Raw genomic sequence first — 55,001 nt, 5'->3', positions numbered from 1 at the left:
CCGAAGTACGCGAGGTCCTTGCGGACCTGGAAGGCTGTCACCTGGGCGCGTTCGGCGAGGTCGTTGCTGCTGGTGCGGGACACGTCCTGCTGTTCGAGCGTTTCGAGGATGCGGAGGTAGGTGACGAGCCTGGAGATGGCAGCGGTGGGGATATCCTGGCTGCTCACGCTCAGCGCACCCGGAACGAGTCGATGCCGCCGGCCTTGAGTTTGGCTTCGGCGTTTTCGAGGGCCTGTCCCTGGAAGGGGCCGACGACGACGGTGACGAGTTTGCCGGTGGGGGCGTTGACGGAGGGTTCGAGGCCGAGGTCGCGGACGCGGCTGACGGCGGTCTGGGCGGCGGTGGTGGAGTTGTAAGCGCCGACCTGCAGGTAGACGGGGCCGCTGGGGGTGGCCTGCGCGGCGCTGCCTGCAGTGCTGCTGGCAGACGTGCCGGTGCTGCCCGCGCCCGTGTTCCCTGTGCTGGTGTTTCCGGTAGCGGTGCTCCCGGTTCCCGTGCTGCTGGAGGTGTCGCTGGCGGGCGCGTTGCGGGGCGGGTACAGCAGGGCGCCGGGCAGGGCGCGCTGGATGTCGGCGAGCGCCTGGGCGGCTTCCTCGCGGGTGGCGAAGGGGCCGACCTGCGCGACCACGCCGCTGGCGACGTCGATGGGGTACACGGTGTACCCGAGTTTGCCGACGCCTGCCGTCGCGGCCTGCACGGCGGCAGTGCTGGCGTAGCTGCCGAGGCTGATGCGGTAGTCGTTGCGGGTGGGCGTGCGTGCCTCGCTGGCCGGGACCGCGCCGCCCGTGCGGGGCGTGACGGTCGCCGCGTCCGCAGGGGCCGTGTCGGTGGGGGTGGCGGCTGGGGTGCTGGCGTCGGTGGCCGGGGTGGTCGTGCCGGCGGCGGGGGCCGCGTTGGGGTCGGTGACGGGCGCGGCGGGAATGGTGGGGATGCCGTTCGCGTCGGTGGTTCCGGCCTGCGTGCCGCTCCCGGTGGCGGGGGTGGGCACGGGGGCCGACTCGTTTGTGCCGGTCTGCGGGGTCGCGGGCACCGTGGTGGCCGTGTCCGGAGTGGCGGTCTGACTGGGCGATGTCTGGGCTGGGGTGGTCTGTTCCGGGGTGGTCTGGGCAGGCGTACCTGCCTGCGGGGTGGTCTGGGCGGGCGTGCCGGTCGTGCCTCGCCCGCCCTGCCCGAGAAGCAGGGCCGCGAAACCGACGACCAGCAGAAGGACGAGCAGGCCGATCAGCAGATCGGGCCAGCGACGTTTGACGACGTTCACAACGAAACCTCCTGGCCGCTGACGGTGGAGGTGGACCTGCGTCCACTCACTTCAGGGCACTCCTGGCGCGGGCGTTGCCCAGGCTGGCGGCCGTCCGGAAGGACGCCAGCGCTTCGGCCTTGCGGCCCTGCGCCTGACGGGACAGGCCCAGCTGATACCACGCCTCGCCGTTCGTGGGGTCCGAGACCACCAGGGGCCGCAGGGTCGCTTCGGCGTCCGCGTAGCGGCCCGACGCGATGAGGGCCGAGCCGAGGCTGAGCTGCGTCTGCGCGCTCGGCTGCAGCTTCAGGCTGTCCTGCAGGGCCAGCACGGCCCCGCCGTAGTCTTTGAGGGCGTAGCTGGACAGTCCGAGCCACAGGGACGTCTCGGCGCTGGGGGCCTTGAGGGCACTGGACGCGAGCGCGCTGCGGGCCGAGGCGTAGTCGGCCTGCCGGTACGACGCGACGCCCTGCACGAACTGCGCGCGGGCGAGGGCGGCGTTGTCGCCGGGCAGCAGCGAGGCGCGGCGGGCGTCCTGCGCGGCCTGCGCGTTCTGTCCGAGCGCAAGTTCCACGACGGCCTGACTGGCGAGGTACAGGGCGTTTTTGGGGTCGAGGGCCACGGCGGCCTTCCAGGCGGTGAGGGCGCCGGGGCGGTCGTTGCGGGCGTAGCGCAGTTCGCCGAGGCGCGCCTGGGCGGCCGCGTTGCGGCTGTCGGCGTTCACGGCGTCCTGCGCGGCGAACACGGCGTCACGCGTCCGGCCGGACGTGGCGAGCAGGTCCGCCTTGCGCAGCAGCAGGCGCGCGCGGGCCGTGCCGTCCGGGGCGGGCGGCACGGCGGCGTCGAGTTCGCGGATGGCGCGGTCCGTGAGTTTCTGCGCGGCGTAGATGTCGGCCGTGAGGAGCGCGGCGTCGGTATTGCCGGGCGCTTTCTGACGCAGGGCGTACAGCACGGGCAGCGCGAGCGTGCCCTGCCCGGCGAGCGTGAGGGCCTGCGCCTGCCGGTACTGCAGGTCGAGGTCGGTCGGCTCGGCGCGGACCATCTCGGACAGGGTCGTGACGAGGGCGGCGTAGTCGGCCTTGCGGGCCTGCTCTCCGGCGAGCGCTTCCAGCACCTGCCGCAGGACGGGCGTGCTGACCTTGCCGCGCGCGAGTTCGGCGGCCTTCGTGAACTGCGTGAGCGCCTCGGCGTTGTCGTTCAGGCGGCTGGCGACCACGCCGAGGTTGTACGGTCCTTCGAATCCGGCCGGGTTGAGGGCCGCGAGCTGCGTGAACTCGAAGCGTGCGCCCTGCAGGTCCGAGAGGGCGAACAGCGAGAGCCCCAGACCGAAGTGCGCCTGGGGATTCTGGTAGTCCTGCGAGACGAGCGCCTCGTATTGCGCCTGCGCGTCGCGGTAACTGCCTGCCTTGAGGCTGGCCTGGGCCTTGTCGAGCGCGGCGAGGTACGCGGGCGTGGGGGCGCTGACGGGGAGGGTCAGGAGGCTGGCGGGGCTGGACGCGTCTGTGGCGGCGGGCTGGGCGGGCGAGATGACGGCAGGGGCCGGGATGTTCGGCGCCTTGAGGTTCGGCGTGCTCACCTGGTTGAGCGTGTTGCTGATCTGGGTCACCCCGACCTGCTCGACCATCGTCTGGGCGTGGGCCGAAGTGCACGCCGCGAGAGCGAGTGCGGAACTCAGCAGCAAAATGGGGAGTTTATGAGACACCGGCTCCTCCTGAAGGAAAATCTGCGGTTATCGTAGCATGCGCCTCTTTCTCAATACTTACGAAAGATCGCGCCGGGCCGTTCCGCACCCGCCTCCCCCACTCCGGCGCCCGGGTGTGCGGCGCATGTGCGCCCGCCCCTCAGGCGGACGGCTGGGCCTGCACTGCGCCCGGATTCTTCAGGGCCAGCTGACCGCACGCCGCGCCCGCGTCACGCCCGCGCGAGCGGCGCACGCTGACCTCCACGCCGCGCCGTTCGAGCGCGTCGTAGAACGCCTGCAGTTCCGCCTCGGTGCTCTCCTCGAAGCCGCTCCCGTCCCAGGGGTTCATGGGGATCAGGTTCACGTGCGACACCAGGCCGCGCAGCAGGTCCGCCAGCAGTTCCGCCTGCCAGACGCTGTCGTTCACGCCGCGCAGCATCGCGTACTCGAAGGTCACGCGCCGGCCCGTCACCTCCTGGTACTCGCGGGCGGACGCCATGATCTCGTCGATGGAGTTGGCGTTGCCGGTCGGAATGATCCGCTGGCGCGTCTCCTCGTCCGGCGCGTGCAGGCTGATCGCCAGCTTGATGCCCAGGTCCTCTTCGAGCGCCAGTCGGCGGATGCCTTTGGCCAGTCCCACCGTGCTGAGCGTCACGCGGCGCTTGCTCATGCCGAGCGCCAGCGGGTGCAGCAGGATGCGCGCCGCCTGAATGGTCGCGTCGTAGTTCAGGAGGGGCTCCCCCATCCCCATGAACACCAGGTTGCGCAGGTCGCGCGGGGACAGCCCCTCGCCGCGCGCGACCGCCAGGATCTGCCCGACCACCTCGCCCGCCGTCAGGTTGCGCCCGAAGCCCAGCGCGCCCGTCGCGCAGAACGCGCACTTGGCGGGGCACCCGACCATGGTGGACACGCAGATCGTCTTGCGGTCCAGGTACGGCATGTACACCGCTTCCATCTGCCGGTGGTCCGGCAGGGTGAACAGGTACTTGACGCTGCCGTCCGAACTGCGGAACGTCTCGGTCTTCCGGAAGGGGTCGAGGGTGTACTCCTGCGCGAGTTCCTCCCGCAGCCCGGCCGGCAGGTTGCTCATGGCGGCGTAGTCGCCCGCGCCATGCACGAACACCCACTCCAGCAACTGCCTGCGGCGGTAACCGCTCAGGGGGTAGGCGTCCGGGTGGAGGTCGAGGAGAAGCTGCATCCGGCCAGTGTAGCAAGCCGGGCCGGGATGAAGGGTGGCGGGGGAACGCTTGCGGACCGGCCGCGCCGGGAGCGGAGTGCGGATGGTGGCCGTCAGTCGCGGCTGATGACGTACACGTCCACGTTGCGGGTCTCGCGCAGCAGGAAGGCGATGATGTCGCCGCGCAGGAAGGTCTCCAGGCGGCTGCGGCTGGATTCGCCGACCACGATCTGCGTGACGTGCTCCTGCCGGGCGTACGTGACGAGGGCACGCGCGACGCTGGACGTGCCGCCGAGCATGGTGAAGGTCCCGCCGAGGGCGTGGGTGAGGGTGCGGTACGTGTCGAGGTAGCGGGCGGCGGGACCGGTGAGGTGCGCGGGGCGGACGCTGACGACGAGCAGGTCGCCGCCCATGCGTTCGGCGATGCGTGCGCCGCGCCGGATGAGGCGGGCAGAGGTGTCCTCGGCGGCGACGGCGACCATGACGCGCTCCTTGACGCCGGGCAGGCCGGTGGGCGCTTCCTCCTCGACGACGTTCGCCATCTGGCGCATGGCGAGTTCGCGCAGCGCGGTGAGGTTCTCGGTGGTGAAGAAGTGACTGAGGGACTGGTCGATCTTGTCGGGGCTGTAGATCTTGCCGGTCAGGAGGCGGGCGCGGAGGTCGGTGGGCGTCACGTCCACCAGGACGAGTTCGTCGGCGTCCTGCAGGACGCTGTCGGGGAGGCGCTCGCGCACGCGGACGCCGGTGAGGCGCGTGACGGTGTCGTGCAGGCTCTCGAGGTGCTGGACGTTGACGGTGGACAGCACGTGGATGCCCGCGTCCAGGAGCACCTGAACGTCCTGCCAGCGTTTCTCGCGTCCGGCGAGGGCGGAGTCGCTGCCGGGCACGTTGGTGTGCGCGAGTTCGTCGATGAGGACGAGGGCGGGGCGGCGCGTGAGGAGGCCCTGTACGTCGAGTTCGCCGAGGGTGACGGTGCCGCGCGTGACCTGCTGGCGGGGCCAGACGGGGAGGCCCTCGGCGGCCTGGATGGTCCCGGCGCGGCCGTGCGTTTCGAGCAGCCCGATGAGAGCGTCCTCCCCGGCCTGCAGGTGGTCGCGCAGGTCGTTCAGTGCCCGGGTGGTCTTGCCGACCCCGGCCGCCATGCCCACGTAGACCTTGTGGTGTCCGCGCTGGCGTGCGGGGGGGTCGTGGCGGGGCAGGCGGAGGCGTTCCGGGACGGGCGGGCCGGTGGGGGACGTGGTGCCGGGAGGAGCGGGGTCGTCCGGCACGGGGTTCAGCTGCCGGTGCCGGGCTTTAGGGCGTCGAGGGCGAGGTTGAGGCGCAGGACGTTGACGCGCGGCTCGCCGATCACGCCGCCCTCGGTCGCGTCACGGACGGCGGTCTGGACCTGCGTTTCGCTCAGGCCGCGCGCGCGGGCCACGCGGCGCACCTGCAGGGCCGCGCCTTCCGGCGAGATGTGCGGGTCGAGGCCGCTGCCGGACGCGGTGACGAGGTCGGCGGGAATCTGGTCGGGCGTGACGCCCTCGCGCCGGGCGATGCTGGCGCTGTCGGCCTGCACGCGTTCACGCAGGGCGGGGTTGCTGCCCGCGAGGTTGCTGCCGCTCGCGGCGGTCGGGTCGTAGCCGGTCCCGGCGGCGCTGATGCGCCCGATGAAGTACCGGTCGCCGCTGAACGGCTGCCCGATCAGTTCGCTGCCGATCACCGTGCCACCGCGCGTGATGAGGCTGCCGTTCGCCTGGGCCGGAAAGAGCATGCCGCTCAGGAGGGTGGTGACGACCGGGTAGAGCAGGCCGCCGAGCGCGAAGGTGAGGACGGTGAAGACGATCCAGGTGGCGGGCGTGCCGCCGAACGAGTCGAGGTCCGGGGCGGGCGTGGGGGCGAGTGGGGTCTGGGTGGGGTCTTGGAGGGTCATGGGGTGCTCCGGGGTGCGCGTGGCGTACGGGTGAGGGCAAGGTGCGGGCCAGGCGAAATGCAGGTCAGGCGAGGTGCAGGACACCGAGCAGCAGGTCGATGAGCTTGATGCCCGCGAAGGGCAGCAGCACGCCGCCGAGACCGTACACGAGCAGGTTGCGGGCCAGCAGGCGGTCGGCGCTGCCGGGAGTGTACTTCACGCCGCGCAGCGCGAGCGGAATGAGGGCCGGGATGATGAGCGCGTTGAAGATCACGGCCGACAGGATGGCGCTGCGGCTGCTGGTGAGGTGCATGACGTTCAGCACGCCGAGCGCCGGGAACGCCGCGACGAACAGGGCGGGCAGGATCGCGAAGTACTTGGCGACGTCGTTGGCGATGCTGAAGGTGGTGAGCGCGCCGCGCGTGATGAGGAGCTGCTTGCCGATCTCGACGACTTCCAGCAGCTTGGTGGGGTCGCTGTCGAGGTCCACCATGTTGCCCGCTTCCTTGGCGGCCTGCGTGCCGCTGTTCATGGCGAGGCCCACGTCGGCCTGCGCGAGGGCGGGCGCGTCGTTGGTGCCGTCGCCCATCATGGCGACGAGTTTCCCGGCGGCCTGCTCGTCGCGGATCATGCGGAGCTTGTCTTCGGGGGTCGCTTCGGCGAGGAAGCCGTCCACGCCCGCCTCGGCGGCGATGGCGGCGGCCGTGAGAGGGTTGTCGCCGGTGATCATGACGGTGCGCAGGCCCATGCGGCGCAGCTGCTCGAAACGCTCGCGGATGCCGGGCTTGATGATGTCCGACAGGGCCACGACGCCCAGCACGCGGTCGTCCTGAATGACGGACAGGGGCGTGGCGCCGGAGCGGGCGACCTCGTCCACGCGGGCCTGCAGTTCGGCGGGCACGGTGCCGCCGCGTTCGCTGCTGAGTGCGGCGATGCGGCTCGCGGCGCCCTTGCGGATGCTGACGGTGCGCCCCTCCGACTGGAAGTCGAGGCCGCTCATGCGGGTCTGCGCGCTGAACTCCACGAATTCCGCGTCCTGCGGCGCGGTGACGTTCACGCCCTGTGCGCGGGCGAGCGTCACGATGCTGCGCCCTTCGGGGGTGGGGTCGGCCAGACTGGAGAGCATGGCGGCGCGGGCCAGGTCCACCTCCGGCACGCCGGGCAGCGGCAGGAAGCGTGTCGCCTGCCGGTCGCCGATGGTGATGGTGCCGGTCTTGTCGAGCAGCAGGATGTCCACGTCGCCCGCCACCTCGACGGCCTTGCCGCTCTTGGCGATCACGTTGGCCTGCAGGGCGCGGTCCATGCCCGCGATGCCGATGGCGGGCAGCAGGCCGCCGATGGTGGTGGGGATGAGGCACACCAGCAGCGCCACGAGCGTGGTGATGGAGACCTTCGCGCCCACGAAGCCGCTCAGGGCGGGGAGCGTGGCGACGACGAACACGAACACCAGCGTCAGGGCGCTCAGCAGGATGGACAGCGCGATCTCGTTGGGGGTCTTCTGACGGCTGGCGCCCTCGACCAGGGCGATCATGCGGTCGAGGAAGCTCTCGCCCGGCTGGGACGTGATCTCGACCACGATGCGGTCCGAGAGGACCTTGGTGCCGCCCGTCACGCCGCTGTGGTCGGTGCCGGCCTCGCGGATGACGGGCGCGCTCTCGCCGGTGATGGCGCTCTCGTCGACGGTGGCGATGCCTTCCACGATCTCGCCGTCGCCGGGAATGAAGTCTCCGGCCTCCACCACCACGCGGTCCCCGCGTTTCAGGGCGCTGCTGCTGACCGAGGAGCCGTCCAGCAGGCGGGCGAGGGTGCCTTCGCGGGCGGCGCGCAGGGACGCGGCCTGTGCCTTGCCGCGCGCCTCGGCGAGCCCCTCGGCGAAGTTCGCGAAGAGGTTCGTGAGCAGCAGCAGCGCCCCGATCCCGAGTTCGTACCCGGAACTGCGGCCGGTGGCGGCGTTCGCGGCGGCAATGTACAGGGTGAGGAACGCGCCGAGTTCCACCACGAACATCACGGGGTTGCGGGCCACGCTGCGCGGGTCGAGTTTGGTGAAGGACGCGAGCAGGGCGGGGCGCACGAATTCCGGCGCGAAGATGTTCTTCGGGCGGTTCCTGCTGCCGGGCGTGACGGGGACCTGCTGGGCTTCCTGCGGCTGAACGGTCATTTCGTGGCTCCGGAGGTGATGGCGGGCACGGCGGTCCCGGTGAGGTGTTCGCTGACGCCGCCCAGCACCAGGGCCGGCGCGAAGTTCAGGAGTTGCAGGAGCAGCATCACGGTCAGCAGGGTGCCCGCGAAGATGGGCGTGTCGACGCGCAGGGTGCCGCTCGTTTCGGGCGAGGTGCGTTTCACGCTCAGCAGGCCCGCGATGGCGAGCGGCCCGATGATCGGCAGGAAGCGCGCGACGATCAGTTCGCAGGCGCCGGACACGTTGTACCAGACGCTGTTGCCGGTCCCGAGGCCCGCGAAGGCGGAGCCGTTGTTGGCGTACATGCTGTTGAAGGCGTACAGCACCTCGGAGAGGCCGTGGAAGCCGGGGTTGAGGTTAGCGGTGAGGCTCGGGACGCTCAGGCTGACGGCGGTGAGGCCCAGCACCAGCAGCGGCTGCAGCAGGATCACGAGCGACGCGATCTTCATCTCGCGCACCTCGATCTTGCGGCCGAACAGTTCCGGCGTGCGGCCCACCATCAGGCCCGCGATGAAGACGGTCAGGACCACGAACAGGAACATGTTGATGAAGCCCACGCCCAGCCCGCCGTAGATGTCGTTCAGGAACATGTTGACCTGCGGGATCACGCCGCCCAGCGCGGTGAAGGAGTCGTGCATGCCGTTCACGCTGCCGTTGGAGGTGCTGGTGGTGAGGCTGGCCCACAGGGCGGTCGCGTCCGCGCCGAAGCGGACCTCCTTGCCCTCCAGGTTCGGGCCGGTCAGGGCGAGGCCCTTCAGGGCGGGGTTCGGGGCGCGTTCCGCGAGGATCACGGCGAAGGTCAGGGCGGCGCACAGGACCGTCATGACGCTCAGGATCATCACGCCGAAGCGTGGGCGGCGCAGGAAGCTGCCGAGCGCGAACACCAGTGTCACGGGCAGCAGGATCAGGGACGCGCACTCCAGCAGGTTGCTGAGCGGCGTGGGGTTCTCGAGCGGCACGGCACTGTTCGGGCCGTACCAGCCGCCGCCGTTCGTGCCGAGCTGCTTGATGGCGACCATCGCGGCAACCGGCCCGACCGGAATGGTCTGCGTGGTGACCCTCTGCGCCTTGCCGGACACCGTCACCGTCTGCGGCTGCAGCAGGGTGGCGGTCTTCGCGCCGGAGAAGGTGCTGGGCACGCCCTGCCACGTCAGCAGGAGGGCCAGCACGACGCTCACCGGGATCAGGAGGCGCGTGGTGAGGCGCGTGATGTCCACGAAGTAGTTCCCGAGGTTGCCGGGCTGGCCGTGGTGGCCGCCCATCAGGCCGCGCAGCAGCGCGAACATGGCGGCCATGCCCGCGGCGGGCGTCATGATCTGCAGGGCCGTGATGCCGACCATCTGCGACAGGTACGACAGCTGCGACTGCCCGGAGTAGTTCTGCCAGTTGGTGTTCGTGATGAAGCTCGCGGCGGTGTTGAGCGCCACGTACCACGGGAGGTTGCCGACGTGGTCGGGGTTGAGCGGCAGCGCGCCCTGGAAGACGTAGATCAGGAACGCGACGAGGCCCACGAGCAGGTTCGAGAACAGCAGGGCGCGCGCGTACCCGCGCCAGTCCATGCCCTGCGCCTCACCGCCCGGCACGAAACGGACGCCCATCAGGCGGTAGAAGGCCCGCTCGACCGGCGCGAGGAAATCCAGGAGGGTGCGTTCGCCGCGCATGAAGCGCGCCGTGTACAGCCCGAGCGGCCACGCGAGCACGAACACCACGAGGAAGGTCAGGAAGGTGTTCACAGGCGCTCCAGGCCCCGCACGAACAGGGCGCACAGCAGGAACAGCCCGAGCAGGATGGCCAGACCGGAGATGACGGCCATCAGAACTTCTCGGGCCGCAGGAGGGCGTACAGCAGGTACAGGCTCACGGCCACGACCAGCAGGAGGAGGAAGGTATTCATACCGGTTCATCCTGGGCGCACGGCGCGCACTTCCCCACCCGTCAGGTGGCGCGCAGGGCTGGCCCTCTGACCATCCGGCCCTGGCCGACTGACCAGGGCGCGCGCACGCGGGGGACGCTCCGGGTGTACAACGGAGGCTGTGTTCGTTCCGCGTTCCGTTCCCGCTCCGTCCAGGCCCTCGTGGCGTCCGCCCGAGTCGCAGGTGGGCGGGCTGAGTCTCGCGCTGCTGCTGGCCGTGTTCCTGCTGGACGCCCTCACCCCGAACCGGCTGGTGTTCGGCATCCTGTTCGCCGCGCCCATCGCGCTGTCCGGCCTGACCGGGTCGCCCGCCACGACGCGCCTGTTCATCCTGCTGGCCGTGGCGGGCAACGTGCTGGCGGGCGTCGTGAACGGCCTGGAGGGCGGGTGGAGCAGTTTCGATCTCGCGAACCGGGTGCTGTCCGTCCTGTCGGCGCTGCTGGTCGGGTTCCTGACTGTACGGTTCCGGGAGGCGAGCACCCGCGCGGCCCTGCTGGCCGCCGAGGAGTTCCGCGCGGGCCACGAGCGCGCCCTGCGGGAACTGACGCAGGCCGTGAGCGGCCCCTACGACCAGGCGGCGTTCCTGGAGCGGGCGGCCGCCGCGCTGCTCGCATACGCGGGCGCGGACAGCGTGGTGCTGGGCGCCGTCAGCAAGGCCGTGCTGCGCGCCCCGTACAGCGCCGCCGAACGTGACGGAAGCGTGCCGGGAAGACTGGCGCGGCCCGGGCAGCGCCTGCCGACACCGTTCCTGGCGCGGCCCGCCGGGAGCGGACTGGTGTGGGCGGTGCAGGGCGGCGACACGCTCCTGGCGCGCCTCCCGCGACCCGGCGACGACGACATCCTGATGCTGATGCAGGCCCCGGCCGTGAATGTCGAGGAGGTGGAGCAGGCCGTGTCGGTCCTGCGGCCCCTGCTGGAGCGCACGCGGCTGCTGGAGGAACTGCAGGAGAACCAGTCGCGGCTGGAGCGGCACAACAGCGTCATCCGGGAACTGGTGTACGCCTTCAGTCACGACCTGCGTACGCCCCTCATGGCGAACGCCATGAGCATGAAGAACGCCATCAAGGGCGCGTACGGCCCGCTGCCGCAGGAGTACCTCGATACGCTGCACAACGGCCTGGACGCCAACGCCGCGCTGCTGGAACTGGCGGAGAAGCTGCTGCTCGTCGCGAAGTATGAGGCGGGCGAGCCGAGTCCCGACCCGACCGTCATCGACCTGCGCGAACTGACGCTCGGGACGGTCGCGCAGATGGAGCCGCTCGCGCGGGAGCGGGGCGTGACGCTCGAACCGCAGCTGTCCGGGTCGCTGCGGGTGCTGGGGCAACGCGGGGAGCTGCGGCGCGCCATTCAGAACGTGCTGGAGAACGCCCTGAAGTTCAGCCCGCCGGGCGGCACGGTGCGGCTCGCGCTGGCCGCACTGGACGGCACGGCCGAACTGCAGGTGTCGGACGAAGGGCCGGGCCTGAGCGCCGGTACGGAACGGCAGCTGTACCAGCGGTTCCGGGGGCGCGGTCCCGTCCCGGATCTGGCCGGGGCGGCGCCGCCCGCCGATCTGCACGGGTCCGGGCCGGGCCGCTCGGGGCTGGGCCGCTCCGGGCTGGGCGGGACGGGCCTGGGCCTGTACCTGACGCAGCAGGTGATGGCCGCGCACGGCGGCGAGGTCCGCTACAGCCGCACGCAGAGTGCCCGCACCGTGTTCAGCCTGACGCTGCCGCTGCTGGAGAGCGCGTGACCGCCGCGCCCGAACGTCCCGCGCCCATCCGGGTCGCGCTGATCGAGGATCATGCCTTCACGCGCGACGGGCTGCGCGTCGCCATCAACTTCGAGCCGGACCTGACGGTGGTGGGCGAGGCGCGCAGCGGCGAGGAGGGCCTGGAGCTGCTGGAGCGCGTGCAGGCGGACGTGGTGGTGCTCGACATCGGACTGCCCGGCATCGACGGGATCGAGACGGCGGCCCGCATCAAGCGCGCCCCCGGCACCCCGCCGCGCATCGTGATGCTCACGGCGCACAACCTGCAGGCGGAAGTGCTGGCCGCCATGAGCAGCGGCGCGAACGCGTACTGCCTCAAGAGCGCCGACCCGGACCTGCTGCTCGCCGCGATCCGCGCGGCCGCCGTGGGCAGCGCGTACCTTGACCCGCAGATCGCGCACCACGTGCTCGGCGTGATCCGCACACCGGAGCCCGCGTCGTCGCCGCTCACGGGGCGCGAAACGGAGGTGCTGCGCCTCATCGCGGACGGGCAGGGCAACAAGGAGATCGCGCGGACCCTGAGCATCAGCATCAGCACCGTGAAATTCCACGTGCAGGACATCCTGGAGAAGCTGAGCGCCTCGGACCGCACGCAGGCGGCCGTGAAGGCCCTCCGGCAGGGCCTGCTGTAACCGCCCGCTTCATGAAGGCGCGCCAGTGCGGTGTCCGTGACGTTTGACGGACACGCGGTCTTTATAGTGGCTTCATGTTCCGAGCGGTCCTGCGTTCCTGCGCCCTCCTCTTCACCCTGGCCGTCCCGCTCCTCGCGGGCTGCGCCCCCACCGCCCTGCACGCCGCCCAGCCGGGCACCGACCCCCTCGACGCGCAGGACCTCACGCCGCGCCCCGCCGGGAGCCCCGACGTGCTCGTGCTGGCCGTGTCGGGCCGCTGCCCCCTCCCCTGCCGCTCGCCGGGCGACAACATCGATTACCTCACGCCGCGCGGCACGCTGGCGGCCGTCATGGCGACCCTGCAGGCACAGGGCCTCAGCGTGCAGGGGTACGGCGCCGCGGACCACATCACGCACCACCGGGCCGTCACCATCGTGCAGGCGCAGGTCGGTGCAGGCAAAACCGTCCCGAACGAGCAGGACGGCTTCGTGCAGCTTGACGCGCGCCTGAAAGACGCGTACGACGCGTGGATCGCGGGGCGCAGCAACCCCACCCGCATCGTGCTGCTCGCGCACTCGCACGGCGTGGTGTGGACGCACGCGCTCGCCCGGGCGCACCCGGAAGTGCCGATCAGCGTCATGATCGACCTCGACGGCGTGTGCGACCTGTGGGAGACGGACCACCGCCGCCCCGTGCAGACGTACCTGCAGAGCCTGCCCCGCAACCCCTACGGCTTCGACCTGTCGGACAGCTGCGGATCCGTGCGGGTCGGGCACATCCGGTACGACCTCAAGGACGTCGTGTACCCCAACGTCGCCGTGAACCTCGAAGTGCAGAGCCAGCGCCTCCTGAGCGGCCAGGGCGGCAAAATGATCGCGAACCTCCCCTTCGACGCGCTCGGCAACATCCGCACGGACGGCAGCAGCGGCGGCATCCGCACCTTCCGCGTGAACGGCGAGACGCACAGCAGCGTCACCCTGCCCGGCAGCCGCGCCGTCAGCTGGGTCCGCGCCGAACTCGGAACACTCAGCGCCCACTGGGGGTCCGGCACCACCGCCGCGCAGCCCGCACCCGCCGCACCCTGAACGCACCCCGCGCGGCCCTGTACAAGCACCGCGCGGGTCTGCTACCCTGAGTGCCGCGCTCAGCGCTCCGGGGACATAGCTCAGCGGGAGAGCGCCTGCTTTGCAAGCAGGATGTCCGGGGTTCGAATCCCCGTGTCTCCACCACACGTGCAGGGCCCGTTCTCAGGAGCGGGCCCTGTTCCTTTGCCGATACGCAGTCCCTGTGCCGCCGTTCTGCCGCCGTGCGGCCCCTCTTCCACTCCGCCCTTCTGGTGCGGTGGGGAAACGTGGTGCGGTTCGGACGTCCCCGCGAGAAACGCTCTACGCTGAACGGGTGACCGCTCAATCCACGCTCGCACGTGACGTTCAGGCCCTTCAGGACCGCCTGCCGCACGGACATCAGACGGGGCTCGAACGCCTCGAATCGGCCCGCACCACCGTCGTCTGGGTCACGCGCCCAGGCCCCGACGCCCAGAACGTCCACAAGCTGCAGGTGCGCGTGCAGGACGCCGAGACGCCCGAACGGACGGCGGCGCACCTCGCGGAGGCCCTGACACGGCTGGAAGGTGCCGCGCTGCAGGGTCGGCTGCCGCTGGTGCCCGCCCGGCAGGCCGCGCCGCTGCTCGGCCTGCGGGACGCCCGCGGCTGGCAGTACTTCATGGACCTGTAATACGGACTCCGGTCCGTCAGACAGGCGAGCCCTGCATACCCGGCCGGGGGTGAACAGGAGGGGCGCCTGCCTTCCGCCGGGCCTGCCGGGCGCCTGCTCTCATGAGGGCTCTCGTGTGGCGCTCATCCGAAGTCAGGTCCGGCCGCTACGCTGCCCGGATGACTGCCGATCACGCTCTGCCCCTGCCGCCCCGACTCGAGACGAGGGAGGTGACGCTCGACCGGGCTGTGCCCGCCGCCGAGCGGGAGGCGCTGCTGGCGCGGCTGGCGTCCTCACCGCTGTTCACGCCGCCCAGCGATCCGCGCCTGATGCGCCCGAGACCGGCGTTCGAGCTGTTGACGCCGGAGGGGGGCGGGCCGAGCGTGGTGCGGGTCACGGCGGTGGGCATGGACCTGCCGAACGTGGTGCGGCTGGTGCGGGTGGTGCTGCGCCTGCAGGCGCAGGTCGCGCGTCCCTGACGCTCAGGGGCCGGGCGCGCGTCCCGGGCTTCAGGGAGAGGGCGCGCGTCCCGGGCTTCAGGAGCAGGGCGTCGGGGACTGGTGCGTGAGCGCGTACTGGAGGGCCTGTTCGGGTGGGACGGGGCGGGAGTACAGGTAGCCCTGCCCGTGTGTGCAGCCGAGGTCCTGCACGGCCTGGACCTGTTCCTGCGTTTCGAGGCCCTCGGCGACGACGCGCAGGCCGAGGTGTCCGGCCATGGTGATGACGCCTGCCACGATGGCCCGCTGGCGGTTCCCGCCGGGGAGGGGAGCGACGAAGGACCGGTCGATCTTGAGGGTGCTGATGGGGTGGCGCTGCACGGCGGCGAGGGACGCGTACCCCGTGCCGAAGTCGTCGAGGGACAGCGGGACGCCGCGTGAGGCCAGGGTGTGCAGCGCGTGAACCGCTTCGGCCGTGTCGAAGAGGCTCGATTCGGTCACTTCGAGTTCCAGGCCCTCGGGCAGGTCGAAGAGCAGCACCTGGTCCTCGGGGCGGGTGCTCTGCTGCACCTGCTGGTCGTCGAGGTTCACGGACACCGTGAGGCGTTCCAGGCCGGGAACGGCGCGCCATGCGGCGAGCTGCCGGGCGGCCTCGTGCAGGACCCAGGTGCCGAGCGGCGCGACGAGCCCGGTGCTGGTGGCGACCTCCATGAAGTGACCGGGGTACAGCAGGCCGCGTTCGGGGTGCTGCCAGCGCACGAGCGCTTCGAAGCCCGTGCAGGCGCCCGTGCCAAGGTGAACGATCGGCTGGTAGTGCAGGCGGAGTTCGCCGGCGGGGATGGCGCGCCGCAGTTCGCGTTCCAGCGTGACGCGCTGCATGACGGCGTCGTGCATGCTCTGGTCGAAAAGGGCGGAGCAGTTGCGGCCGGAGCGTTTGGCACGGTACATGGCGGTGTCGGCGTCGCGCAGCGGGTCGTCCAGTTCGCGGTAGGCGGGCGTGGCGACGGTCGCGCCGATGGAGGCCGTGACGGGCGTCTGGTGGCCCTGCAGGTTGATGGGGAGGGCCATGGCGGCCTGGACGCGCCGCACGACGCTCATGACGTTCATCTCGTCGCAGGGCGCGTCGAGCAGGACGGCGAACTCGTCCCCGCCGAGCCGGGCGACGGTGTCGCTCTTGCGGACGGCGGTGCGCAGTCGCGCAGCGACTTCCAGCAGCACGCGGTCGCCCATCAGGTGGCCGTAGGCGTCGTTGATGTGCTTGAACCCGTCGAGGTCAAGGTAGATGACGGCGTAGGGCGCGTCGGGGCGGCGGCGGTAGCGGTTCATCGCCAGTTCGAGCAGGTGGCGCAGGTATGTGCGGTTGGGCAGGCCGGTGAGGCGGTCGTGCATGGCGTCGTGCCGCAGGCGGTTCTCGACGTTGCGGCGTTCGGTGATGTCGTGCATGGCGATCACGGCGCCCATCCGGGTGCCGTCCGGGGCGGTGAGGGGACCGCCGGACGCGAGCAGGACACGGCGGGCCTGTCCATGCGGCGCGATGACCATCTCGACGTTCTGGAGGTGCTCGCCGTTCCAGGCGCGGACGAGCGGGACGCGGCCGGTGGGGAGGAGCGTGGTGCCGTCCGCTTCGTACAGGTCGAAGTGCTGCGCCCACTCGCCCGGGTGGACGGTCACGTCGCGCACACCGTGGATGTCGCGGCTGCTGCGGTTGAAGACGGTGAGGCGGCCGTGTTCGTCGCAGGCGACGATGGCGTCCTGCACGTTTTCGAGGACGGCACTGAGAGCGGCGCGGGCGACGTCGGCCTCGCGGGCGGCGCGGTGGTGCTCGGTGATGTCGCGGCCTTCGGGCACGATGAGGTCCACCTGTCCGTCCGGTCCGGGGACGGGGGTGAGGCTGAAGTCGACGGTGCTGTGCCTGCCCTGCGCGCTCGTGACCTCGATGTCGAAGCGGACGAATTCGCCGTTCGCGGCGCGCTGCACGGCCTGCCGGACAGCGTCCCGTTTGGCGGGCGTGTCCCACCAGGGCGCGTCCCAGAAGGGGCGGCCGAGGACGGCGGCGCGGGTGGTGGCAGCGAAGGCGAGGGTGGTGGCGTTCGCGTCGATGAAGGTGCCGTCCGGCGCGACGACGCCCTGGAACTGGAAGGCGTGGTCGTACACGTCGCGCAGGCGGTTGCGTTCGGTGGTGGTGGCGAGGTGGTCCCGGTGCTGCCGGACGGCCCAGGCGACGGCGTTCAGGGCGGGCCGGTCGCTGGGCTGCAGGGCACGTGTGGCGAGGAGCGCGAGGCCCGGCAGGTCGTGCCCGGCGAGCGGGGCGGCGTGGCCGTGCGGGGCGGGGTGCAGGCGGGGGTCGTGATCGGGGAGGACGAGGGCGCCGCTCAGTCCGAGTGCGTCGAGCAGGGGTTGAAGCGCCTCCGTGAGGGTGGGCGCGAAGCGGTGTGGGGGGCGCACCGGTTCATCTTAAAATTCACACCCTGATGACAATGTGAAATTTCCCTTAGTGCCCGCCGGACCCCCCCAGCGACGACAAAAAGGGAAATGTGAAAGATGAGTCGGGAATGAAGGGGACTCAGCGGCCCGCCACCCGCACCCGCTTCTCCAGCACGTCCGTGAACAGCGTCAGCACCGTCGTCAGGGCCAGGTACACCGCACCCAGCGTCACGTACACCGGCACGAACTGGAAGCTGGAACTCGCGATGCGGCCACCCTGATTCACCAGTTCCAGAATCCCGATCACGGACGCCAGCGAACTGTCCTTCAGCAGTGCCACGAGGTTGTTCACGAGCGGCGGCACCACGATCCGCATCGCCTGCGGCAGCACCACGCTCTGCATCGTCTGCCCGCCACTCAGGCCCAGCGAGCGCGCCGCCTCCGTCTGCCCGCGCGGCACTGCCTGGATGCCAGCCCGGATCACCTCGGCGTTGTACGCACCGACGTTCAGCGCCAGCGCCAGCACCGCCGACCAGTAGTCGTTCAGCTGAACGGGAATGTGCAGCGCCTGAAAGATGAGCGGCAGCGCGTTGTAGGCGAACAGGATCTGCAGCAGCAGCGGCGTCCCGCGGATGAGCCACACGTAGATGCCGCCCAGCCAGCGCAGCGGCGGGAAGGCACTCGTGCGTGCCAGACCCATCAGCACCCCGACCCCCAGCCCGATCACGCCCGAGGCGAGCGTCAGGTACAGCGTCATCTGCGCGGCCGACACGAACAGGTCCGCGTTCTCCCCGATCGGGGCAGGCATGCGCCGCAATACGAGCGTGATGACGAGGAACAGCAGGTAAAAGGCCGCCGCCGCGCCCAGCAGCCACCCCAGCATCGCCAGTCCGGAGGTCGGACCCTTGCGGGAAGTCGCGGAGGAGGGAACCGTCACGCCGCACGCCCTTCCGGGAGCGGCTGTACAGAAATGGAAGGGTTGAACATTTGGGAGAGTATGTCACATCACGCGCCCGTCTCGCCCGGCTGCCCGGCGGAACAGAGGGGCGCCGACCACCCCCCAGGGCCCCTGCCGGAACCTTCACAAGTCAGGTGGGAAAGTGTCAGATTTCTCACGCTATGATGTGGTTCATGACCCTCACCCCACACACGCTGACCGTCGAAGCCTCGACGCCGCTGGGGTACCGAGGAGGCGTGGAACACCTGCGCGCCCGCTGGCAGGACCAGCCGGTGTTCATCAAGCAGCTCGGCAGCCGCGACCCGGAACAGCAGGAACGCTTCGCGCACGAGGGATTCATCGCCCGGCGACTCGCGCACCCGCTCCTCGTGCCGCTGCTCGCGCACAGCCCGCAGCAGCTCGTCTTCCCGTACGTGGACGGCTGCACCCTGCGCGACCTGATCGAGGAAGGCCCCCTCGACCCGGCCGCCGCCGTGCGCGTCACGCTCGGCCTGCTGGACGTCGTCACGTACCTGCACGCGCAGGGCGTCACGCACCACGACCTGAAACCAGAGAACGTCATGCTGCAGGACCGCGAACAGGCCGCCCACGCCGTGCGCCTCATCGACCTCGGCATGGCGCACGACCGCCACGCGACCAGCGACACGCACGCCGGAACGCGCATGGGCACCCCGCACTTCATGGCGCCCGAACAGTTCCAGGGCGTGCGCGGCGACCCGCGCAGCGACGTGTACGCCCTCGGCGTCCTCCTGTGGGACGCGATCGCCGGGCACCCCCCCTACGCGGACCCGCTCTGCTGGCTGATCGGGCGGCCCGCCACGCGCGACCCGCTGCCCGGCCCGGCCGCGCTGCACCCCATCCTGGACCGCTGCCTGCAGCACTCGCCCGCCGACCGCTACGCGAGCGTCATGGACCTCGCCGCCGCCCTGAACGCCGTCCCGCTCTGAACCCGGACGGGCGCGCCGCCGGGCGCGGCGTGAAGCGCGTCCTGTTCTCCCCACCCGGCACCCGCTACACTGCCCCCCATGTTCCTGGCGTTCAGCGGTCACCCCTTCCTGGCCGAAGAGCAGGCGCGCGACGTGCTGTCCCGGCGCGGCCTGCACCTGCGCGACCTGCCGCGCCTGGGCGGCGACGACGTACGCGCCGAGACGGCCGCCCCGCTCCTCGCGCCGTCCCTGTTCGGGGACGCGGCCGTCCTGATCGACCTGACGGGCGTCAAGGTGCCCGCCGGATTCATGGACCTGCTCGCGAAGTCCGGCGCGACCGCCGTGATGCTGGACCCCTCCCCCACCGCCGCGCGCCTCAAGCTGTACGAGGCGCAGGGCGAGCACCACGCCTCCCCCGCCCCCACCAAGCAGGGCGACGTGACCGGCTGGGTCACGAAACGCGCGCAGGGTATGCGCCTGAAACTCGACCGGGAGGCCGCGTCGTACCTCGCCGAGGTGTTCGGCGCGGACCTCGCCGGAATCGTCGCCGAACTCAACAAACTTCAGCTGCTGGACGACACACGCCTCGACCGCCCGGCCGTCTCGCGCGTGGTGGGTCTCGAAGCGCCGGGCGACTCCTTCGCCATGCTGGGCGCCGCGACCGCCGGACGACCCGCCGAGGCACTCCTTCAGCTGCGCCGCCTCCTCGCGAGCGGCGAGGACCCCTTCAAGCTGATGGGCGCCGTCGTGTGGCAGTACAGCCTCGTGGCGCGCAGCGTGGCCCTGCTGCAGACCGGTGAACGCGTCACGGAGACGCTCGCCGCGCAACGCCTGAACGTCAAACCTTACCCCGCCAAGAAGGCCCTGGAAGTCGCGCGCCGCCTGAACGAAGCCAGAATCCGGGCGCACCTGGGCCGCATCCTGGAAGCTGACCAGGCCATGAAGAGGGGCCTGGACGCGGGCGCCGTGATGGAGCGCCTGATGGTGCAGCTCAGCCTGTAGGACGCCGCGTCAGACGGTGTTGGTGCTCGCGGCCGGGCGGCGGCTTCGCGTTCCACTCGGCTGAACTCCAGAAGTTCAGCTCAAACCCGGATCAGACGAGGAACACGCGAAGCCGCTGGCGGCGTCCCTCGCGGATCAGGGCGTCGCGGGCCGCGGCGACGGTTCGCGGGTCGGGGTGCTGCACGCTGAGGCGCGTGCGCGGGCGGCCGGAGGCGTCCTCGCCGACGTGCGCGCGGACGAGCGCGCCGCCCTGCAGGACGGTGGGCGCTTGCAGCAGCGCGTCGAGCGTGCCGTGCGGCAGGGCGTCCTGACCGGCGGGCGGGAGGACGTTCAGCCATTCCTCGGTCGGGCCGTCCGGCGTCCAGGGGGCCGCCGGGCCGCTGTCAGCCGGGCCGCTGTCAGCCGGGCCGCTGTCAGCCGGGCCGCTGTCGTCCGGGGTGCTCAACTGCCGCTCCTGGCGCCCACGCGGGCGGCCGCGTCCCGCAGCTGGTCTGCGGGCCACACCTCGCCCGCGACGGCCAGCGTCAGGTGCAGGGCGTCCAGACCGCCCGGTCCGGTGAAGAGGGGCCCGGTGCCCGCCTGCCGGTCGCTCACGGGCGCGTCCGGTTCGAGGTGTGCGGGCCGGTACCCCCAGACGGTGTCGGTGAGTGGGCCGGGGCAGCCGACCTCGCGGCCCTCCAGCAGGCCCGCCTCGCCCAGCACGAGCAGGCCGCTGCCGCACGCGCCGACCGGAATGCGGGCCGACCGCGCGGCGGTCAGCAGGGCCTGCAGGGCCGGGTCGCGGCCCGCCTTCTGCGCGCCCGTCCCGCCCGGCACGAGCACCGCCGCGAGGGACGGCGCGGCCGCGAACGCCAGCTGCGGCGTGAGGACGAGGCCGCCCGCGCTGAGCAGGCTCCCGCGCGTCCGGGCGAGCGTCAGTGCGGCCGAGTCGGGCGTGCCGACCGTGCCGGGCAGCGTGACGCCCAGCAGCAGGCCCAGCATCACGCCGAGCTCCAGTTCGTTCACGCCCGGGTACACGACGACGCCCACCTGCGGGCCGGGCGGGGGGAACGGCTCGGCGGGCTGTACGGTGCCCGGCAGGGTCACTGGTACGGGCGCTCCACGCGGTACACGAGCCGCGCGAGGGGCGGCGCGACGACGCCCGTCTGACTCAGTTCGCTGATCGCTTCCGGGCTGAGCCGCTCCACCCGGCGCAGGTACGTGCGGAGCGTGTCCAGCGAATCGAACCGCCGGGGGTGCGGGTCGTTCTGGACGTGCAGGTCGAGCCACATGGCGCGGGTGTCGCTGAAGCCGTTCATAGTTCCCGCAGGTCCTCCCACAGCTGCCAGCCGACACCTTGCGGCATGGCTTCCAGCAGCGGTCCGAGCGCGGTGGACGCGGCGAGCGCGTCGCCGTTCAGGTCGTCGCTGGTGGGGCGCGCGTCGTACACCTGCAGGACCGTGAACTGGTAGAAGGTCTGACTGGCGGTCGGCTCGCCGTTCTCGAAGAACGCGAAGGGCGGCTGCACCGCGTCCCAGAGGAGGTACGCCTCGTCCAGCTCGCGCGGCAGGTAGGACTCCAGGTCGAGGTCGGCGTGCGCCGGGTGCCACAGATACCCCTGCAACAGGCGGATCGCGGCGCGGCCTTGTGGATCGCTCACGCGTCCACTGTACCGCGTCCGGCCCGGCGCGGCGCGGGACGGTCCGGCCGCCGCGTCACCGGGCGCCTGTTCGCGCGATTCGCCGCGCGCTTCAGACGGGCTGGCCGAGCCAGTCGGCGAGGCGGCGTTCGAAGTCCTCGTGGCGGGTGTGGTCGTACAGCAGGCCGTGGAAGCCCGCGCGTCCGGCCGCGTCGATGTTCTCCTGCACGTCGTCCACGAAGGCCACCTGCGCGGCCGGGACGCCCATCGCGTCCTCCAGCGCCTGGAAGGACGCCGGGTCGGGTTTCTTCACGCCGATCTCGTTGCTGAACACGGGGTTGTGCAGGCGCGAGAAGGCCGGGTCCTGCCGCAGGTGATCGCTCACGACGGGGTAGTTGTTGCTGAGCAGGCCCACGCGCACCTCCTGCGGCAGGCGGGCGAGCAGGGCGTACATCGGTTCGTTCCGGTGAATGCTGCCCAGGTACAGCGTCTCGAAGTCCGGGTACGTGAAGGCGGGGTCTGCGGCGGCAGCGCCGCTCTCCTGCGCGAGCACCTCCCAGAACTGCGGGAGCGTCCACGCGCCCACCTCCAGCTGACGCACGTGCCGGAAGTAACTGTCCCGCACGGCCTGCACCGGCAGCCCGAGGCGCTCGGCGAGGCGGGCGGTGGAGCGGCCGTCGAAGGTGCCGACCGTGTACACGCCGCCCCAGTCGAACGCCACGTGGCGGGAGGGGGCGGCAGTGGACGGCTGGGACGCGAGATCGTTCATGGCTGGCATGATGCCATCCCGCGCGCCGGGCAGCGGGCAGGCCGACTAGAGCGGACGGTCAGGCGAGGTCCGGGACGAGCAGGCCACGGCGCGTCCAGGCACTGTGGTTCAGGGTCCGGACGGCCGCGTACACCTTGAGCCAGTCGGCCTGCTCGTGCCCCTCCGCCTGCCCGAGCCGCACGCCGCGCCCGTGCCGGGACACCTGCACGCGGTGCGCGTCCAGCAGTGCCGCCACGCCCGCCCCCTGGTGCAGGCGCGCGTCGATCTCCTCGCTCTGCGTGGGCACGAACGGCAGCGCGGACGTGCTGCTCAGCACGGCGGCCGTCCCGCTCGCCCGGTCGCGCAGCAGGGTGGCCGCCACCACGAACGGCAGGCTCGCGCGGGAGTGTTCCGGCGTCTCGCTCCAGCGCACGGCGACCGCCACGTCCGGCGCGAGCAGCATGGCCCGCAGGTGCCGCACCTCCGAGATGAGCGGCAGGTAGTACACGCCGAGATCCACGGCGCCCAGGGTCAGCAGCTCCTGCCGCAGCGCCGCCAGCTGCCGGGACTGTTCGGCCGTCCCGCCCCAGCTGCGTTCCGCCTGCGGCTGGTACTCCTGCTCGCGCGGGACGGGATCCGCCAGGACGGGCCGCCCCTCCAGGCGCGCCTGGCTCAGTTCGGGCATCAGGCGCTGCGCGGCAGACTCGCCGAGCAGGTCCTGCAGTTCCTCGGCGGTCAGGGCCGCGAGGTTCAGTCTGGGAGGGCGCGCGGTCCCCTTCTCGCTGGGGTCGCTGCCGGACGGAGGCGCTGGAGTGAGAGGTTCGGACACGGACCCTCATTCTAACAGGCGGGGTGCGCGGCGCTTCATCCGGGCGGACTGGCATACTGGACCGCATGACCACGCCCACCCCCAGCAACGCCGCCGAACCGCAGTACGAAGCCCTGGTGCGCAGGGTCGCGCAGGAACTCGCGGCCCACGCGGGCGACATCGTGATCCTCGCGCACGTCGACCCGGACGGCGACGCGCTCGGCAGCTGCCTCGGCCTGCAGCGCGCGCTGCGTGCCGCCGGAAAACGCGCGCAGACGTACATGCGCCTCCCTCAGTACCTGGAGTTCCTGCCGCAGGACGGCGAGGTGCTGGACGAACTGCACGCGTGGCCCGAAGACGCGCTGCTGGTGGTGCTGGACGTCGACAACAACGACGCGCGGCGCGTGCAGGGCGCGGACCTCGGCCGCTTCACGGGCCGCGTCATCAACGTCGACCATCACGGCACGAACGTGCGCCGCGCCGACGTGAGCCTCGTGGACCCCACGCAGGCGGCCACGGCGGGCATGGTGGCCGACATTGCCGACGTGCTGCTCGCGCAGGCGGGCGCCGCATGGACGCCCGACATCGCCACGCCCCTCCTGACGGGCCTGAACACCGACACCGGCTCGTTCCGGTTCGCGAACACCACGCCCGCCGTGCTGCGTCAGGCGGCCGTGCTGGTGGAGCGCGGCGCGCAGCTCGCATGGATCAACGACCGGCTGTCGCAGAATCCGCCCCGGTACTTCGCGCTGCTCAAGGAGGTGCTGGGCAGCATGACCTTCAGCCACGGCGGCCTGATCGTGACGGCCCGCGTGGACAGCGACATGCTCGCCCGTGCCAGTGCCGAGTGGGACGACGTGGAATCCTACGTGAACACCATCCGCAGCGCGCGCGGCACGGAACTCGCGTGCCTCTTCAAGGATTACGGCACGCACGTCAAGGTGTCGCTCCGGTCGCGCGGGCGGGTGTCGGCGCAGAACATCGCCGTGACGCTCGGCGGGGGCGGGCACTTCCCGGCGGCAGGCGCGACCGTGCAGGCCGCGTTCCCGGAGGTACAGGCGGCCTTCGACGCGGCGGCCAGTGCGGAACTCGCCCGCGTGGGCCTGAACGGCTGAGACAGTGTTGAGCTGAACGCCAGAAGTTCAGCCGGGCGAAGCGAGCGCCAAAACTACGGTTTGGAGGAGATGAAAGGGACGCCGGCGGTGGTTCCGGCATCCCTGGAATCGGAGCAAACCCGTGTGGCCCATCCAGGCCCGGACGGCGTGCGGAGCAGCGCACCGACCCGTGACAGCGGCTGCCCCCGATCCGGTGAAGATCGGGGGCAGCTGCGCGTTTCATCTGTGGGCGGCCGGTCGGATCACGCCAGTCTCTTACTTGCGGGTGACGACGTACCTGCCGTTCACGTACCGGATGCTGCCGCCTTCGAAGTCGGCGGCCCAGCCGCCACCAGTCATGAACTGGTCACGGACGGGGAAGCCGAGGAAGCTGCCGGACCCGCCGAGCCCCTGGTACTTTTTGAGGACGTCCCCGACGAGCCAGAAGGTGCCGTGCTTCTCGCTGAAGTACAGCGCGCCGTTCTGGAAGTAGCCGTACAGGCCGGTGGTGCCGAAGGTGTTGCGGGTGATGATCTTCTCGTCACCGGCGGCCCAGCCGAGGCGGCTGGGGGGACGGTTGCCGCCCTCGGCCTGCGCGAGCGCCAGGTAGCGTTTCAGGATGCTGCCGTGCACGGCGTACGCGCGGCTGCTGCCGTCGGCGTGCAGGACCACGGCGTCACCGTAGGCGGCCACACCGCTGAACTTCTGCCACACGCCGGTGCCCCAGCGGGTCACGTAGGTGCTGGCGTCGCCGAGGGATTCGGTGCCCTTGGTACGGCTGTACGCGGCCTGGATGGCGGCGTCGAAGGTACTGTCCTGGCGTTCGCCCGGCTGGATCTGCGTGACGGGCTGGGTGGGGGCGGGCTGCACGGGCGCAGGCTGAACCGGGGCGGGCTGGACGGGCGCAGGCTGCACGGGCGCGGGCTGGACGGGGGCAGGCTGGACGGTGCCGGTGCTGCCGCCGTTGCCGTTCTGACCGAAGGGGTACGGAGTGTAGCCGTTCTGGCCGCCGCCGACGTAGAAGTACGCGGTGTCGGTCACCCAGGTGCCCTGGTCGAGGGGGCTGACGACGATGCTGAGGGCCTGCGCGAGCTTGTCCTGGCCGCTGAAGCCGACCTGTGCGAAGCCCTGACTGCCCGCGAAGTTGGCGATCTGGTCGATGTTGAGCTTGGTGCGCGACGCGACGGCGAGCAGCTTGTCCTGCCCTTCGGGGCCGCCGACGGTGAGGCTGTACTTGGCGTTCTGTCCGGGGAAGCGGCGGGTGGTGTTGGCCTTCACGAAGTTGTCGCCCTCGTAGCCGTTCGGGAAGAACAGGTCGATCTGGCCGTCAGCGTTGACGTTGAAGAGGTACACGTAGGCGTCCTGGGTGGCCTTGACGGCCACGCTCAGCTTGTCGCCGATGGCGTAGCGGGGGTTGGCCTGGCCGGTCGTGTCGCGGTTCGTCCAGACCTGCACGCTCAGGTCGCCGGGCGTGGGGTTCACGATGATGCTCTGCGCGGTGATCTTGGGGGCGGCGGAGGCGGTGGCGGTCATGCCCATCAGCAGGGCGGCGCTCAGCAGGGTGCGTCGGTTCATGCGGGCACCGTAGAGTCCGGAACTGACGAGTGCCTGAACCCGCATGGACGCCACCTAAAGGACCACGCCGGACGAGCAGGGCAGAAAATGCCCTCCCAGGGCCGTTCGGCGCGGGGAGGGTCGGGGCATACCGGGGACGCGTTCCCCAAGGTCCGGTGAAGGGCAGGGGTCAGGTCACGTCAGGTTCAGGGCGAGCCGGAACTGCCCCGGGTTCAGAAGACGATGGGGCGCACGTTGGCGCTCGCGCTGCCGCACGACACGGTGACGCCCACCTGGGCGGGCGTGACGGTGCAGGCGAGGGAGCGCAGGCCGTCCACGGGGAACAGCAGGTTCCGGCCGTCGCTGACCGGCGCGAGCGGCAGGTCGACGCTGCCGCCGCCGAGCGTGGCGGTCTTCTTGCCGCTGTTGACGGTGAGGACCGGGCCGCCCGCGACGGACGCGAGGCGGTACGCGCCGTTCCCGATCGACGCGACGTTCACGAGGCCCCTGAGGTCCGTGTCGAGCACGTACGCCTGACCCTTCACGATGCCGGCGGGCATGGCTGGCGTGGCGGGCACGGCGGTGGTGGTGCGCGGCAGGCCGTCCACGACGACGAGCGCCTCGGTGGGGCTGAGCTGCGCGAGGAGGATGTACGCGCGGTCCATGCCGGTCCTGACGATCATGCTGGAGGACTTCTCGCTGGCGGTCGTCTTCCAGTCGGACACGATGCGGCCGTTCATCTTGCCGCGCAGGACGCTGCGCAGGGACGGCAGGGTGTTCTGGGTGTAGAGGCACACGGCGCTGCCGGTGACCTTGAGGTTCTTGGGGCAGGAGATGAGGCGGCCCTTGACGGTGCCGCTCACCTCGACGGCCAGCGCGGAAGTCACGTCGAGCGTCACGGCGCCCTTGGGGGCGGGGGTGGGCGCCACTTTCGGCGCGGCGGGCTGCACGGGTGCGGGCGTGGCCGGGGCAGCCTGGGCAGGCGCGGGCTGCGCGGCGGGGGTGGCCGGGGTGCTCTGCGCGGCGGCCAGTGAAGCGCCGAGCAGCGCGGTGAGCGTCAACCCCAGGCGGGCGCGCGAAAGGCCAGGGCGGAGACGCTGGAGCGGAAGAGGCCGGAGCGGCGAGCGACTGGAGCGATCAAACATGCGGGCATGTTAAAGGTTCCGGATGAGCGTCCACTTTGAATCCCGGTCAGCGGGGCGTCCTGGCGGGCACGCACTCGGCGTCCGGCACGTGTGAGTCGGCAGGGAGACACATGAAGGCTTCTTTCAGGTGTCCTCAGGAGGGAAGGCCTAGCCTGGACGCATGCTGTCCATTCCGCTCGACCGGTCGTCCCGCGCAGGCAGGCCTGCCTCTGCCCTGCCGCGCCCGCTGGATTTCACGTATCCGTCCAACCGGACCGCGCTGTTCGGCAGCGTGGCGTTCGGGGCGTTGACGCTGGCGCTCACGCGGGACCTTCGCCGCAGTGCGGGGGTAGGCGGGCAGAGCCTGTTCGGGTGGATGACGGCGCGGGAACTCGACCCGGACGCCCCGCAGAGCGCGTCCGTGGCGCTGGTCGCGGCGGGCGCGGTGGCGCTCTCGGCGGCGCTGGGCAGGCCGGGGCGGGACGGTCCGGGGCGGGCGGCGCCGGTCCTGCCGGGCCTCGCTGCGATGAGTGCCCTGCGGGTCCTGACGGGCACGGTGGGGCACGCGCCCAGCCGTCAGGACGCGGCGGCGCTGGCGGTGCAGGCTGGCCTCGCGGCGCTGACGGGGCAGCGCGCCGCAGCCCTGGTGCCGGGCGCGGCGCTCGCACTCGCGGCGCGCGAGCCGGACGCGCTGCGCTGCGAGGTGCCGTGGGCGTCGCCCGCCGCGTTCGGTGCGGCACTGCTGCCCGCCCGCCGGACCGGGGGTGCCGCAGAGGTACACGAAGGGACGCCATCAGGGCGGGGGCAGACGGTGCTGGCTGACCTGCTCGCCCTCTCCGCGCTCGGGACGGGCCGCTGGATGAGTGCGCCCGAGACGCCCAGCAGCCGCTGCGACGAGATGCCGCTCCTCGTGTCCGGACCGCGCCTGCGCGCGAGCCGCCTCCTGGCCCTCGGGACGCTCGCGGCGGGTGTGCTGCGCGGCGAGTCGCTGGGGCTCGCGCCGCTCGCCGCTGCCGCCCTGGGGGTCGGGACGCGGCGCGCCTGGCCGGACGCGCAGGCGTTCCTCAAGGGCCGCTCAAGACCGGAGGGCGCGGAGGTGGCCCGCCCGGCCCGCCCGGCCCCTACGCTGACCTCATGAACGGCCTCTCCCGTCAGATTGTCCTGCTGCTCGTGACGGTCAGCACACTCGTCATGAACGCCCTCAGCACGTCCCTGCCCCTCTTCGGTCACAGCAACGAGGAGATCAGCGGCAACCTCCCCAACGCCTTCACGCCCGCCGGAGTGACGTTCGCGGTGTGGGGCGTGATCTTCCTGGGCCTCGTGGTGTTCGCGGTGTATCAGGCGCTGCCGGGCCAGCGGAGCGCGCGGTACGACGCGCTGTTCTGGCCGTACCTGCTCTCGAACGTCCTGAACAGCACGTGGCTGTGCGCGTTCCAGAGCCTGCACTTCGGGCTCAGCGTGCTGGTGATGCTGGCGCTGCTCGCGTCGCTGGTGTGGCTGTACGTGAGGCTGGACCGAATGCGGCTGCGCGGCGCGGAACGCTTCGCGCTGGGCGTGCCCGTCAGCCTGTACCTCGCGTGGATTTCGGTCGCGACGGTCGCCAACGTCACGGCGTGGCTCGTGAGCCTCGGGGTCACGCAGGGCCTGGCGGGCGTGTCGGCACCCGTGTGGTCGGCGGTGCTGGCGTGCGTGGCGGGCGGCATCGGCGCGTTCATGCTGGCGCGCCGCCGGGACGTGGCGTTCGGGCTGGTGCTGGTGTGGGCGCTGTACGGCGTGTACCTCGCCCGGCCCGAGCAGGGCACCGTCGTGACGGGCGTGCTGGTGGCTGGGGCGCTGCTGGTGCTGGGGCTGGCGTTCGGGTTCGGGCGCGCGCGGCGTCACCCGCTGCAGCTGCTGTGACGGGGTGGAAGCGCGGGGTGACCGGTAGCGGCGGCCCCGGTCACCCCGCCCGGCGTTGCCGGTTCAGTCGGCGAGGAAGCGCAGGAATTCGCGCATCTGGCTGACGCACTCGCTGGCCTCGCCGTCGGCGCTGCTGCCCGTGATGGTGCGAAGCTTGCCGCTGTCGGTGACGTACAGCTGCGTGGCGCGGTACGACACGTCGTTCTGCACGAAGAGGTACGCGGCGAGCACCGTCCACTTCCCGGCGCGGTCGACGGGCTGCGTCACGACCGACTGGAGTTTCTGTCCGCCTTCCGTCTGTGCCTGCAGGGCCGTCTGAACGCGCAGCGCGAAGGTACGGGCGGCGTCCGCCGTGCTGAAGCCGGGGTAGGGTTGCGTGAGGGTTTCCTCGTGCAACAGGCACGCGCCGGCCGCGTCGGCCCAGGTGGTGCGGGTGGCGTCGGTGGCGTTCCAGCCGCTCATGGGGACGGTCAGGGCGCGGGCGGGCGACGCGAACGCCGTGCCGAGCAGGGCGGCGGCCGTCAGCGCGGCGCGCCGAGCGAGCGCCAGCGGGCCGACAGGGGAGCGCGGGCTGGGTGAGGGGCGGGCATCCTGCATGGTGGGAGCGTAGCACCCCGACCTTGAAGAAACCGTGAAGGCAGATGAGAAACGGCAGGAGCCGGCAACGTGTGCCGTTGACGCCCTGCCCACCCCCCACTACAGTTAGGTGTGATGAGTACGCTAATTCTGCCGCCGCAGGCCACGCAGGCCGGGCTGGCAGTCGACATTGCCGCCTTCGCCATGCACGACGGCGAACTTCAGGTGCTGCTGGTGGAGCGCGGCAGCCTCCCGCACGCCCGGACGTGGGCGCTGCCGGGCGGCTTCGTGCTGCAGGGCGAGGAACTCAACGAGGCGGCGCTGCGCGAACTGCGCGTCAAGACGACCGTCGAACTTGAACCCAGGCTGCTGGAGCAGTTCTACACCTTCGGCGCGGTGGGCCGCGACCCGCGCGGGCGCGTGGTGAGCGTGGCGCACATGGCGGTCCTGCCGCACGGCACGGTCCGCGTGAGCGGCGGCGGGAACGCCCTCGGGGCAGGCTGGTTCCCGGCGCACACCCCTCCCCCGCTGGCCTTCGATCACCACGAGATCCTGCGGCACGCCATCGACCGCCTGCAGATCCGGCTGGAGTACGCGCTGCTGGCCCTGGAGTTTCTACCGGACACGTTCACGCTGCCGGAACTGCAGGGCGTGTACGAGGCGATCCTGAACAAACGCCTCGACAAGCGCAACTTCCGCAAACGCCTCCTGAGTCAGGGCGTCCTGACGACGTCCGGCGAGCGGCGCAGCGGCGTGGGCCGTCCGGCGCAGCTGTACCGCAAGGCGAGCCGAGTGCGGATTCCCGGCCCGCTCTGACCGGACCGAAACGAGACTGAACTGAACGCGAAGCCGCCCGGCCATGAGCACCAATAACTCCGGTCTGGAGAAGGCAGAGGTCAAGGCAGGCCTGGTCCGGCGCTTGAGCGTCCGGGCCGGGCCTGCCTTCCTCGTGTGGGGTGCCGGTCATACGGTTTTGATCCGATTCCAGGGAGGCCGGAAACAGCACCGGCATCCCTTCCATCTCCTCCAAACCGTACTTTTTGATGCTCGCTTCGCTCGGCTGAACTCCAAAAGTTCAGCTCAACACCGTATCAGGCCTGGGCGGCCTGGATTTCGAGGTGCACCTTGACGTTCTCGCTGACGAGGACGCCGCCCGCTTCGAGCGCGACGTTCCAGGTGAGGCCGTAGTCCTTGCGGTTGAGCTGCACGGTGGCTTCCGCGCCGATCTTCTGTGCGCCGCTCATGGGGTCCTTGGCGGGGCCGGTGACTTCGGTGCGGAGCGTGACGGGGCGGCTCTCGCCGTGCATAGTGAGCGTGCCGCTGATGTCGTACTCGTTGCCGCCGAGGTCCTTGACGCTGCTGCCCTCGAAGGTGATGTGGGTGTGCTGTTCGGCATGGAAGAAGTCGGGGCTCTTGAGGTGGCCGTCACGGTCGGGCTGGCCGGTATTGACGGTATCCACCGGGATGCGGGCGCTGACGGAGACGGGCTTGCCGGCGTCGTCGGTGACGATGGTACCTTCGACGCCGCTGAAGTTGCCGCGGACGTTGGAGATGGCGAGGTGGCGGACGGTGAAGGAGGCGGTGCTGTGGGCGGGGTCGATGTTCCAGTTCATGGGGTCTCCTCGTGGCTGTCCGGGAGCGGGTCGCCCGTTCGCCGCGCTTTTCAAACTGATTTAGATTTTAAAGTGATTTTCGCGGCGCAATGTGATCTGAACTACATCCCGGCGCTGCCCGGGCCGGGTGTCCGCTGTGAGTCGGGAACCCATCGCCCGCCCGGCCACCCTCTAGAATGAACGCAGCATGGACATGAAGAAACTGATGAAGCAGATGCAGCAGGCCCAGGCCGCTGCCGGGAAGATCCAGGACCAGCTCGCCGCGCAGACCGTCGAGGGCAGCGCCAGCGGCCTCGTCACGGTCGTCATGAACGGCCACGGCAAACTCCAGAGCCTCAGCATCAAACCCGAGGCCATCGTGGAGGGCGACCCGGAATCGCTGGAAGACCTGCTGATGGTCGCCCTCAAGGACGCCGAGAACAAGGCCGACGCCCTGCAGCGCCAGGCCACGCAGTCGCTCGGCCTGCCCGGAGGCATGTTCTGAACCAGCGTCACCCCGCGTCAGGCAGGCGCGCGTGAAGTACCCGCCCAGCCTCGTCGCCCTGATCCGCGAACTGTCCCGCCTCCCCGGCATCGGCCCGAAAAGCGCGCAGCGGCTCGCCTTCCACCTCTTCGAGCAGCCGCGCGAGGACATCGAGCGCCTGTCGAGCGCGCTGCTCGAAGCGAAACGCGACCTGCACACCTGCCCCATCTGCTTCAACATCACGGACGCGGAACGCTGCGACGTGTGCAGCGACCCCAGCCGCGACCAGAGCACCATCTGCGTGGTCGAGGAACCCGGTGACGTGATCGCCATCGAACGCAGCGGCGAGTACCAGGGCCTGTACCACGTGCTGCACGGCGTGATCTCGCCCATGAACGGCGTCGGCCCGGACCGCCTGTACATCAAAGCGCTGCTGCCTCGCCTGGACACGGCCCGCGAGATCATCCTCGCGACCGGCACGACCGTCGAGGGCGAAGCGACCGCACTGTACCTGCAGCGCCTGCTGGAACCGATGGGCGTCGCGCTGTCCCGCATCGCGTACGGCCTGCCGGTGGGCGGCGCGCTGGAGTACGCCGACGAGGTGACGCTGGGCCGCGCCCTGTCGGGCCGTCAGCAGCTGCGCCGCGACCCCGCCAAATAAGGTCTTCCTTTCGGGCCGGGCCTGTCCTCCACCCGGGGCAGGCCCGGCCTCCTTCATCAGGGGCCATTGGAGGTTGAGGGCCATCAACGGTACGGAGCGACCTGGCCTTCTCTTGGCCTCCCCCGCCCCTCCCCCCCGCCGTGGGGGTGAGACGGAAGCCTCATGTGAGGTTTCCATCCTCACCCCCTGCCGGAACGGGGCATAATGAGCGCCAATGCTCTCTACCCTCAAGCAACTGGTCGGCGAAGTGGATGGGGCCTGGGCGGCCGCCATCAGTGGCCTCGATGGACTCCTGGTGGAAAGCTACTCCGCCACCGACGTCGACCTCAGTCTCCTCGCCGCCGAACACGCCGGGATGCTCCGCAGCGTCTCGCAGGCCTACTCGCAGACGCTGTCGGGCGGGCAGGCGCGCGAGTTCTACGTGCGCGCCGAGCGCCTCAGCGTGTTCCTGCACCCCATCGGCCAGAACTTCTTCCTGCTGCTGGCCCTGTCGGGCCGCAGCAACCTCGGTCAGGCGCGGCTGTACGGCCGTGACGCCGCCACGCGCCTGGAGGCGGAACTGTGAACCGCGCGCCCACCTGGAGGCCCTCGTGAGACTCAACGCCCTCAGCACCCTGCCCGGCGTGCGCGCCTGCGCCCTCGTCGGTGACGACGGCCTGCCCGTCGAGATGCAGGGCGAACTCGGCGACGCGCTCGCCGCAGAACTCGCCTCGCTGCGCAGCACCAGCGAACGCGTCGGCCGTCGCCTCGGCGTCGGTCAGGTGACGCGCATCGCCTTCACCAGCGACCTCGTGGAGGTCGTGGCCGTCACCACCGCCGGGTACACGGTCGGCGCGGCCCTGCTGCGCGGGTCGGACACGCGCGTCGCGCAGCAGACGCTCGCGAAGATCGCCGTGAACCTCGCCGCGCCCGGCCAGGGCCTGCCCGAACCGCTCGCTCAGGAAGGCGCGTGATGGCCCCCGACCTGCACACCCTCACGGACGTGCGCGGCGTGCGCTACGCGGCCCTGCTCGACGCGAGCGGCGCGGTCATCGCCGGGAGCGGCGGGGACGCCGACACCACCATCGCGCAGGCGGGCCGGGCCGTCGCGGCGAGCCTCATCGCGGCGCTCGGCGGCGACCTGCAGGACCTGCTGATCGATCTGGAGGGCGGCCCGGTGCTGCTCACCCCGCACGGCGACCAGACCCTCATGACGGCCTTCGACGACGTCGCCAACCTCGGGCGCGTGCGTTTCGCCGTACGCAAACTGCTGCAGGGCGCCCTGCTCGAACGCCGCTGACCGGACCCGCCGGACGCCGCCCTGTCCGGACCGCTATCATCCTGGCAGCATGACTGACGCCAAGCCCGCCAACGCAGCCCCCCGGCTGATTCCGTTCATGTACCACCTGGTCGTCAACACGACCCGCCTGCCGCTGCTGCTGCGCGGGCAGCGCGTCGTGGCACTCGGCCGGGAACTCATTCCGGCCACGGGCCGCCTCGTGATCGCGGGCGGCAACCACACCAGCAACATGGACCCCTTCATCATCGCGCAGACGCTGCCGGAAGGCCGCCGCGTGCAGTTCATGGCCAAGAAGGAACTGTTCAAGGGGCCGGTCGGGTGGATCATCAGCGGCGGCGGGAGCTTTCCCGTGGACCGCAAGAAGAACGACCTGGGCGCCATCCGGAACGCGCTGCGCGTCCTGCAGGCCGAGGGGACGCTCGGCATCTTCCCGGAAGGCACGCGCGGCGGTCAGGAACTGCAGGGCGGCACGGCCCTCCTCGCCCTGAAAGGCAAGGCGCCCATCACGCCCGTGTGGCTGAACCTGAAGGGCCGCACGTGGATCGTGCGGTTCGGCGAGCCGATCCAGCCGACCGGCAGTGTCCGCGAGCTCACGGAACGCCTCGACGCGGCCTTCGACGCCCTCGACGCGCAGTCCTGAACGGGGCAGGGCCGCCGGGCCATCTGCTGCGCTCAGCCGTGCCCGTCGTGTCGTCGTCACGGCCTGACCGGTCAGTGCAGCGTCTCGCTCAGCCATGCACTGCCGGGCGGGGCGTCCAGCAGGCGCGGCAGCGTGTCCGGCAGCCACGGGAGCACGTCCGGCGGGAGGTCGTGCGGCATGAACCACGCCACCTCGCTGCACTCGGCCCTGGGGTACGGGTCGTGCCGCCACGCGGTCACGCGGAAGTACACGTCCAGGCCGCGCACGTCGCCGTCCACGTAGCGCACGGCGCCCAGAGGCACGGCGTGGCGCGCGTCCGCCTGCACGCCCACCTCCTCCCACGCCTCGCGCACCGCGGCCTGCGCGAGCGTCTCGGTGTCGTGCGCGTGGCCGCCCGGCAGGCCCCAGCGTCCCTCCCCCAGCTGTCCCGGCGCGCGCCGGGCGAGCAGCACGCGGCCGTCCGCGCGCATGAGGATCAGCCAGCTCACCAGATGAAACGCCTGCGCGTCCGCCATGCCCCAGTCTAGGGCGGCCGGGCGTCTCCGCCGTGCCGGGAAGGCCGGTGCGCGGTCCTCATCTTTCGCGCGGCCACATTCGCGGGCGCGGAACGCGCTACACTCCCCTCGCGTCACCGGGGGTGTCCTGCACGGCAGGACTGAGAACATACCCCAGGAACCTGAACCGGGTCATACCGGCGGAGGGAGCGTGGCCGCCGACCAGTCCCCACCACGCGTGGCTGCTGGCCGGGCGATTCCACCCCTTGAAGGACGCGAAGGGGCGTACCATGAAGAAGATCCTGAGCATCACCCTCACCCTCGCCGCCACCCTGAGCGGCACGAGCACCGCCCAGAGCGCGGGCACGCTGACCGTCATCACGCACGACAGCTTCGACGTGGACCGCAAACTCGTGACGGCCTTCGAGACGGCGAACCACGTCAAGGTGCGGTTCATCAAGGGCGGTGACGCGGGCGAGATGCTGAACAAGCTGATCCTCACGAAGGCCGCGCCGCTCGCGGACGCCGTGTACGGCCTCGACAACACGCTGCTGCCGCGCGCGCAGGCGGCAGGAATCCTCGCGCCGTACACCAGTCCGGCGATCGCCGGGGTGCCCGCCGCGTACCGGCAGGGGCCGCTGCTGAACACCGTGGACGTCGGGTACGTGGCCCTGAACTACGACAGGGCCGCCTTCCAGAAGACCGGCCTGAAGCTCCCCGCGACCCTCAGGGAACTGAGCGAACCGCAGTACGCGCGCCTCACGGTGGTCGAGTCGCCCGCCACGTCCAGCACCGGCGCGGCCTTCTACCTCGCGACCGTGCAGGAACTCGGGCAGGACGGCGCCGTCGCGTGGTGGCGGACGGCCCGCGCGAACGGCATGAAGGTCACGCGCGGCTGGTCGCAGGCGTACAACGAGGACTTCTCGCTGTACGGCGGCAGGTACCCCATCGTGCTCAGTTACGCGAGCAGCCCGGCCGCCGAGGTCGCGTACAGCAAGGAGAAATTGACGGCCTCCCCCACCGCGAACCTGTTCCTGCCGGGCAGCACCTTCGTGCAGCTGGAGGGCGCGGCGGTCCTGAAGGGCAGCCGTCAGCCGGTCCTGGCGCGCAAGTTCGTGGATTTCATGCTGAGCGGCGCGGTGCAGGCGGACTTCCCGACGCGCATGTGGGTGTACCCGGCGGTGGGCGGCGTGAAGCTCGACCCGGTCTGGAAGTTCTCGCAGAAGCCGGACGTGAAGCTCGCGCCGACCTCGCTGCTGACGCGCTCGCAGGCCCTGACGGACCTGTGGGTGACGCAGGTCCTGCGGAAGTAAGCGGGACGTGACGGGCCGGAACGCGGGCGGGCGGGCGTGGCGAGGGTGGGCACTCGCGGCCGTGCCGCTCGCGTTCCTGCTGGCGTTCCTGCTGCTGCCGCTGCTGCGCGTGCTGGCGCTGGGCGGCGCGCGGCTCGGCATTCTGGGCGAGGGGTACTTTCAGGCGCGGCTCGCTTGGACCTTCTGGCAGGCGACCCTCACGGCGCTGCTGGCGCTGGCGCTGGGCGGGCCGCTCGCGTACCTGCTGGCCCGGTACCACCTGCCCGGCAAGGCGGCGCTGCTGCGCCTGCTGCTGCTGCCGTTCGTCACGCCGACGCTGGTGGCCGCGCTGGGCCTGCTGAGCCTGTTCGGGCCGCGCGGCCTGACGGGCCTGGACCTGTCCGAGACGCCCGCCCTGATCCTGCTCGGGAACCTGTTCTTCAACCTGCCGCTCATGGTGCGGCTGGGGTACGCGGGCTTCCTGCGCGTCCCACCGAACCTGAACGCGGCGGCCCGCACGCTCGGCGCGGGCGGCGTGCGCGCGGCGCTGCAGGTGTCGCTGCCGCTCGCGTGGCCGGGCCTCGCGGCGGGCGCGGTGCTGGTGTTCCTGTACAGCGCCCTGAGTTTCGGCCTGCCGCTGCTGCTGGGCGGCGAACGGTACGCGACGCTGGAGGTGGAGATCTACACGCTCACCGCGTACGAGTTGCGCCTCCCCGAAGCGAGCGCGCTGATCCTGGTGCAGCTGGCCGTGACGCTGCTCGCCACGCTGCTGTACCTGCGCCTGGGGCGCGCGGCGGGCGGCGGCGTCCCGGTCGCGCGGGACCTGCCGCGCCCGACCGGCTGGGCGGCCCTCGCCACGTACGGCCTGACAGTCACGGTGCTGCTGCTGTGCTTCGCACCGCTCGTCGCGGTCGCCGTGCGCAGCGTCACGGGCCGCGCCGGGTGGACGACGGCGTTCTGGACGGGCCTGCTGCAGGCCAGCGATCCGGGCGTGGGGTTGCTGCTCGGCAACACCCTGCGCTTTGCGGGGCTGACGCTGGCCGCGTCGGTGCTGCTCGGCCTGCTGCATGCCGTCGCCACGTACGTCACGCGCTCCCGGCTGCTGGACGTGCTGAGCCTGCTGCCGCTGATGGTGTCGCCCGTGAGTCTCGCGGTCGGGTACCTGATCCTGTACCCGTCGCTGCGGGCGCAGCTGCCGCTGCTGATCGCGGCGTACAGCCTGCTCGCCACGCCGCTCGTCGTGCGGAGCGTGCTGCCTGCCCTGCGGGCCGTGCCGCCGCACGTGCCGGAGGCGGCCCGCACGCTCGGTGCGGCGCGCGCGGGCGTGTGGCGCAGCGTACTGCTGCCGCTCACGCTTCCGGCCCTGCGGGGCGGGGCGGCCCTGTCGCTCGCGACGGTGCTGGGCGAGTTCGCGGCCACGCTCGTCCTCACGCGGCCCGAGTGGGCGACGCTGAGCACCGGGATGTACGAGCGCCTCGGGCGTCCCGGCGAGCAGAATCTCGGTGAGGCGTGCGCGCTCGCCACGCTGCTGATGCTGCTCGCCCTGACGGTGTTCAGCGTGCTGGACGGCGGCAAAGGAGAAGTCACCTGAACACCCCACCAGAACCGGCCCACCCCGCTCCCCTGCTCGCCGTGCAGGGCGTGCGCCGCTCCTACGGCCCGGTGCCTGCCGTGCGGGACGTGACGCTGGAGGTGCGGGCGGGCGAGACGCTCGCGCTGCTCGGCCCGTCCGGCTGCGGCAAGAGCACGCTGCTGCGCGTCGTGGCGGGTCTCGACCGGCCGGACGCGGGCCGCGTGCTGCTGCACGGGCAGGACGTGACGGCCAGCCCGCCGGAAGCGCGGGGCCTGAGCCTGGTGTTTCAGGATTACGCGCTCTTCCCGCACCTGACGGTCCTCGACAACGTCGCGTACGGCCCCCGGATGCGCGGCGCGCCCCGCACGGCCGCGCGCGAACGGGCCGCCGCCGTCCTGGACCGCGTGGGCCTCGCGGACCTCGCGGCGCGAAAGCCGCACGAACTGTCGGGCGGGCAGGCGCAGCGGGTGGCGCTCGCGCGCGCCCTGGCCCCCCGGCCCGCCCTGCTGCTGCTCGACGAGCCGCTCAGCAACCTCGACGAGCAGCTGCGCGCCTCGCTGCGCGCGCAGCTCCGCACCCTGTTCCGCGAGGAGGGTGCGGGTGTGCTGCTCGTCACGCACGACCAGCGGGAGGCGCTGGCCCTCGCGGACCGCGTGGCCCTCATGCGCGGCGGGAGCGTCGTGCAGGTGGGAAGCGCGGCGGACGTGTTCGCGCGGCCCAGCGGGGCGTGGGCGGCCGCGTTCCTCGGCGAGCGGAACCTGTACCCGCAGGAGGGCGGGACGCTCCTCGTGCCGGAACGCGCCGTGACGCTCGGCGCGGGAGAGGCGTGGCCGGTCCTGCAGGCCACGCCGGACGCCGCCGGGGTGCACGTCACGCTCGCGTACACGCTCGGGCCGCTGCACCTGACGCTCAGCCCGCGCGAGGCCGCCCACCTGCAGGTCACGGACGCCGGAACGGTCCTTCAGGCCGAGGTGCAGCGCGGCGCGTGCCTGCTGCTCCCCGAGGACCGCGCGTGAACGCCTGGGTGCTCGTCGGGGGCCGCCTCGTCGTCACGCAGGCCCTCGCGCACCTGGAACGTCCGGACCTCGTGATCGCCGCGGACGGCGGGGCACGGCACGCGGCGACGCTCGGCGTGCCCATCACGACCTGGGTGGGCGACTTCGACAGTTCGGACGACCTGACGCTCCGCACGCCGCGCATCGTTCACCCGCGCGCCAAGGCCAGCACCGACGCCGAGCTGGCCGTCACGCTCGCCCGCGAGGCCGGCGCGACCCGCCTGACCCTCATGGGCGCCTTCGGCGGGCGCTTCGACCACACCTTCGCCCTCACGCTCGGCGCGGTCCGGCTCGCGCAGGAGGGCCTGCCCACCCTGCTGCACAGCGGCGACGAGTGGGGCCAGCCGCTCCTCCCGCACGCCGCCGTCACGCTTCAACTGCGGGCCGGGCAGACCTTCAGCGTGCTCGCCGCCAGCCCCCTGACGGGCCTCGGCATCCGCGGCGCGCGCTGGCCCCTGACGGACGCCCACGTCCCGCTCGGCAGCGGCCTCACCGTCAGCAACGAGGGCGCGGGCGGCCCGGTCACGCTGACCCTCGCGTCCGGCACGGCCCTCGTCACGGTCATCGAAGACGCGCCGTGAACGGGGCGCGTTCTCACGTTCCTGCACGACCATGGAGGAGGCCACCGGCCACAGGAGGAACCGCATGATCACGGTCATGAACCGCATCGCCGTCAACCCGGACTACGCCGAGCAGTTCGAGGAACGCTTCCAGAACCGCGCCCGCATGGTGGACGACATGCCGGGCTTCGTCAGCAATCAGGTGCTGCGCCCCACCACGCCAGACGATCCGTACATCGTGCTGACCGTCTGGGAGAGCCGCGAGCACTTCGACGCGTGGACGCGCTCCGACGCGTTCGTGCAGGGGCACGCCCGCAGCGGCACCCTGCCGAAGGAGGCGTTCAGCGGACCGAACAGACTGGAACTGCACGAGGTGCTGCAGGACTCCGCCCGGCCCGACCTGAAACCCGAACCGCGCGGCAAACCCCTCGGCGGGCACTGAACCGGCTTCCGGCAGGCGCCGCAGAACGTGCCTGCCGGACCGAACGAGGGAGGGCCACACTGCTACGGTGTGGCCCTTCCCTTCTGCTGCCCTGCGCGTGTCAGTGCTTCAGGTCGTTGAGTTTGTCCTGCGCGCGGTCCGCGAGGCGGTCCACGGTGTCGCTCGCCCGGTCGGCGGCTTCGCTGGTGGCGTCGCGCACGTCGCGTTTCACGGCGTCGGCGTGGCGGGAGGCGGTGTGCGCGATGTCCTGCGCGGCGTCCTTGACGGCGGCCTGGGGGTCGCGGCCATCCTTGACGTCCTGCGCGGCTTCACCTGCGCGGCCGAGCATGTCGTTCAGGGCGTCGCGGGCGCTGGGGCTCACCTGGCCGATCAGGTCGGTGAGGCGGGCGCGGGTGCGGGGGTTGTACAGGGCGTAGCCGATCCCGGCGACGAGCACGAGGCCGACCGGGAAGCGGCGCTGCTGGCGCGGGAAGCGCTTGCCGAGCGCGTCGAGGCGGGTGTCGACGTGCGCGACGTTCCGTTCGATGGCTTTCAGGCGGGCGTCGAACTTCATGTCGGCCTTGCGTTCCTGCACGCGTTCGCCGATGGTGTCGGCGGCGTCCTGCACACTCTGCTTCACGTTCTCGAACATGGGTTCAGTGTCCCTCACGGTCCGTCCGGGTGTCTGCGAGGCGCCCCAAGGGGCCTTAGGGAAAGGGTCAGGAAGCCTTGAGGTTGCCCGCTGCGGTTCAGCCGCGCCGGACGCTGCCGTCCAGCGTCATCAGGGGACCGTACAGGTCGGGTCGGCGATCCCGGAAGAAGCCCATGCCCGCGCGGAAGCGGCGGGCGGCGGCGAGGTCCAGGGTGTGCACGAGGGACCCCTCGTCGCCGCTGCCGAACTCCTCGATCAGTTCGCCGGTGTAGTCGGCGATGAACGCGTGCCCGTAGTACGTCTGCTCCAGGCCCTCCACGGTCTCCGTGCCGACGCGGTTGGCCGCGCCGACGTAACTGCTGTTGCTGACGGCGTGTCCGACCATGGCGCGCTGCCACATCTGGTAGCTGTTCGGGGTTTCCACCTCGGCCGGTTCGCTGCCGATGGCGGTCGGGTACAGCAGGAAGTCCGCGCCGAGCAGCATCATGGCGCGCGCCGTCTCGGGGTACCACTGATCCCAGCAGATGCCCACACCGACGCGGCCGTGCCGGGTGTCCCACACCTTGAAGCCGGTGTCGCCGGGGTTGAAGTAGTACTTCTCCTCGTAGCCGGGACCGTCGGGAATGTGGCTCTTGCGGTACACGCCGAGCAGTTCGCCGGTCGCGTCGATGGTGGCGAGCGAGTTGTAGTACGCCTGCCCGGCCGCCTCGAAGAAGCTGACGGGCAGCACCACGCCGAACTCCTGCGCGAGGTTCCGGAAGCGGCCGAGGAAGGGGTGGCCGTCCACGGGGTGCGCGAGTTCAAAGTACTCCTCGCGTTCCGTCTGGCAGAAGTACAGGTTCTCGAACAGTTCCGGCAGCAGGATGACCTGCGCGCCGCGCCGGGCGGCGTCGCGGACGTGCGCTTCGGCGCGCGTGAGGTTGTCCTGCAGGTCGGCCGTCATGTGCATCTGGATGACGGCGAGGGTGGCCTGATCGACTCGTTTCATGCGTGGTCCTCCTTGAGGCCCGTCCAGGGGGTGCCTTCGGGCTGCTGCTGCGTCATACAGTGGAAGCTGCCGCCGCCCGTGATGATGGCGCGGCTCTGCAGGCCGATCACGTCGCGGTCCGGGAAGAGCGGCGCGAGGATGTCGAGGGCCTGCTGGTCGTTCGGGTCGCCGTACTGCGGGACGGCCACGAAGCCGTTCCCGATGTAGAAGTTCGCGTAGGTGGGCGGCAGGCGGCCTTCCGGCCCTTCGAGGCGCAGGGCGGGCAGGGGGAGTTCGACGACGCGGAACGGCTGGCCGTGCCGGTCCGTCATGCCGCGCAGCGCGTGCAGGTTGGCGTTCATGACGGCGTGGTTCGGGTCGGATGGGTCCGCTTCGACGCTGGTGACGATGGTGCGGGCGTCCGTGAAGCGCGTGATGGTGTCGATGTGCCCGTCGGTGTGGTCGTTCTCCAGGCCGCCGTCCAGCCACAGGAGGCGCTGCACGCCGAGGTAGCGCTGCAGGAGTTCCGCGTAGCGTTCCTCGTTCAGGTGCGGGTTGCGGGTCGGGGTGAGCAGGCAGGAGCGCGTGACAAGCGCCACGCCGTCCCCGTTCACCTCGACGGCGCCGCCTTCCAGCACGACCGGCAGGTCCCAGTGCGTCATCTGCAGGGTGGACGCGACGTGTTCCGGCACGAGGTCGTCGTGCTGCCACTCGAACTTGCCGCCCCACGCGTTGAACTTCCAGTTGGTGAGCGCGAGTTCCTGCGCCTCGCCCTGCACGAAGATCGGGCCGTTGTCGCGGACCCATACGTCGTCGAGCGGCACGCGGTGCAGGCGCACGTTCAGCTCCGCGTCCTGCGCGCCCAAGCCCAGGCGGGCGCGGGCGTCGCGTTCGCTCTCCTCGTCGCGCACGAGCAGGTCCACGCGCTCGTAACGCGCGACGGTCCGGACGAGTTCGGCGTACTCGGCACGGACCGGCGCGAGCTGCCCGAACCACAGGTCGTCGTCGGCGGGCCAGCTCATCCAGGTGGCGGCGTGGGGCGCCCATTCGGGCGGCATGCGGAAGCCGAGGCTGTCCGGCGTGGGGTCCTGAGGGGTGAGGTGCTGCATGCACGGCATGATAGACGGGAAGCGTCAGGAAAACGGCGGGACGGCCACCTTCACGCAAGCCGCGCACGGCAGGGCGAAGGGGCCGGGCGCCCACGTGGACATGCCCGGCCCCGCCTTCACCACCCGCTTACTTGAAGAGGGTGAGGGCCTTCTGCAGTTCGGCGTCCGTCTTGAGGTCCACGACCGCTTCGCCCTGCGTGGCGCTCGTGACGGGGCGGGCGATGGCGCCCGTGTACGTGAACTTGCCGTCCTTGTCGGCCGTCACCTCGACCGGCTTGCCGTCCACCTGCACCGTCAGTTTCGTGCCGGCGGGGACGCCGCTGCCGCTGAAGTTCAGGGGCGTGGGGCGGCGGGTGTCCTCGACCTTCACGTCGGGCGTGATGCCTTTCTTCTGGATCTCGTGACCGTCCGGGGTGATCCACGTGAAGTTCACGACGGCGACGCGGCCCCCGTCGATGGTGCTCACGACCTGCTGACCGACGCCCTTCCCGAAGCTCTGCTCGCCCACGATCTGCGCGCGCTTGCTGTCCTGCAGTGCCCCGGCGACGATCTCGCTGGCGCTGGCGCTGTTCTTGTTGATCAGCACGACCAGCTGCCCGGTGTAGTCGCTCGCGTCCTTCTTCGCCTGCCCGATCACGTCGGTCTTGCCGCTGCGGTCGCGGACAGAGACGATCTTGCCGCTCTGCAGGAACCGGTCGGCGACGAAGATGCCGCTGTTCAGCAGGCCGCCGCCGTTGTCGCGCAGGTCCAGCACGAGCTTCTGCACGCCTTTCTTCTTCATGTCGGCCACGGCCGCCTGGAACTGCTCGTTGACCTTCTCGTTGTAGAAGGTGTTGAGCGCGATGTACCCGACGTTGCCGGGCAGGATCGTCTGCTCGACCGACACGATCGTGACCGGCTGGCGCTCCATGGTGACGCTGTACGTGGACGCCTGCGTGTTCCCGCCCGCACCGGACCCCGCCCCGCCCCGCCCGAAGGTGATGGTGACCTGGGTGCCTTTCTCGCCGCGGATGAGTTTCACGATGTCGTTCAGTTTGGCGGTCGTGACGTCCTTGTCCCCGACCTTCAGGAAGGTGTCGCCTGCCTGTACGCCCGCCTGCGCGGCCGCGCCGACCTTGAAGACCGTGTCGACCTTGCCGCCCGTGCCGTCGGCGTTCGCGGCGGTGAGCTGCACGCCGATCCCGTAGAACTGCCCGGCGAGGTTCTGCGTGTCGACGGCGTTGTCTTCCGGCTGGCTGTAGTACGTGAAGGGGTCGTCGAGCGAGGCGATCATGCCGTTGATGGCGCCCTGCAGGAGTTTGTTGTCGTCGGGTTTGGTGAGGTACAGCTGGTTGATGGCGTCGTAGACCTGCAGGAAGGTCTGCGCGGTTTTGGTGTTGGGGAGGCCCTGCTGGGTGTAGCCGTTCATCTGGGCGTACCCGACCGCTGCGGTGGCCGCGAGGGCGCCCGCGACGAGGAAGCTCTTGTTGATCTTCATGCGCGCAGGATAGGGCGGCGCGGTGAGAAAACACGGTGGGAAGGCACGCACGCACTCCCCCCGGTCGGGGGGGAACGGTGCCCGGGAGCGCAGTTTCGGCGCGGGCGTCCCGGCGTGCACGACCCGGTCACGCGCGCTGCAGTTGGACGCGGTGGTGTGGAGTGCAGCAGGGCCGGGCGCTTCAGCGGATGATGCGGGCTGGTTCGATGGCGGCCGCGCGCCGGGCGGGCAGCAGCGCCGCGATGAGCGTGGTGCTGAGACCCACCACGTTCACCCACAGGATGTCCGTGAAGCGCACCTCGACCGGCAGGGCCGAGATGAAGTACAGGTCGCCGGGCAGCTGGAAGGGCCGCCACGTGAAGTACGCCGCGATGCCCAGGCCCAGCAGGTCGCCGAGCAGCAGTCCGGCGAGCCCCAGCACCAGCCCCTCCGTCAGGAAGATGCCGAGGATGTCGCGGCTGCTCGCGCCGATGGCGCGCAGGATCGCGATCTCCTGCGTCTTCTCGAACACGGTGAGCGTGAGGACGTTCGCGATGCCGAAGGCCGCCACGACCACGATCAGGAACACCACGAACCCGATGACCTTCTTCTGCAGGGCCAGCTGGTCGATCAGGGTGCCGTACAGGTTCTGCCAGGGAATGCTGCTGTACGTGCGGCTGCGCGTGAGGCGCGCGCCGACGGCGGGCGCACTGTTCGGGTCGCGCAGGCGCAGCTGGTACCCGGTGATGTTCTGCGTGCCCTGCAGGGTCTGCAGGGTGTGCAGGGTGGTGAAGGCGTACGCAGAGTCGATCAGGTAGTTGCCGGTGTGGAAGACGCCCGCGAGGTCCAGCGTCACGCGGCGCTGCTGGCTGTTCAGCAGGCGCAGCGGTTCGTGCCCGTACGCGCCGACGCTCTGCGCGAGGCTGCTGCCGAGCATGATCTGCCCGTCTTTCAGGGTGTCAAGGGTGCGGGTTTCGGCGTCCGCGAGCTGCAGGACCTGCGCGGCGCTGGGCTGCACGGCGAACAGCGTCGCGAAGTCCACGCCCGCCCCGCGTCCCTGACTGGCGGGCCGCGTGACGAGGCCCTTGTCGGCCAGGAAGGGGGTGAAGGCCAGCACGTCCGGATCGGCCTTGAGGGCCGCTTCGAGCTTCGGGTCGCGCGGCTGCGGCACGAAGCCCGTGAGCGTCAGGTGCGGGCTGGCACGCAGGGTCGCGTCGATCAGGGAGCGGGTGAAGCCGTTCGTGAGGCTCAGGGCCGCGATGAGCACCATGACGCCCACCGCGATCCCGAGGACGGTGATGGCGTTCTGCGCGCGGCGGTGCCGCAGGTGCGCGCGGCTCAGGACCCGCGCGAGGCTCGGCACGCGGCCCGCCGCGCCGGTGGCCGCAGGGGGGGGCGGTGGGGTGGCTGGGGGGGTGCGGGCCGGTGGGGTGGGCGTGCTCACGTCCGCCGAGCATAGCGCACCCCTCCGTGAGCCCGGCCCGTGGCCTCTTCCCGGGCCGGTCCAATGGCGGACCCGGCCATCCCTGTACGGGAATGGCCGGGTCGGTGGTGCTCCCGAAGCGAGATTACTGGACGGCGGTGATGCGGATGTTGCGGCTGCCCCAGGCGAGCGCTTCGCTGCGGCTGCCCATCCAGACGTCGACGGTGTTGCCGATGCGGGGGTGCATGGTGTCCTCGACCACGAAGACACGGCCGCGCAGGTAGCTGGAGTAGCGTCCGCTGAGGTCCTCGATGGTGATGCGCGTGCCGTACGGGAAGCGGGCGAGCAGGTCGCGGCTCAGGGCGACGACGCCGGAGCGGACGCGGGTACCGGTCGCGGTGATGTACGGCGTGGCGTCGGTCTGGCCGGGCGTGCTGTTGTACGCGGTGGAGTGCACGACGGCGCTGCGGCCGGTGCTGCGCGGCGCGGCGCTGCTGGCGGCTTTGGTGACGCCCTGCGCGCGGGTGCTGGCGGCGCTGCTGGCGGTCTTGGCGGGCGCCTTCGCGATCAGGGCGCTCTTGACGGCCTGCGCGGCGACGGCGGAGCTGGGCAGGGCGGGCGTGGCGAGGGCGCCGGTGAGGAACGTGCCGAGGAGCAGCGCGAGGAGGGCCGTGAGGGTGGACGTGCTGCTGCGGTTCTGGGCGGTGGTGCGGCCCGGTCGTGCGATTCTTGACATGGAACTCCAGTGGATAGGCGCTTCGGCCCGGATCCCGCATGGACGCGGTGACGTTGAAAGGGGGAAGCGCCACTCACAGATGACAAACGGTGAGGAACCTGCAACTCTCCCGTCTCAACCACGGCCCGCTCCGGTGTTCCGGGGGGCGCACGCACGACCGTAAAGGTGGCGGGTGGTGAGGGTGGTGTCAGGAGACGAAGAGGGAAAGGAACGGTCTTGCGGTTCGCTCGCTGGCCCGTGGTGGGGCGGGAACCTGTCTTCGTACTGTCGCCAGACTTCCGGCTGGTCGCCCGGTGAACTTCGGTCCGTGTGGGCCCGAGTGACCAAAGCTTATGGACCCCTCGTGAGTTGTTTTTGAGTTTTGCAGTTTTTTATTCTCATAGTTTTTTGTCATGCTTCTTTAATTTTTCTTTATTACAGTGTTTTATGCCGTTTCAGACGCAAATATTTTATGAGCCAAGTTCTAATCGTCTCATTTAGTTTCTCATTATTTTTTGAGTGGGATCGTCAGATACCGGCAGATCGGGGGGCAGCTCGCCCAAAAACAGCCGGACTTTGTGGCCCAGGCGAGATTTGTTGACAGCATATTGAAGGATCGGTTGCAGTCCCCCCCCGGCACGGCCCGCCAAGATGTACCGGCTATCACTGAATACTCATCTTTGGGGTCTGTCTGATGAGAGTCTCACCGGAACGCGGCGCACACCCCGGCCACCCCCTCCCCGGATGTGGAACGTGAACCCGCACCGCCTTCACCGACGCGCACCCACGTGAACACCGTCACCCGCAGCGGCCCGAACACTGCCGGACCCACAACAGCGAACCGCCCGGAACAGGTCCGGGCGGTCAACAGGCAGAGGGGCAGAACAGCGTGACGCGTCAGGGCGACGTGACGGCCTCCGGCACGGGCGGCTCCGCCCACTTCGAGATGATCGCCGCCGCCACGTCACGGTAGATCGGCGCGGCCAGCATCGACCCGTGGTACCGCTCCTTCGCCCCGTGCACCATGACGGCCAGCGTCACCCGAGGCCGGTCCGACGGGAAGAACCCCGCGAACACGCTGTCGTAGATGGTCGAACTGTACTTGCCGTCCACCACCACCTGCGCCGTGCCGGTCTTGCCTGCCAGCGCGTACCCCTTGATGCCCGCCGCGCCGGGAATGCCCTCGCTGATGACGGCGTGCAGCAGTTCGCGCGTGGTGCGGGCCGTCTGCGCGGACACGATCTCGCGGCCCTGCGGCTGCGCCTCGCCCACCACGAGCCTCGGCGCGACGTACAGGCCGTCGTTCGCGAGCGCGTTGTACGCCGTGGCCAGCTGCAGCGTCGTGGCGCTCATGCCCTGCCCGAAGGCGTTGGTGGTGCGGACCACGTCGTCCCAGCGGGCGACAGGCTGCAGCATGCCGCTCGCGGTGCGGACAGTGGGGATGGGCGTGTCTTCCCCGAACCCGTACGCGGAGAGGTAATCGTACAGCTTCTGGTTCGGGAAGTGCTCCACGATGTGAGACATGCCGACGTTGCTGCTGTAGCGCAGGACCTGCTTGGTGGTGAGGGAGCCGGGGTGCGGCACGGCGTCGTGAATGGTGGCGCCCACGCGGCGCGTTCCGACCCAGCGGCTCATGGGGGTGTTGTAAAGGGTGTTGGGGCTGGTCAGGCCCTCCTGGATGGCGGCGGCCACCACGAGGCCCTTGATAGTCGAGCCGGGCTCGAAGCGGTCCAGGAAGGCGCGGTTGCGCCACACGGCCGGATCCTGACCCTTCCAGCTGTTCGGGTCGAAGGCGGGGTACGTGGCGCTCGCCAGGATCTTGCCGGTCTTCGTCTCGATGGCGACGACCGAGCCGTACTCCGCGCGGTGTTCGAGAACCGCGCCTTTCAGGACGCTCTCGGCGGCCGCCTGGATGGCCGGGTCGATGGTGAGCGTGACCTTCTGGCCTGCCGAGAGGCGCGAGTCGTACGCGGCTTCCAGGCCCTCCAGGCCGTTGGTGTCGCCCATCATGCCGAGCAGCTGCCCGGCGAGCGGCCCGTTCGGGTACACGCGCTTGCCGCCCACGGTGCGCGCCAGCACCGAGCCGTCCTCGGTCACGATGCTGCCGCGCACCTGCAGGACCGCGCGGCGCACGCCCTGCGGCAGGCCCCACTCCAGTTGCGCGTACGCCCACACGAGCGTGCAGAAGGCCATCAGGGCCACGAACTGCATGACCCTCGAACGCAGACGAATCTTTATTTCCATGACAGGGCCCCCGGGCGTGCAGCAGGTTGAGGTTCAGGCAGGGGTGCGGCGGGGCGGCGGGTCACTTCCAGACCGTCCGGACCGTGAGGGTGGCAGGGAGCGGTGTGGCGGGCGGCGGCGGGACGGGCGCGAGGGCGGGCGGGAGTTTCTGGCGTTCCTTGCTGGCCTGCGCGTACGGCACCATGCCGTCCGCGATGGCCCACGCGCGGATGCGTTGCTCGCTGGTGAGGGTCTGCACGGTGAGGCTCAGTTCGTTCTGCTGGCGCTGCAGTTCGGTCCGGGTGGCGCGCAGGTCGCGCAGGTGCGGGTAGATCGCCTGCGTCTGGTAGCGCAGCACCACGAGCACGCAGGCCATCAGGACGTAGATCATGACGTAGCGCAGGGCGCGGGCACGCCACAGCGCCTGCACCTGCGGGTCCGGCACGGACGCGGTCACGGGGCGGTCACCTCCGCGTCCGGCACGCGTTCCGCGACGCGCAGTTTCGCGCTGCGGGCGCGCGGGTTGCGTTCCTGTTCCTCCTCGGTCGCCTCCAGCGGGCGCTTGTGCAGGGGGCGCAGGACGGGACCGGCGTGCGTCACGACGGGCGGGGCGTCCTCGCGGTCCTCGTCCCGGTTGCCCCACTTCGCTTCGATCTGCCCGGAGCGGAGCTTCATCCAGCGTTTCACGATGCGGTCCTCCAGGCTGTGGAAGCTGATCACGGCGAGCCGTCCGCCCGGCGCGAGCAGCGACGCGGCCGCGTCCAGGCCGCTGCGGAGCGCGCCGAGTTCGTCGTTCACGTGGATGCGCAGCGCCTGGAAGGTCCGGCGTGCCGGGTGGATGCCGCGCGCGTGACCGCCCGGGTACGCCCGCTTGATGACTTCCGCGAGGCGTGTGGTGGTCAGGATGGGGCTGTCCTCGCGGGCGGCGACGATGCCGCGCGCGATGCGGCGCGAGTGGCGTTCCTCGCCGTACTCGTAGATGATGCCCGCGAGCTCCTCGACCTCCAGGGTGTTCACGATGTCGGCGGCGGAGGGGCCGCTCTGACTCATGCGCATGTCGAGCGGCGCCTCGGTGTGGTAGCTGAAACCGCGCTGAGCGTCGTCGAGCTGGAAGCTGGACACGCCGATGTCGAGCAGCACGCCGTCCACCTGCGTCACGCCGATGGCGGGCAGCAGGGTGTCCATGTCGCGGTAGTTGCCCTGCACGAGCGTCAGGCCCGGCAGGTTCAGCGCCCCCACCCGGCCGAGCGCGTAGGGGTCCTGGTCGATGCCGATGACGCGCGCGCCGCCCGTCAGGAGCAGGCGGGTGTGGCCCGCCCCGCCGAGCGTGCCGTCCACGATGGTCTTGCCCTCGGCGGGCAGCAGGGCTTCGAGGACCTCGGTGGCGAGGACGGGGATGTGGGTCAGGTCGGGGGTGTCGGTCATGGGTTCACGCGATGAAGTTGGCGAGCAGTTCGGGGTGCGGCGGGTCCTGCTGCACGGCGAGGATGGCGGCGTCCCAGCGGGCCGGGTTCCAGAGTTCCAGGCGTCCGGGCGCGCCCGCCACGACCACGTCCGTGCCCAGGTCCGCGAAGGTCCGCAGGGGCTGCGGGACGGACACGCGGCTCTGCGCGTCGAGGCGGGACTTGCTGGCGCCGCTGTAGAAGAAGCGCACGAAGGCGCGGGAACTGGCGTCCGTCAGCGGAAGCTGCTCCAGCTGTTCCTCGACGCGCTTCCACGCGGCCAGCGGGAAGATGTACAGGCAGCCTTCCATGCCGCGCGTGAGAATCATGCCGTCCTCGACGAAATCACGGAAGGGAGGCGGTACGACCACGCGCCCCTTGTCGTCGATCGAGTACGGATATTCTCCAAACGGCAAGTCTCCCCTTTCCTCCGGAGCGGCACCTGTCCCGGCATGCCGTTCCCCTCCCGCTCACCTGCGCCTGTCTGCCCGGACCGGCCCGTGGTGTTCCCACCCGGACCCACCTCCGCGGAGGCGGCCGGGACGCGGCACGACCGCCGAAAACATTCGGCATGACGCGCTGCAGCCATTGCGAGGAGTGTAACAAAGCCTTCCACGATTTACCACCATTTCCCACATTTCTCCCCGCAATCCCCACGATCGTGGGCGACTTTCCCACCGGGGGCCTCCGGGGGCGCAGCAAGAGACCGTGAACGCCGCGCCCCATGCACGCACCCACGAAGGCACGAATGCCCTCCCAGCGGGCCTCCAGACCCCACGCGGCCACCCGCTGCGGGCCGGGTGGGACAAACCCCCACGCCCACCCCCCTACACTGACCGCATGACGCGCGTGACCCTCTCCTCCCCCCACGCCCCCACCCGCACCCCGCACGGGGGCCGCCGGTGAGTGCCCCCGCCCAGTCCCACACCCCGGCGCCCGGGCACGACCCGAGCACCGCCGTGTCCGGCGCGGTCCTCGCGGGGACCGGCGTGGCCCTGGGTGCCTTCGGCGCGCACGCCCTGAAGGCCAGCCTGAGCGCCGACCTGCTGCAGGTGTTCGAGACGGGCGTGAGGTACCAGATGTACCACGCGGTCGCCCTGCTGGCCCTGTCGGCCCTGCCCGCGTACCGGGACGGCTGGAGGCGCGCCCCGAAACTGCTCCTGGCGGGCACGCTGGTGTTCAGCCTCAGCCTGTATGTCCTCGCCCTGAGCGGCGTGAAGGTGCTGGGCGCCGTCACGCCCATCGGCGGGGTGCTGATGCTGGCAGGCTGGGTGCAGGTGATCCTCGACCTGCGCCGCCGTGCCCCCTGAAGGGACCGGCATGAAATGCGGCGTGGCCCCGCCTGGAGTCAGGTGGGGCCACGCGTGCTGGCACGGGAAGGTGATAAGCCGGGTTCTGTGTCTGCCGTCGGAAGAACGTCGGGCAGTCACGGTCATCTATCTGGGATGAATGTCGCCATTCACCTCGTTGCGACCATCCTGGGAATCGACGGGCGGGCCGCCCTCCTCCACTGTCGGGTCTTGCACCGGATGGGGTTTACCAGCACTCCCTGTCTCCAGGGAATCTGGTGCGCTCTTACCGCACCGTTTCACCCTGACCGCGCCCACCGTGTGGTTCCGGTGAACGGGCGCGGCGGTCTGGTTTCTGTGGCACTTTCCGTCGGCTTCGCGCCGTCCCGGGAAGCGAACCTGCTTCCCGGCGTTTGCTCGCCGCCCAGCCGTTAGCTGGCATCCTGCCCTGCGGTGCCCGGACTTTCCTCACGCACGCCCCCCGGAAGGGAGAACGGACGCGCGACCGCGTTCCTTCCCGCGCAGGGGAGTATAGCAGGGTGGGAGCGTCAGCCCCAGCGTTCGCGGGTGAGGCGCGCGCGGCGTTCCCAGACGTTGTCCGGCACCAGGCCGGGGTTCAGCAGGTCGTGCAGGTCGCGCTCGTCGAGCTGCCGGGCCTCGCCGGGCCGCAGGTCCTCCAGCCACAGGCCGCCCACCCGGACGCGCACCAGTCGCGTGACGGCGTGCCCGACGGCGTCCAGCATGCGGCGCACCTGCCGGTTGCGGCCCTCGGTGATGGTGACGTACACGCCCACCCCGGCGCGGTCCACGCGGGCGGGCGCGGTCACGCCGTCCTCCAGTTCGATGCCGTCCTCCAGGGCGTCCAGCACCTCGTCGCTCGGCGCGCCCCCGTCGATCCACGCGCGGTACACCTTCTCGTGCCCGTAGCGGGGATGCGTGAGGCGCAGCGTGAGGTCGCCGTCGGTGGTGAGGAGCAGCAGGCCCTCGGAGTCCCGGTCGAGCCGACCGACGGGGTGCAGGCCCGGCACGTCCCGGAAGCCGTCGAGGACGGTGGGGCGGCCCTTCTCGTCGCTGACGGTCGTGAGGACGCCGCGGCGCTTGTACAGCATGTACGTGACGTGCTCCACGTGCCCGCCGATGAGTTCGCCGTCCACGCGCACCTCGTCCTGCGGGCCGACGCTCATGCCGAGCGTGGCGGGCAGGTCGTTGACGCTCACGCGCCCGGAGCGGATGAGGTCTTCCGCCGCGCGGCGCGACGCGACGCCGCTGCGCGCCAGGAACTTCTGGAGGCGTTCGGGTTCGCCGCTCACCGCAGGTCTCCCGTGCGGGGGCGCGGCAGCACGAGCGCCAGGACGGCCAGCACGGCCAGCGCCACGCCGACCGCGACGAGCGCGGTGCGGAGCGTGCCGGGCATGGAGGCGCGCAGGGCCGCCGGGACGAGCGTCGCGGCGAGCAGCAGGTTGCCGGTCACGAACTGCACGACGGCCGCCCCCACGGGACGCCACGCGCCGTACGCCATCGACACGCCCCACGCGAGCAGCAGCGCGCCCGCCACCCGCCCCAGCCACAGTGGGTTGACGCCCAGCGTCCCCAGCGGCAGGAAGTACACGAGCAGGCCAGCCGGGACGAACAGCAGGGCATTCAGGACGAAGGTGGTTCTCAGGGCAACGGACGACACAGGACGCAGTGTACACGCCGCCCCTCCCCCACCGGGAAGCGGACGCGCACCGGACCACCCGGACGGACCGGGGTTCAGCGGGCGGGCGGGTCGCCGTCCGGCGTGCCGGGTGCGTGCCGCCACGTGACGAGGCCCACCGCGAGCGACAGCAGCAGGGCCACGGCGCTGCACGCGACAGCGCCCGCCCAACCGGCCCGCGCGTACGCGAGCCCGCCGATCACGGTGGCGGCCGCCCCTCCCCCGTAGTACGCGAGGTTGTACAGGCCCGTCGCGAGGCTGCGGGCGCGCGTGACGCTGGCCTGCACGGCGCTCAGCGCGGCCGCCTGCCCGACGAACACGCCGCTCGACGCGAGCGCGAGCCCCACCACGATCCACGGCAGGGACGGCAGCAGCGTCAGGCCCAGCCCCGCCAGCGAGAACGCGACGCCGACCGTGAAGGTCCGCACGCTGCCGCGCACCGCCATCAGGCGCGACGCGAGCGGCGTGATGACGACGCCCAGCAGGTACACCGCGAACACACCGCCCGTCCCGGCGCTCGACAGACGGTACGGGGGCGCGGCAAGGTGCAGGACCACGAACGTGAAGGCCGACACCAGCGTGAACAGCAGCACGAAGCCCACGGCGAGCGTGCCGAGCAGCGCGCGGTTGTGCAGGTGCAGCGTCAGGTCGGCGCGCACGGCCCTCAGGTCCCGCACCGGCCGGAAGTGCCGCGAGGCGGGCAGCGCGAGCGCGAGCAGCGCGCCGAGCAGGTTGGTGGCGGCCAGCAGCCAGAACGCGGCGCGCCAGTCGTGCACGGCGTCCACCGTCACGCCGCTCAGGAAGCGTCCGGCGAACCCGCCGAGGACGGTGCCGGTCACGTACGCGGTGATGGCGCGCGCCACGCCCGGCCCCGCGTACTCCTCGGCGGCGTACGCGGTGCAGCTGACCATCACGAGCGGAATGACGAGCCCCTGCAGGAAGCGCGCGGCGTCCAGCGCGGCGAGCGTGTGCGCCTGCGTGGCGAGCAGGGCAGGCAGCGTGAGCAGCAGGAACGCAATCAGGATGACCCGGCGGCGCCCGAGCGCGTCCGAGACCGCGCCGCTCAGGGGCGACACGAGTGCGATGGCGAGCGTCGTCGCGCCGACCACCGACCCGGCGCCGACCTCGCTGACGTTCAGGTCGCGCGCGAGGAGCGGCAGCAGCGACTGCGGGGCGTACACGTTCAGGAACACCAGGGTGCCGAGGGCCGCAAGCATCCATGCCGGGGCGGGCCGGGCGGTGGGCGGAGTGGACACGGCCTCACTGTAGACGCGCGGCGCGGGCCGCCCCCATCAGATGAAGAAACGTGCGGCGGGCAGTCGGGCGCGGCGAGTGGTCGGGCGCGTCAGGCGGTCAGGCCCGTCAGGCCGTACGCGTTGCGGAGCGCGGCGCGGCAGCCGAGCTGCAGGGCGAGCGCCGCGTCTGCCTGACCGGGCGGACCGCGCAGCACCAGGGCGGGAGAGGCGTCCAGGCCGACGGTGCCGGTGTCGTCCAGGCGGGCGAGCACCGCGCCGAAACTCCAGTCGTCCGCCCACAGGCGCTTCAGGGCGTGCAGGACCTCGGTGCCGGGCGGGCGGGCGAGTGCGGCCTGCGTGGCCGCGTGGCCGGGACGGCGCAGGTGCAGCGGCCCCTGGTCGAGGCCCGCGTTGCGCAGGGCGCGGTAGAGGGTCTGCACGCTGTCGTCGAGGAGGGCCGCACCGAGCAGCAGGGCACGCGCCTGCCCGCACAGCGGTTCGAGGGCGTCCTCGTCGATGCGGGCGGGCTGGATGCGCGCGAACAACGCGGCGAGCTGCGCGGGCAGGTTGTTGTGCCGGTAGAAGGCCTCCTCGAAGGTCGAGGGGATCACGAAGGCGGGCGCGGCGAGGTCCGCGTGCCGCGCGAGGAGCTGGCTTTCCGTGCCGACGAGCGCGGCGGGCAGCGCCTGCGTTTCCGGGAGGGTGTACACGGCCCTTCAGGCGCCGCCGGGCTTGAGGGTGCCGATGCCGGGCGTGTCCCCGCCACGCTCCGGCGTGCCGGGCGGGTCGCCAGGCAGCGGGCTGGGCAGCTGGCCGCCCTCCACGACCGTCTCGAACTGTTCGAGCGACAGCGTCTCGTGCAGCATCAGGGCGTCCACGAGGCGGTGCATGACGTGCAGGTGCTCGCCGAGCAGGGCCTTGGCGCGCGCGTACTGCGTGCCGAGCAGGCCGAGCAGTTCCTCGTCGATGCGGACGGCGGTGTGCTCGCTGTACTGCCCGTACTCGGCGGGCGCGCCGAGATACCCGCCGCCCTCCGTGACGAGCGCGAGGTTCCCGAGGGGACTCATGCCCCACTCGGTGATCATGCGGCGCGCGAGGCCCGTCGCCTGCTGGAAATCGCTCTGTGCGCCGGTACTGATGACGTTCAGCACGACCTCCTCGGCCGCCTGCCCGGCCAGCGCCACGCAGATGCGGTCGATGAGCGCTTCGCGCGTCATGTGCATCTGGTCGCCGGGCGTGTACATGGCCGCGCCCAGTGCCCGCCCGCGCGGAATGACGGTCAGCTTGTGAATGCGGTCGGCGTGCGGGAGGAGTTGCGCCACGAGGGCGTGACCGACCTCGTGGTACGCCGTCACCCGCCGGTCCGCTTCATTGATCACCATGCTCCGCCGTTCCGGTCCCATCAGCACCCGGTCCCGCGCCTCG

Annotated in this window: 59 protein-coding genes, 1 tRNA gene, 1 other RNA gene, 1 pseudogene and 1 riboswitch (1 of these 63 running past the window's edge); of the genes and pseudogenes, 24 read left to right on the top strand and 38 right to left on the bottom strand. The window is 71.1% G+C overall.

What is annotated here, in order from left to right:
• The 9 genes from IEY33_RS00310 to kdpF all read right to left on the bottom strand — a co-directional run.
• Positions 1-167 carry the 5' end (the start) of a redox-sensing transcriptional repressor Rex gene (locus IEY33_RS00310; RefSeq protein ID WP_188960247.1) on the bottom strand. 556 nt of this gene lie to the left of the window's left edge, so 167 of the gene's 723 nt are visible here — the first part of the coding sequence; the start codon lies at positions 165-167; its stop codon lies off the left edge, out of view.
• A 2-nt stretch (positions 168-169) separates the two neighbouring features.
• The gene (locus IEY33_RS00305) at positions 170-1,258 is read right to left on the bottom strand and encodes an SPOR domain-containing protein (protein ID WP_188960246.1); all 1,089 of its coding nucleotides are present in this window, start codon (positions 1,256-1,258) and stop codon (positions 170-172) included.
• 46 nt (positions 1,259-1,304) lie between these two features.
• Complete coding sequence (locus IEY33_RS19415; RefSeq protein ID WP_268238792.1) at positions 1,305-2,918, bottom strand: tetratricopeptide repeat protein; 1,614 nt, start codon at positions 2,916-2,918, stop codon at positions 1,305-1,307.
• 160 nt (positions 2,919-3,078) lie between these two features.
• The gene (rlmN, locus tag IEY33_RS00295; RefSeq protein ID WP_188960245.1) at positions 3,079-4,116 is read right to left on the bottom strand and encodes a dual-specificity RNA methyltransferase RlmN; all 1,038 of its coding nucleotides are present in this window, start codon (positions 4,114-4,116) and stop codon (positions 3,079-3,081) included.
• Between the two features lie 92 nt (positions 4,117-4,208).
• Complete coding sequence (locus IEY33_RS00290) at positions 4,209-5,363, bottom strand: universal stress protein (protein ID WP_188960244.1); 1,155 nt, start codon at positions 5,361-5,363, stop codon at positions 4,209-4,211.
• A gap of 5 nt (positions 5,364-5,368) precedes the next feature.
• Positions 5,369-6,007, bottom strand: a complete 639-nt coding sequence (gene kdpC / locus IEY33_RS00285) for a potassium-transporting ATPase subunit KdpC (protein ID WP_188960243.1) — start codon at positions 6,005-6,007, stop codon at positions 5,369-5,371.
• Between the two features lie 64 nt (positions 6,008-6,071).
• Complete coding sequence (gene kdpB / locus IEY33_RS00280; protein ID WP_188960242.1) at positions 6,072-8,144, bottom strand: potassium-transporting ATPase subunit KdpB; 2,073 nt, start codon at positions 8,142-8,144, stop codon at positions 6,072-6,074.
• Entirely contained in the window at positions 8,141-9,898 is a 1,758-nt protein-coding gene (gene kdpA, locus IEY33_RS00275) for a potassium-transporting ATPase subunit KdpA (protein WP_188960241.1), read from the bottom strand. The genes kdpB and kdpA overlap by 4 nt, the downstream gene beginning before the upstream one ends.
• 79 nt (positions 9,899-9,977) lie before the next feature.
• Positions 9,978-10,058 carry a K(+)-transporting ATPase subunit F gene (gene kdpF / locus IEY33_RS19540; RefSeq protein WP_188960898.1) on the bottom strand — a complete coding sequence of 27 codons (81 nt, stop codon included), beginning with the start codon at positions 10,056-10,058 and terminating at the stop codon, positions 9,978-9,980.
• Between the two features lie 139 nt (positions 10,059-10,197).
• Here kdpF and IEY33_RS00265 point away from each other — a divergent pair, with 139 nt between their 5' ends.
• The 6 genes from IEY33_RS00265 (at position 10,198) to IEY33_RS00240 (ending at position 14,629) form a co-directional block, all read left to right on the top strand.
• On the top strand, positions 10,198-11,808 hold the full coding sequence (locus IEY33_RS00265) for a sensor histidine kinase (RefSeq protein WP_229670639.1): 1,611 nt from the start codon (positions 10,198-10,200) through the stop codon (positions 11,806-11,808).
• Positions 11,805-12,458 (top strand): response regulator, encoded by a 654-nt coding sequence (locus IEY33_RS00260; protein ID WP_188960240.1) that lies wholly within the window; start codon positions 11,805-11,807, stop codon positions 12,456-12,458. The genes IEY33_RS00265 and IEY33_RS00260 overlap by 4 nt, the downstream gene beginning before the upstream one ends.
• Positions 12,459-12,532: 74 nt before the next feature.
• On the top strand, positions 12,533-13,522 hold the full coding sequence (locus IEY33_RS00255; RefSeq protein WP_188960239.1) for a hypothetical protein: 990 nt from the start codon (positions 12,533-12,535) through the stop codon (positions 13,520-13,522).
• Between the two features lie 69 nt (positions 13,523-13,591).
• A tRNA-Ala gene (locus IEY33_RS00250) sits at positions 13,592-13,666 on the top strand.
• 169 nt (positions 13,667-13,835) lie between these two features.
• The gene (locus IEY33_RS00245; RefSeq protein ID WP_188960238.1) at positions 13,836-14,171 is read left to right on the top strand and encodes a hypothetical protein; all 336 of its coding nucleotides are present in this window, start codon (positions 13,836-13,838) and stop codon (positions 14,169-14,171) included.
• A gap of 158 nt (positions 14,172-14,329) precedes the next feature.
• Positions 14,330-14,629 (top strand): hypothetical protein, encoded by a 300-nt coding sequence (locus IEY33_RS00240; RefSeq protein ID WP_188960237.1) that lies wholly within the window; start codon positions 14,330-14,332, stop codon positions 14,627-14,629.
• Between the two features lie 57 nt (positions 14,630-14,686).
• On the opposite strand, the gene IEY33_RS00235 is transcribed toward IEY33_RS00240, so the two are convergent.
• Both IEY33_RS00235 and IEY33_RS00230 read right to left on the bottom strand, forming a co-directional pair.
• On the bottom strand, positions 14,687-17,032 hold the full coding sequence (locus tag IEY33_RS00235; protein WP_188960236.1) for a putative bifunctional diguanylate cyclase/phosphodiesterase: 2,346 nt from the start codon (positions 17,030-17,032) through the stop codon (positions 14,687-14,689).
• A gap of 118 nt (positions 17,033-17,150) precedes the next feature.
• A complete protein-coding gene (locus IEY33_RS00230; protein ID WP_188960896.1) occupies positions 17,151-17,894 on the bottom strand; it encodes an amino acid ABC transporter permease in 744 nt (247 codons plus the stop codon).
• A gap of 248 nt (positions 17,895-18,142) precedes the next feature.
• Between IEY33_RS00230 and IEY33_RS00225 the strand changes: the two genes are divergently transcribed.
• Together IEY33_RS00225 and holA are read left to right on the top strand one after the other, a co-directional pair.
• Positions 18,143-18,916, top strand: coding sequence for a serine/threonine-protein kinase (locus IEY33_RS00225; RefSeq protein ID WP_188960235.1), 774 nt, complete (start codon positions 18,143-18,145; stop codon positions 18,914-18,916).
• Between the two features lie 78 nt (positions 18,917-18,994).
• Positions 18,995-19,897 carry a DNA polymerase III subunit delta gene (holA, locus tag IEY33_RS00220; RefSeq protein ID WP_188960234.1) on the top strand — a complete coding sequence of 301 codons (903 nt, stop codon included), beginning with the start codon at positions 18,995-18,997 and terminating at the stop codon, positions 19,895-19,897.
• A 91-nt stretch (positions 19,898-19,988) separates the two neighbouring features.
• On the opposite strand, the gene IEY33_RS00215 is transcribed toward holA, so the two are convergent.
• From IEY33_RS00215 to IEY33_RS00190, 6 genes are all read right to left on the bottom strand, one after another.
• Entirely contained in the window at positions 19,989-20,342 is a 354-nt protein-coding gene (locus tag IEY33_RS00215; protein WP_188960233.1) for a hypothetical protein, read from the bottom strand.
• Positions 20,339-20,983: a helix-turn-helix domain-containing protein gene (locus IEY33_RS00210; RefSeq protein WP_229670638.1), complete on the bottom strand. Its 645-nt coding sequence runs from the start codon at positions 20,981-20,983 to the stop codon at positions 20,339-20,341. The genes IEY33_RS00215 and IEY33_RS00210 overlap by 4 nt, the downstream gene beginning before the upstream one ends.
• The gene (locus IEY33_RS00205) at positions 20,980-21,195 is read right to left on the bottom strand and encodes a hypothetical protein (protein ID WP_229670637.1); all 216 of its coding nucleotides are present in this window, start codon (positions 21,193-21,195) and stop codon (positions 20,980-20,982) included. The genes IEY33_RS00210 and IEY33_RS00205 overlap by 4 nt, the downstream gene beginning before the upstream one ends.
• On the bottom strand, positions 21,192-21,536 hold the full coding sequence (locus tag IEY33_RS00200) for a DUF3208 domain-containing protein (RefSeq protein WP_188960232.1): 345 nt from the start codon (positions 21,534-21,536) through the stop codon (positions 21,192-21,194). Before IEY33_RS00200 ends, IEY33_RS00205 begins: the two co-directional genes overlap by 4 nt.
• 91 nt (positions 21,537-21,627) lie before the next feature.
• Positions 21,628-22,284: an HAD family hydrolase gene (locus IEY33_RS00195; RefSeq protein WP_188960231.1), complete on the bottom strand. Its 657-nt coding sequence runs from the start codon at positions 22,282-22,284 to the stop codon at positions 21,628-21,630.
• 58 nt (positions 22,285-22,342) lie between these two features.
• Positions 22,343-23,092, bottom strand: a complete 750-nt coding sequence (locus IEY33_RS00190) for a hypothetical protein (protein ID WP_229670636.1) — start codon at positions 23,090-23,092, stop codon at positions 22,343-22,345.
• A gap of 65 nt (positions 23,093-23,157) precedes the next feature.
• Between IEY33_RS00190 and IEY33_RS00185 the strand changes: the two genes are divergently transcribed.
• On the top strand, positions 23,158-24,186 hold the full coding sequence (locus IEY33_RS00185; protein ID WP_188960230.1) for a DHH family phosphoesterase: 1,029 nt from the start codon (positions 23,158-23,160) through the stop codon (positions 24,184-24,186).
• Positions 24,187-24,441: 255 nt separating this feature from the next.
• Here IEY33_RS00185 and IEY33_RS00180 read toward each other — a convergent pair whose 3' ends face one another.
• Entirely contained in the window at positions 24,442-25,740 is a 1,299-nt protein-coding gene (locus IEY33_RS00180) for a DUF4384 domain-containing protein (protein ID WP_188960229.1), read from the bottom strand.
• Between the two features lie 212 nt (positions 25,741-25,952).
• Positions 25,953-26,864, bottom strand: a complete 912-nt coding sequence (locus IEY33_RS00175) for a hypothetical protein (protein ID WP_229670635.1) — start codon at positions 26,862-26,864, stop codon at positions 25,953-25,955.
• A 160-nt stretch (positions 26,865-27,024) separates the two neighbouring features.
• Here IEY33_RS00175 and IEY33_RS00170 point away from each other — a divergent pair, with 160 nt between their 5' ends.
• Entirely contained in the window at positions 27,025-27,981 is a 957-nt protein-coding gene (locus tag IEY33_RS00170; protein ID WP_188960228.1) for a hypothetical protein, read from the top strand.
• Positions 27,978-28,742, top strand: a complete 765-nt coding sequence (locus IEY33_RS00165) for a TspO/MBR family protein (protein WP_188960227.1) — start codon at positions 27,978-27,980, stop codon at positions 28,740-28,742. The genes IEY33_RS00170 and IEY33_RS00165 overlap by 4 nt, the downstream gene beginning before the upstream one ends.
• A 63-nt stretch (positions 28,743-28,805) precedes the next feature.
• Here IEY33_RS00165 and IEY33_RS00160 read toward each other — a convergent pair whose 3' ends face one another.
• Positions 28,806-29,339 (bottom strand): hypothetical protein, encoded by a 534-nt coding sequence (locus tag IEY33_RS00160; protein WP_229670634.1) that lies wholly within the window; start codon positions 29,337-29,339, stop codon positions 28,806-28,808.
• Between the two features lie 114 nt (positions 29,340-29,453).
• On the opposite strand from IEY33_RS00160, the gene IEY33_RS00155 reads away from it, so the two are divergent.
• On the top strand, positions 29,454-30,134 hold the full coding sequence (locus tag IEY33_RS00155; protein ID WP_188960226.1) for an NUDIX hydrolase: 681 nt from the start codon (positions 29,454-29,456) through the stop codon (positions 30,132-30,134).
• A gap of 275 nt (positions 30,135-30,409) precedes the next feature.
• Here the strand turns inward: IEY33_RS00155 and IEY33_RS00150 are convergent, their stop codons facing one another.
• Positions 30,410-30,931 (bottom strand): YceI family protein, encoded by a 522-nt coding sequence (locus IEY33_RS00150; protein WP_188960225.1) that lies wholly within the window; start codon positions 30,929-30,931, stop codon positions 30,410-30,412.
• 187 nt (positions 30,932-31,118) lie between these two features.
• Between IEY33_RS00150 and IEY33_RS00145 the strand changes: the two genes are divergently transcribed.
• The 6 genes from IEY33_RS00145 to IEY33_RS00120 all read left to right on the top strand — a co-directional run bounded on the left by IEY33_RS00145 (position 31,119) and on the right by IEY33_RS00120 (position 33,974).
• Positions 31,119-31,415: a YbaB/EbfC family nucleoid-associated protein gene (locus IEY33_RS00145; RefSeq protein WP_188960224.1), complete on the top strand. Its 297-nt coding sequence runs from the start codon at positions 31,119-31,121 to the stop codon at positions 31,413-31,415.
• Between the two features lie 31 nt (positions 31,416-31,446).
• Entirely contained in the window at positions 31,447-32,055 is a 609-nt protein-coding gene (gene recR / locus IEY33_RS00140) for a recombination mediator RecR (protein ID WP_188960223.1), read from the top strand.
• 214 nt (positions 32,056-32,269) lie between these two features.
• Positions 32,270-32,620, top strand: a complete 351-nt coding sequence (locus IEY33_RS00135; protein WP_188960222.1) for a roadblock/LC7 domain-containing protein — start codon at positions 32,270-32,272, stop codon at positions 32,618-32,620.
• Positions 32,621-32,645: 25 nt separating this feature from the next.
• Entirely contained in the window at positions 32,646-33,008 is a 363-nt protein-coding gene (locus IEY33_RS00130; protein ID WP_188960221.1) for a roadblock/LC7 domain-containing protein, read from the top strand.
• Positions 33,008-33,334, top strand: a complete 327-nt coding sequence (locus IEY33_RS00125; RefSeq protein ID WP_188960890.1) for a roadblock/LC7 domain-containing protein — start codon at positions 33,008-33,010, stop codon at positions 33,332-33,334. The genes IEY33_RS00130 and IEY33_RS00125 overlap by 1 nt, the downstream gene beginning before the upstream one ends.
• Positions 33,335-33,383: 49 nt before the next feature.
• Positions 33,384-33,974, top strand: a complete 591-nt coding sequence (locus tag IEY33_RS00120; protein ID WP_188960220.1) for a lysophospholipid acyltransferase family protein — start codon at positions 33,384-33,386, stop codon at positions 33,972-33,974.
• Between the two features lie 71 nt (positions 33,975-34,045).
• Here the strand turns inward: IEY33_RS00120 and IEY33_RS00115 are convergent, their stop codons facing one another.
• Positions 34,046-34,489, bottom strand: a complete 444-nt coding sequence (locus tag IEY33_RS00115) for an NUDIX hydrolase (RefSeq protein ID WP_188960219.1) — start codon at positions 34,487-34,489, stop codon at positions 34,046-34,048.
• Positions 34,490-34,597: 108 nt separating this feature from the next.
• Positions 34,598-34,695: riboswitch (TPP riboswitch) on the top strand.
• Between the two features lie 63 nt (positions 34,696-34,758).
• Here IEY33_RS00115 and IEY33_RS00110 point away from each other — a divergent pair.
• The 5 genes from IEY33_RS00110 (at position 34,759) to IEY33_RS00090 (ending at position 39,390) form a co-directional block, all read left to right on the top strand.
• Positions 34,759-35,781, top strand: a complete 1,023-nt coding sequence (locus IEY33_RS00110; RefSeq protein ID WP_188960218.1) for a thiamine ABC transporter substrate-binding protein — start codon at positions 34,759-34,761, stop codon at positions 35,779-35,781.
• A gap of 7 nt (positions 35,782-35,788) precedes the next feature.
• Positions 35,789-37,351 carry an ABC transporter permease gene (locus tag IEY33_RS00105; RefSeq protein ID WP_188960217.1) on the top strand — a complete coding sequence of 521 codons (1,563 nt, stop codon included), beginning with the start codon at positions 35,789-35,791 and terminating at the stop codon, positions 37,349-37,351.
• A gap of 41 nt (positions 37,352-37,392) precedes the next feature.
• Positions 37,393-38,349, top strand: a complete 957-nt coding sequence (locus IEY33_RS00100) for an ABC transporter ATP-binding protein (RefSeq protein WP_229670633.1) — start codon at positions 37,393-37,395, stop codon at positions 38,347-38,349.
• Complete coding sequence (locus tag IEY33_RS00095) at positions 38,346-38,969, top strand: thiamine diphosphokinase (protein WP_188960216.1); 624 nt, start codon at positions 38,346-38,348, stop codon at positions 38,967-38,969. Before IEY33_RS00100 ends, IEY33_RS00095 begins: the two co-directional genes overlap by 4 nt.
• A gap of 64 nt (positions 38,970-39,033) precedes the next feature.
• Positions 39,034-39,390 carry an antibiotic biosynthesis monooxygenase family protein gene (locus IEY33_RS00090; RefSeq protein WP_188960215.1) on the top strand — a complete coding sequence of 119 codons (357 nt, stop codon included), beginning with the start codon at positions 39,034-39,036 and terminating at the stop codon, positions 39,388-39,390.
• A 100-nt stretch (positions 39,391-39,490) separates the two neighbouring features.
• Here the strand turns inward: IEY33_RS00090 and IEY33_RS00085 are convergent, their stop codons facing one another.
• The 10 genes from IEY33_RS00085 to mraZ all read right to left on the bottom strand — a co-directional run bounded on the left by IEY33_RS00085 (position 39,491) and on the right by mraZ (position 49,772).
• The gene (locus IEY33_RS00085; RefSeq protein ID WP_188960214.1) at positions 39,491-40,021 is read right to left on the bottom strand and encodes a hypothetical protein; all 531 of its coding nucleotides are present in this window, start codon (positions 40,019-40,021) and stop codon (positions 39,491-39,493) included.
• Between the two features lie 97 nt (positions 40,022-40,118).
• Entirely contained in the window at positions 40,119-41,009 is an 891-nt protein-coding gene (gene aguB, locus IEY33_RS00080; protein ID WP_188960213.1) for an N-carbamoylputrescine amidase, read from the bottom strand.
• Positions 41,006-42,097, bottom strand: a complete 1,092-nt coding sequence (locus IEY33_RS00075) for an agmatine deiminase family protein (RefSeq protein ID WP_188960212.1) — start codon at positions 42,095-42,097, stop codon at positions 41,006-41,008. The genes aguB and IEY33_RS00075 overlap by 4 nt, the downstream gene beginning before the upstream one ends.
• A 127-nt stretch (positions 42,098-42,224) precedes the next feature.
• Positions 42,225-43,574, bottom strand: coding sequence for a S41 family peptidase (locus IEY33_RS00070; protein WP_188960211.1), 1,350 nt, complete (start codon positions 43,572-43,574; stop codon positions 42,225-42,227).
• Between the two features lie 181 nt (positions 43,575-43,755).
• Positions 43,756-44,916: an FtsX-like permease family protein gene (locus IEY33_RS00065; protein ID WP_229670722.1), complete on the bottom strand. Its 1,161-nt coding sequence runs from the start codon at positions 44,914-44,916 to the stop codon at positions 43,756-43,758.
• A gap of 205 nt (positions 44,917-45,121) precedes the next feature.
• A complete protein-coding gene (locus IEY33_RS00060) occupies positions 45,122-45,712 on the bottom strand; it encodes an RlpA-like double-psi beta-barrel domain-containing protein (protein WP_229670632.1) in 591 nt (196 codons plus the stop codon).
• Positions 45,713-46,588: 876 nt separating this feature from the next.
• Complete coding sequence (locus IEY33_RS00055) at positions 46,589-47,935, bottom strand: peptidoglycan D,D-transpeptidase FtsI family protein (RefSeq protein ID WP_188960209.1); 1,347 nt, start codon at positions 47,933-47,935, stop codon at positions 46,589-46,591.
• Between the two features lie 61 nt (positions 47,936-47,996).
• Positions 47,997-48,371, bottom strand: a complete 375-nt coding sequence (locus IEY33_RS00050) for a cell division protein FtsL (RefSeq protein WP_188960208.1) — start codon at positions 48,369-48,371, stop codon at positions 47,997-47,999.
• Positions 48,368-49,339 (bottom strand): 16S rRNA (cytosine(1402)-N(4))-methyltransferase RsmH, encoded by a 972-nt coding sequence (gene rsmH / locus IEY33_RS00045; protein WP_188960207.1) that lies wholly within the window; start codon positions 49,337-49,339, stop codon positions 48,368-48,370. Before rsmH ends, IEY33_RS00050 begins: the two co-directional genes overlap by 4 nt.
• 4 nt (positions 49,340-49,343) lie before the next feature.
• Positions 49,344-49,772 (bottom strand): division/cell wall cluster transcriptional repressor MraZ, encoded by a 429-nt coding sequence (mraZ, locus tag IEY33_RS00040; protein ID WP_188960206.1) that lies wholly within the window; start codon positions 49,770-49,772, stop codon positions 49,344-49,346.
• Positions 49,773-50,258: 486 nt separating this feature from the next.
• Here mraZ and IEY33_RS00035 point away from each other — a divergent pair, with 486 nt between their 5' ends.
• The gene (locus tag IEY33_RS00035; RefSeq protein WP_229670630.1) at positions 50,259-50,666 is read left to right on the top strand and encodes a DUF423 domain-containing protein; all 408 of its coding nucleotides are present in this window, start codon (positions 50,259-50,261) and stop codon (positions 50,664-50,666) included.
• A gap of 58 nt (positions 50,667-50,724) precedes the next feature.
• Here IEY33_RS00035 and rnpB read toward each other — a convergent pair.
• The 6 genes and pseudogenes from rnpB to IEY33_RS00005 form a co-directional block, all read right to left on the bottom strand.
• Positions 50,725-51,166, bottom strand: an RNA gene (rnpB, locus tag IEY33_RS00030) — RNase P RNA component class A.
• Between the two features lie 27 nt (positions 51,167-51,193).
• Complete coding sequence (locus tag IEY33_RS00025) at positions 51,194-51,955, bottom strand: pseudouridine synthase (RefSeq protein WP_188960205.1); 762 nt, start codon at positions 51,953-51,955, stop codon at positions 51,194-51,196.
• Entirely contained in the window at positions 51,952-52,323 is a 372-nt protein-coding gene (locus IEY33_RS00020) for a hypothetical protein (RefSeq protein WP_229670629.1), read from the bottom strand. The genes IEY33_RS00025 and IEY33_RS00020 overlap by 4 nt, the downstream gene beginning before the upstream one ends.
• A 74-nt stretch (positions 52,324-52,397) precedes the next feature.
• A complete protein-coding gene (locus IEY33_RS00015; RefSeq protein ID WP_229670628.1) occupies positions 52,398-53,597 on the bottom strand; it encodes an MFS transporter in 1,200 nt (399 codons plus the stop codon).
• An 89-nt stretch (positions 53,598-53,686) separates the two neighbouring features.
• Positions 53,687-54,286 (bottom strand): hypothetical protein, encoded by a 600-nt coding sequence (locus tag IEY33_RS00010; protein WP_188960204.1) that lies wholly within the window; start codon positions 54,284-54,286, stop codon positions 53,687-53,689.
• A gap of 6 nt (positions 54,287-54,292) precedes the next feature.
• Positions 54,293-55,001, bottom strand: a pseudogene (locus IEY33_RS00005) (ATP-dependent zinc metalloprotease FtsH); the annotation flags it as partial.

The organism is Deinococcus aquiradiocola (genome assembly GCF_014646915.1).
Lineage (GTDB): Bacteria > Deinococcota > Deinococci > Deinococcales > Deinococcaceae > Deinococcus > Deinococcus aquiradiocola.
The sequence above is the reverse complement of the archived record's forward strand: the minus strand, read 5'-3'. Positions and strand labels throughout refer to the sequence as shown.

Excerpts from the sequence above, each read along its gene's own strand:
- rlmN (WP_188960245.1), bottom strand. The coding sequence starts at position 4,116 with ATGCAGCTTCTCCTCGACCTCCACCCGGACGCCTACCCCCTGAGCGGT.
- kdpC (WP_188960243.1), bottom strand. The coding sequence starts at position 6,007 with ATGACCCTCCAAGACCCCACCCAGACCCCACTCGCCCCCACGCCCGCC.
- kdpB (WP_188960242.1), bottom strand. The coding sequence starts at position 8,144 with ATGACCGTTCAGCCGCAGGAAGCCCAGCAGGTCCCCGTCACGCCCGGC.
- kdpF (WP_188960898.1), bottom strand. The coding sequence starts at position 10,058 with ATGAATACCTTCCTCCTCCTGCTGGTCGTGGCCGTGAGCCTGTACCTG.
- IEY33_RS00255 (WP_188960239.1), top strand. The coding sequence starts at position 12,533 with ATGTTCCGAGCGGTCCTGCGTTCCTGCGCCCTCCTCTTCACCCTGGCC.
- IEY33_RS00240 (WP_188960237.1), top strand. The coding sequence starts at position 14,330 with ATGACTGCCGATCACGCTCTGCCCCTGCCGCCCCGACTCGAGACGAGG.
- IEY33_RS00230 (WP_188960896.1), bottom strand. The coding sequence starts at position 17,894 with ATGCTGGGGTGGCTGCTGGGCGCGGCGGCGGCCTTTTACCTGCTGTTC.
- IEY33_RS00225 (WP_188960235.1), top strand. The coding sequence starts at position 18,143 with ATGACCCTCACCCCACACACGCTGACCGTCGAAGCCTCGACGCCGCTG.
- holA (WP_188960234.1), top strand. The coding sequence starts at position 18,995 with ATGTTCCTGGCGTTCAGCGGTCACCCCTTCCTGGCCGAAGAGCAGGCG.
- IEY33_RS00205 (WP_229670637.1), bottom strand. The coding sequence starts at position 21,195 with ATGAACGGCTTCAGCGACACCCGCGCCATGTGGCTCGACCTGCACGTC.
- IEY33_RS00195 (WP_188960231.1), bottom strand. The coding sequence starts at position 22,284 with ATGAACGATCTCGCGTCCCAGCCGTCCACTGCCGCCCCCTCCCGCCAC.
- IEY33_RS00185 (WP_188960230.1), top strand. The coding sequence starts at position 23,158 with ATGACCACGCCCACCCCCAGCAACGCCGCCGAACCGCAGTACGAAGCC.
- IEY33_RS00180 (WP_188960229.1), bottom strand. The coding sequence starts at position 25,740 with ATGAACCGACGCACCCTGCTGAGCGCCGCCCTGCTGATGGGCATGACC.
- IEY33_RS00175 (WP_229670635.1), bottom strand. The coding sequence starts at position 26,864 with ATGTTTGATCGCTCCAGTCGCTCGCCGCTCCGGCCTCTTCCGCTCCAG.
- IEY33_RS00170 (WP_188960228.1), top strand. The coding sequence starts at position 27,025 with ATGCTGTCCATTCCGCTCGACCGGTCGTCCCGCGCAGGCAGGCCTGCC.
- IEY33_RS00165 (WP_188960227.1), top strand. The coding sequence starts at position 27,978 with ATGAACGGCCTCTCCCGTCAGATTGTCCTGCTGCTCGTGACGGTCAGC.
- IEY33_RS00160 (WP_229670634.1), bottom strand. The coding sequence starts at position 29,339 with ATGCAGGATGCCCGCCCCTCACCCAGCCCGCGCTCCCCTGTCGGCCCG.
- IEY33_RS00155 (WP_188960226.1), top strand. The coding sequence starts at position 29,454 with ATGAGTACGCTAATTCTGCCGCCGCAGGCCACGCAGGCCGGGCTGGCA.
- IEY33_RS00150 (WP_188960225.1), bottom strand. The coding sequence starts at position 30,931 with ATGAACTGGAACATCGACCCCGCCCACAGCACCGCCTCCTTCACCGTC.
- IEY33_RS00145 (WP_188960224.1), top strand. The coding sequence starts at position 31,119 with ATGGACATGAAGAAACTGATGAAGCAGATGCAGCAGGCCCAGGCCGCT.
- IEY33_RS00135 (WP_188960222.1), top strand. The coding sequence starts at position 32,270 with ATGCTCTCTACCCTCAAGCAACTGGTCGGCGAAGTGGATGGGGCCTGG.
- IEY33_RS00125 (WP_188960890.1), top strand. The coding sequence starts at position 33,008 with ATGGCCCCCGACCTGCACACCCTCACGGACGTGCGCGGCGTGCGCTAC.
- IEY33_RS00120 (WP_188960220.1), top strand. The coding sequence starts at position 33,384 with ATGACTGACGCCAAGCCCGCCAACGCAGCCCCCCGGCTGATTCCGTTC.
- IEY33_RS00115 (WP_188960219.1), bottom strand. The coding sequence starts at position 34,489 with ATGGCGGACGCGCAGGCGTTTCATCTGGTGAGCTGGCTGATCCTCATG.
- IEY33_RS00110 (WP_188960218.1), top strand. The coding sequence starts at position 34,759 with ATGAAGAAGATCCTGAGCATCACCCTCACCCTCGCCGCCACCCTGAGC.
- IEY33_RS00090 (WP_188960215.1), top strand. The coding sequence starts at position 39,034 with ATGATCACGGTCATGAACCGCATCGCCGTCAACCCGGACTACGCCGAG.
- IEY33_RS00085 (WP_188960214.1), bottom strand. The coding sequence starts at position 40,021 with ATGTTCGAGAACGTGAAGCAGAGTGTGCAGGACGCCGCCGACACCATC.
- aguB (WP_188960213.1), bottom strand. The coding sequence starts at position 41,009 with ATGAAACGAGTCGATCAGGCCACCCTCGCCGTCATCCAGATGCACATG.
- IEY33_RS00075 (WP_188960212.1), bottom strand. The coding sequence starts at position 42,097 with ATGCAGCACCTCACCCCTCAGGACCCCACGCCGGACAGCCTCGGCTTC.
- IEY33_RS00070 (WP_188960211.1), bottom strand. The coding sequence starts at position 43,574 with ATGAAGATCAACAAGAGCTTCCTCGTCGCGGGCGCCCTCGCGGCCACC.
- IEY33_RS00060 (WP_229670632.1), bottom strand. The coding sequence starts at position 45,712 with ATGTCAAGAATCGCACGACCGGGCCGCACCACCGCCCAGAACCGCAGC.
- IEY33_RS00055 (WP_188960209.1), bottom strand. The coding sequence starts at position 47,935 with ATGGAAATAAAGATTCGTCTGCGTTCGAGGGTCATGCAGTTCGTGGCC.
- rsmH (WP_188960207.1), bottom strand. The coding sequence starts at position 49,339 with ATGACCGACACCCCCGACCTGACCCACATCCCCGTCCTCGCCACCGAG.